General features: G+C 63.0%; 53 protein-coding genes (2 of these 53 cut by a window edge). 23 read left to right on the top strand and 30 right to left on the bottom strand.

The genetic code is table 11. The features are described 5' to 3' along the window. The 4 genes from typA to VGE08_RS13825 all read right to left on the bottom strand — a co-directional run. Positions 1-232, bottom strand: the start of a protein-coding gene (gene typA, locus VGE08_RS13840; RefSeq protein WP_331068483.1) for a translational GTPase TypA. Its footprint begins 1607 nt before the window's first position; only the first 232 of its 1839 coding nucleotides appear in the window; its start codon is at positions 230-232; its stop codon lies off the left edge, out of view. A 165-nt stretch (positions 233-397) separates the two neighbouring features. Next, entirely contained in the window at positions 398-964 is a 567-nt protein-coding gene (locus VGE08_RS13835) for a hypothetical protein (RefSeq protein ID WP_331068482.1), read from the bottom strand. Between the two features lie 93 nt (positions 965-1057). Then, positions 1058-2836 (bottom strand): hypothetical protein, encoded by a 1779-nt coding sequence (locus VGE08_RS13830; RefSeq protein WP_331068481.1) that lies wholly within the window; start codon positions 2834-2836, stop codon positions 1058-1060. Between the two features lie 225 nt (positions 2837-3061). Beyond that, the gene (locus VGE08_RS13825) at positions 3062-4051 is read right to left on the bottom strand and encodes a serine/threonine protein kinase (protein WP_331068480.1); all 990 of its coding nucleotides are present in this window, start codon (positions 4049-4051) and stop codon (positions 3062-3064) included. A 266-nt stretch (positions 4052-4317) separates the two neighbouring features. On the opposite strand from VGE08_RS13825, the gene galE reads away from it, so the two are divergent. From galE to VGE08_RS13805, 4 genes are all read left to right on the top strand, one after another. Beyond that, the gene (galE, locus tag VGE08_RS13820; RefSeq protein ID WP_331068479.1) at positions 4318-5313 is read left to right on the top strand and encodes a UDP-glucose 4-epimerase GalE; all 996 of its coding nucleotides are present in this window, start codon (positions 4318-4320) and stop codon (positions 5311-5313) included. Between the two features lie 199 nt (positions 5314-5512). Continuing rightward, positions 5513-6967, top strand: coding sequence for a HAMP domain-containing sensor histidine kinase (locus VGE08_RS13815; RefSeq protein ID WP_331068478.1), 1455 nt, complete (start codon positions 5513-5515; stop codon positions 6965-6967). Between the two features lie 6 nt (positions 6968-6973). After that, complete coding sequence (locus VGE08_RS13810; protein WP_331068477.1) at positions 6974-7669, top strand: hypothetical protein; 696 nt, start codon at positions 6974-6976, stop codon at positions 7667-7669. Beyond that, positions 7638-8975: a sigma 54-interacting transcriptional regulator gene (locus VGE08_RS13805; RefSeq protein ID WP_331068476.1), complete on the top strand. Its 1338-nt coding sequence runs from the start codon at positions 7638-7640 to the stop codon at positions 8973-8975. The genes VGE08_RS13810 and VGE08_RS13805 overlap by 32 nt, the downstream gene beginning before the upstream one ends. Positions 8976-9019: 44 nt before the next feature. On the opposite strand, the gene VGE08_RS13800 is transcribed toward VGE08_RS13805, so the two are convergent. The 9 genes from VGE08_RS13800 to asnB (VGE08_RS13760) form a co-directional block, all read right to left on the bottom strand. Beyond that, positions 9020-9586, bottom strand: a complete 567-nt coding sequence (locus VGE08_RS13800; RefSeq protein WP_331068475.1) for a hypothetical protein — start codon at positions 9584-9586, stop codon at positions 9020-9022. Further along, positions 9583-10206 carry a hypothetical protein gene (locus tag VGE08_RS13795; RefSeq protein ID WP_331068474.1) on the bottom strand — a complete coding sequence of 208 codons (624 nt, stop codon included), beginning with the start codon at positions 10204-10206 and terminating at the stop codon, positions 9583-9585. Before VGE08_RS13795 ends, VGE08_RS13800 begins: the two co-directional genes overlap by 4 nt. Before the next feature lie 8 nt (positions 10207-10214). Further along, a complete protein-coding gene (locus VGE08_RS13790; protein WP_331068473.1) occupies positions 10215-11057 on the bottom strand; it encodes an SGNH/GDSL hydrolase family protein in 843 nt (280 codons plus the stop codon). A gap of 154 nt (positions 11058-11211) precedes the next feature. Beyond that, positions 11212-11889: a PEP-CTERM sorting domain-containing protein gene (locus VGE08_RS13785; RefSeq protein ID WP_331068472.1), complete on the bottom strand. Its 678-nt coding sequence runs from the start codon at positions 11887-11889 to the stop codon at positions 11212-11214. 145 nt (positions 11890-12034) lie between these two features. Continuing rightward, positions 12035-13153, bottom strand: coding sequence for a GNAT family N-acetyltransferase (locus VGE08_RS13780; protein ID WP_331068563.1), 1119 nt, complete (start codon positions 13151-13153; stop codon positions 12035-12037). Between the two features lie 54 nt (positions 13154-13207). Next, complete coding sequence (nadE, locus tag VGE08_RS13775) at positions 13208-14209, bottom strand: NAD(+) synthase (protein WP_331068471.1); 1002 nt, start codon at positions 14207-14209, stop codon at positions 13208-13210. Continuing rightward, entirely contained in the window at positions 14206-15702 is a 1497-nt protein-coding gene (locus tag VGE08_RS13770) for a class I adenylate-forming enzyme family protein (RefSeq protein ID WP_331068470.1), read from the bottom strand. Before VGE08_RS13770 ends, nadE begins: the two co-directional genes overlap by 4 nt. Positions 15703-15708: 6 nt before the next feature. Continuing rightward, a complete protein-coding gene (locus VGE08_RS13765) occupies positions 15709-15960 on the bottom strand; it encodes an acyl carrier protein (protein WP_331068469.1) in 252 nt (83 codons plus the stop codon). Positions 15961-16054: 94 nt separating this feature from the next. Continuing rightward, positions 16055-17992, bottom strand: a complete 1938-nt coding sequence (asnB, locus tag VGE08_RS13760) for an asparagine synthase (glutamine-hydrolyzing) (protein ID WP_331068468.1) — start codon at positions 17990-17992, stop codon at positions 16055-16057. A gap of 388 nt (positions 17993-18380) precedes the next feature. Between asnB (VGE08_RS13760) and VGE08_RS13755 the strand changes: the two genes are divergently transcribed. From VGE08_RS13755 to VGE08_RS13740, 4 genes are all read left to right on the top strand, one after another. Then, entirely contained in the window at positions 18381-19433 is a 1053-nt protein-coding gene (locus tag VGE08_RS13755; RefSeq protein ID WP_331068467.1) for a DegT/DnrJ/EryC1/StrS family aminotransferase, read from the top strand. Between the two features lie 189 nt (positions 19434-19622). Continuing rightward, complete coding sequence (locus VGE08_RS13750) at positions 19623-20111, top strand: hypothetical protein (protein WP_331068466.1); 489 nt, start codon at positions 19623-19625, stop codon at positions 20109-20111. Continuing rightward, positions 20108-22117 carry a hypothetical protein gene (locus VGE08_RS13745; RefSeq protein ID WP_331068465.1) on the top strand — a complete coding sequence of 670 codons (2010 nt, stop codon included), beginning with the start codon at positions 20108-20110 and terminating at the stop codon, positions 22115-22117. Before VGE08_RS13750 ends, VGE08_RS13745 begins: the two co-directional genes overlap by 4 nt. A gap of 78 nt (positions 22118-22195) precedes the next feature. Continuing rightward, positions 22196-23056: a formylglycine-generating enzyme family protein gene (locus tag VGE08_RS13740; RefSeq protein ID WP_331068464.1), complete on the top strand. Its 861-nt coding sequence runs from the start codon at positions 22196-22198 to the stop codon at positions 23054-23056. Between the two features lie 22 nt (positions 23057-23078). Here the strand turns inward: VGE08_RS13740 and VGE08_RS13735 are convergent, their stop codons facing one another. The 6 genes from VGE08_RS13735 to VGE08_RS13710 are packed head-to-tail and all read right to left on the bottom strand — an operon-like array spanning position 23079 to position 27914. Beyond that, positions 23079-23816 (bottom strand): glycosyltransferase family 2 protein, encoded by a 738-nt coding sequence (locus VGE08_RS13735; RefSeq protein ID WP_331068463.1) that lies wholly within the window; start codon positions 23814-23816, stop codon positions 23079-23081. Continuing rightward, on the bottom strand, positions 23813-24205 hold the full coding sequence (locus VGE08_RS13730; protein WP_331068462.1) for a capsular biosynthesis protein: 393 nt from the start codon (positions 24203-24205) through the stop codon (positions 23813-23815). The genes VGE08_RS13735 and VGE08_RS13730 overlap by 4 nt, the downstream gene beginning before the upstream one ends. Continuing rightward, positions 24202-25674 carry a hypothetical protein gene (locus VGE08_RS13725; RefSeq protein ID WP_331068461.1) on the bottom strand — a complete coding sequence of 491 codons (1473 nt, stop codon included), beginning with the start codon at positions 25672-25674 and terminating at the stop codon, positions 24202-24204. The genes VGE08_RS13730 and VGE08_RS13725 overlap by 4 nt, the downstream gene beginning before the upstream one ends. Further along, entirely contained in the window at positions 25671-26648 is a 978-nt protein-coding gene (locus VGE08_RS13720; RefSeq protein ID WP_331068460.1) for a lysylphosphatidylglycerol synthase domain-containing protein, read from the bottom strand. The genes VGE08_RS13725 and VGE08_RS13720 overlap by 4 nt, the downstream gene beginning before the upstream one ends. Further along, on the bottom strand, positions 26645-27490 hold the full coding sequence (locus VGE08_RS13715; RefSeq protein WP_331068459.1) for a glycosyltransferase family 2 protein: 846 nt from the start codon (positions 27488-27490) through the stop codon (positions 26645-26647). Before VGE08_RS13715 ends, VGE08_RS13720 begins: the two co-directional genes overlap by 4 nt. A 13-nt stretch (positions 27491-27503) precedes the next feature. Then, positions 27504-27914, bottom strand: coding sequence for a GtrA family protein (locus VGE08_RS13710; RefSeq protein WP_331068458.1), 411 nt, complete (start codon positions 27912-27914; stop codon positions 27504-27506). A gap of 579 nt (positions 27915-28493) precedes the next feature. On the opposite strand from VGE08_RS13710, the gene VGE08_RS13705 reads away from it, so the two are divergent. The 12 genes from VGE08_RS13705 (at position 28494) to VGE08_RS13650 (ending at position 41484) form a co-directional block, all read left to right on the top strand. Further along, positions 28494-29957: an MBOAT family O-acyltransferase gene (locus VGE08_RS13705; RefSeq protein ID WP_331068457.1), complete on the top strand. Its 1464-nt coding sequence runs from the start codon at positions 28494-28496 to the stop codon at positions 29955-29957. Further along, the gene (locus VGE08_RS13700; RefSeq protein ID WP_331068456.1) at positions 29958-31049 is read left to right on the top strand and encodes a hypothetical protein; all 1092 of its coding nucleotides are present in this window, start codon (positions 29958-29960) and stop codon (positions 31047-31049) included. Then, entirely contained in the window at positions 31046-31291 is a 246-nt protein-coding gene (locus VGE08_RS13695) for an acyl carrier protein (RefSeq protein WP_331068455.1), read from the top strand. The genes VGE08_RS13700 and VGE08_RS13695 overlap by 4 nt, the downstream gene beginning before the upstream one ends. Next, entirely contained in the window at positions 31288-32607 is a 1320-nt protein-coding gene (locus tag VGE08_RS13690) for a class I adenylate-forming enzyme family protein (protein ID WP_331068454.1), read from the top strand. Before VGE08_RS13695 ends, VGE08_RS13690 begins: the two co-directional genes overlap by 4 nt. A 2-nt stretch (positions 32608-32609) precedes the next feature. Then, positions 32610-33353 carry an SDR family NAD(P)-dependent oxidoreductase gene (locus tag VGE08_RS13685; RefSeq protein WP_331068453.1) on the top strand — a complete coding sequence of 248 codons (744 nt, stop codon included), beginning with the start codon at positions 32610-32612 and terminating at the stop codon, positions 33351-33353. A 25-nt stretch (positions 33354-33378) separates the two neighbouring features. Then, positions 33379-34854: a UbiA family prenyltransferase gene (locus VGE08_RS13680; protein ID WP_331068452.1), complete on the top strand. Its 1476-nt coding sequence runs from the start codon at positions 33379-33381 to the stop codon at positions 34852-34854. A gap of 16 nt (positions 34855-34870) precedes the next feature. Next, positions 34871-35242, top strand: a complete 372-nt coding sequence (locus tag VGE08_RS13675) for an SMR family transporter (protein ID WP_331068451.1) — start codon at positions 34871-34873, stop codon at positions 35240-35242. Between the two features lie 160 nt (positions 35243-35402). Then, complete coding sequence (locus VGE08_RS13670) at positions 35403-36620, top strand: glycosyltransferase 87 family protein (RefSeq protein ID WP_331068450.1); 1218 nt, start codon at positions 35403-35405, stop codon at positions 36618-36620. Beyond that, positions 36604-37929: a glycosyltransferase family 87 protein gene (locus tag VGE08_RS13665; protein ID WP_331068449.1), complete on the top strand. Its 1326-nt coding sequence runs from the start codon at positions 36604-36606 to the stop codon at positions 37927-37929. The genes VGE08_RS13670 and VGE08_RS13665 overlap by 17 nt, the downstream gene beginning before the upstream one ends. A 32-nt stretch (positions 37930-37961) precedes the next feature. Continuing rightward, positions 37962-39338: a glycosyltransferase gene (locus VGE08_RS13660; protein ID WP_331068448.1), complete on the top strand. Its 1377-nt coding sequence runs from the start codon at positions 37962-37964 to the stop codon at positions 39336-39338. Beyond that, positions 39335-40327, top strand: a complete 993-nt coding sequence (locus VGE08_RS13655) for a glycosyltransferase (protein ID WP_331068447.1) — start codon at positions 39335-39337, stop codon at positions 40325-40327. The genes VGE08_RS13660 and VGE08_RS13655 overlap by 4 nt, the downstream gene beginning before the upstream one ends. 11 nt (positions 40328-40338) lie before the next feature. Further along, positions 40339-41484 carry a glycosyltransferase family 4 protein gene (locus VGE08_RS13650; RefSeq protein WP_331068446.1) on the top strand — a complete coding sequence of 382 codons (1146 nt, stop codon included), beginning with the start codon at positions 40339-40341 and terminating at the stop codon, positions 41482-41484. On the opposite strand, the gene VGE08_RS13645 is transcribed toward VGE08_RS13650, so the two are convergent. The 3 genes from VGE08_RS13645 to VGE08_RS13635 all read right to left on the bottom strand — a co-directional run bounded on the left by VGE08_RS13645 (position 41441) and on the right by VGE08_RS13635 (position 45401). Further along, positions 41441-42913 carry a lipopolysaccharide biosynthesis protein gene (locus VGE08_RS13645; protein ID WP_331068445.1) on the bottom strand — a complete coding sequence of 491 codons (1473 nt, stop codon included), beginning with the start codon at positions 42911-42913 and terminating at the stop codon, positions 41441-41443. The two genes, VGE08_RS13650 and VGE08_RS13645, sit on opposite strands and share 44 nt — an antisense overlap. Positions 42914-42953: 40 nt before the next feature. Continuing rightward, positions 42954-43958 carry a glycosyltransferase family 32 protein gene (locus VGE08_RS13640; RefSeq protein ID WP_331068444.1) on the bottom strand — a complete coding sequence of 335 codons (1005 nt, stop codon included), beginning with the start codon at positions 43956-43958 and terminating at the stop codon, positions 42954-42956. 156 nt (positions 43959-44114) lie between these two features. Further along, positions 44115-45401, bottom strand: coding sequence for a right-handed parallel beta-helix repeat-containing protein (locus tag VGE08_RS13635; protein WP_331068443.1), 1287 nt, complete (start codon positions 45399-45401; stop codon positions 44115-44117). A gap of 287 nt (positions 45402-45688) precedes the next feature. Here VGE08_RS13635 and VGE08_RS13630 point away from each other — a divergent pair, with 287 nt between their 5' ends. After that, entirely contained in the window at positions 45689-46822 is a 1134-nt protein-coding gene (locus VGE08_RS13630) for a glycosyltransferase family 4 protein (RefSeq protein WP_331068442.1), read from the top strand. Here VGE08_RS13630 and VGE08_RS13625 read toward each other — a convergent pair. The 5 genes from VGE08_RS13625 to VGE08_RS13605 are packed head-to-tail and all read right to left on the bottom strand — an operon-like array spanning position 46736 to position 52718. Then, a complete protein-coding gene (locus VGE08_RS13625; protein ID WP_331068441.1) occupies positions 46736-48082 on the bottom strand; it encodes an O-antigen ligase family protein in 1347 nt (448 codons plus the stop codon). The two genes, VGE08_RS13630 and VGE08_RS13625, sit on opposite strands and share 87 nt — an antisense overlap. Beyond that, a complete protein-coding gene (locus VGE08_RS13620) occupies positions 48079-49284 on the bottom strand; it encodes a glycosyltransferase (RefSeq protein WP_331068440.1) in 1206 nt (401 codons plus the stop codon). Before VGE08_RS13620 ends, VGE08_RS13625 begins: the two co-directional genes overlap by 4 nt. Then, a complete protein-coding gene (gene asnB / locus VGE08_RS13615; RefSeq protein ID WP_331068439.1) occupies positions 49277-51277 on the bottom strand; it encodes an asparagine synthase (glutamine-hydrolyzing) in 2001 nt (666 codons plus the stop codon). Before asnB (VGE08_RS13615) ends, VGE08_RS13620 begins: the two co-directional genes overlap by 8 nt. Positions 51278-51327: 50 nt before the next feature. After that, positions 51328-52176 (bottom strand): polysaccharide deacetylase family protein, encoded by an 849-nt coding sequence (locus tag VGE08_RS13610; protein WP_331068438.1) that lies wholly within the window; start codon positions 52174-52176, stop codon positions 51328-51330. A gap of 20 nt (positions 52177-52196) precedes the next feature. Next, complete coding sequence (locus tag VGE08_RS13605; protein WP_331068437.1) at positions 52197-52718, bottom strand: hypothetical protein; 522 nt, start codon at positions 52716-52718, stop codon at positions 52197-52199. Between the two features lie 138 nt (positions 52719-52856). Here VGE08_RS13605 and VGE08_RS13600 point away from each other — a divergent pair, with 138 nt between their 5' ends. Together VGE08_RS13600 and VGE08_RS13595 are read left to right on the top strand one after the other, a co-directional pair. Further along, a complete protein-coding gene (locus VGE08_RS13600; RefSeq protein ID WP_331068436.1) occupies positions 52857-54044 on the top strand; it encodes an ATP-grasp domain-containing protein in 1188 nt (395 codons plus the stop codon). 156 nt (positions 54045-54200) lie between these two features. After that, the gene (locus tag VGE08_RS13595) at positions 54201-55334 is read left to right on the top strand and encodes a glycosyltransferase (RefSeq protein ID WP_331068435.1); all 1134 of its coding nucleotides are present in this window, start codon (positions 54201-54203) and stop codon (positions 55332-55334) included. Between the two features lie 13 nt (positions 55335-55347). Here VGE08_RS13595 and VGE08_RS13590 read toward each other — a convergent pair whose 3' ends face one another. The 3 genes in view from VGE08_RS13590 to VGE08_RS13580 are tightly spaced (at most 4 nt apart) and all read right to left on the bottom strand, a layout consistent with a single transcriptional unit that may run on beyond the window. After that, positions 55348-56352: a polysaccharide deacetylase family protein gene (locus tag VGE08_RS13590; protein ID WP_331068434.1), complete on the bottom strand. Its 1005-nt coding sequence runs from the start codon at positions 56350-56352 to the stop codon at positions 55348-55350. A gap of 4 nt (positions 56353-56356) precedes the next feature. Next, a complete protein-coding gene (locus VGE08_RS13585; RefSeq protein ID WP_331068433.1) occupies positions 56357-57448 on the bottom strand; it encodes a FemAB family XrtA/PEP-CTERM system-associated protein in 1092 nt (363 codons plus the stop codon). Further along, on the bottom strand, positions 57445-57450 hold the end of the coding sequence (locus VGE08_RS13580) for an XrtA system polysaccharide deacetylase (RefSeq protein WP_331068432.1). Its footprint extends 909 nt past the window's final position; only the last 6 of its 915 coding nucleotides appear in the window; its start codon lies off the right edge, out of view; it ends in the stop codon at positions 57445-57447. Before VGE08_RS13580 ends, VGE08_RS13585 begins: the two co-directional genes overlap by 4 nt.

Below are 57450 nucleotides of genomic sequence, written 5' to 3'. Positions count from 1 at the left end.
CGGGGGTGTCGACGATGTTGATGCGATAGTCGCGCCAGCGAATGGCGGTGTTCTTCGCCAGGATGGTGATGCCCCGCTCCTTTTCGAGCGCATTGGAGTCCATGACGCGTTCCGGCATGGCCTTGCGCATGTCGAGGGTACCCGACTGCGTGAGGAGCTTATCGACCAGGGTGGTCTTGCCATGATCGACGTGGGCGATGATGGCGATGTTACGGAGCTGGGAGGTTGACACGCAGGGATTGTGACAGGGCAAAAAAGGCGCGCATTGTAGAGGGCCGGCGGGGGTCCCGACCACCTCCGGCTCAATATATTTATTTCGGTCCCGCCCCCGGTGAGCCCTACGTCTTTGCCCGACGGGGCCCGCCTACCCAAAGTGTGCCATTTCGGGGCATTGCCGTTACTCCTGTTTCGGCCCGGTCGTCTCCTCCGCCTGCATCGGATGGATGGCCTCGCCCTCGGCATCCCGGGCGGGCTCGGGCTTCTGCTGCACTCGGGCAGTCTGCTGACCGACCACGAACGGAATCGAGAACGTGCGGTTCAGGCTGGAGCCGGCGATCTTGGTGTTCACCGAGGCGGTGATATAGAACACGCCGGTGCGGTCCGGCAGCACCGAGATTCTGTGCCGGTAGGGCTTGCCCGACTCCACCGAGTTGAAACTGACGGTCAGCGGGCCGGCCAGGGTGATGCCGTCCATGCCGGTGAGCGTGGCTTCGAGCGAGTCCACCCCGGCACTCGGAATGAAAGCCACGTCCAGCTCGGTGGGCGTGCCCAGCGTCGGCTTACCGCTGAATTCATAGCGAATGGTCACGGCCGCCCCGGGCTTGCCGTCGCTGACGGCCTTGGCGAAGGCCGCCGTTTCATCCGCCGGCGCCTTCACCGCGGGCTTCGGCCGCACCGGCGCAGGTGCCGCGGCCGCGGTATCGGGCTCTGAACTGCAGGCACCCAGCAGAGCCAGGGTGGCCATCGGAACACAAAGCAGCAACCGCCGGGGTGAAAGGTTCATCCTGATCATGCCTCTATTATGACGCGCTTCGAGTCTACTCACTGGGCAATGCGCTCAAGTAGTACCGGTAATGCTCAAGGACATGCAACGCGGCGTGGATGGCCTGTTTGCCGGGTCGACATCGGGATCGATCACTTGGTAGTCGTAGACTTCCAGGACGTAGGTGCCGGCATCGAGGGTCACGTTCATCGTCTCCTGCCTGACCGCAGCGCTCTGGCCGATCGGCAGCCCATCCGAGCCGAGTCCAAAGGATTGCGACACGCCGCGGCGGTAAACCACGATGTCCGGATCTTCCGCCAGATCTAACCCCACCGATGACGCAGTACCCGTAGCTTGGATGGTCACGGGACCGGAATTGTTTTTCACGAAGCGCACGAATCGGACGTTGCCGAGTTTGTTGCCGTCCACGTTGCCGCTAGCGTTCGACGTGCTGCATATATCGGTGACCGTGCCTGTTCCGATGATTTCCCGATACACCCCCATGAAGCCGGGGTCACCGCCAGGGTTGGTTTCGCCCATGCCGAATTCACCGGTGCCGTTGATGTTCTCTTTGCTGAGCAGATTGCGGATGTCGCTTGCAAAGCTGCCATTCGCTTCGATCAATGCGTCTGCAAATGTGAAGATGCTGGTGAACGCGTCGGTGTCCACCTGCGGACCCCGCATGACGTTATAGATCGGGGTAAAGCCCAATGGGACATTGTCCCCAGACTCGGACGTGGTATCGAAGATGTCCCACAGGATCTTTCCCACGGAAGCTTCCGAGAACCAACCTTGGGCCTCCCCATCCTCCCCCGTCTCCAGATTGAATCCGCCATCTCGACTGATGCCTGACGCGGAATCGCGGTAAACAGGCTCATTCAACGCCATCGCGCCGAACGCGTTACCCCAACCTTCTCCGAACGCGACGCGCATATCGAGACGCTCGCCAAAGAAATGCGAGCCTCCGATCGAATCGGAACGGCTGAAACGATCCTCGAAGTAGTGACCGAACTCGTGCGCGATCACGTGTGCGTCGAACTCGTCAGTGTCGCCGTTGCCATTGGCGTAGTCGCCGAGAATATAGATGCCTTCAGGCAGTGGGCGCCGTTGGGTGCAATTATCGTTGGCCACGCCGCTGAAGTAGAAAGACGTGCCGATATCGCCCTTATCGGGACAGAACGGATCGCTAGCGGTGCGATTGTCTTCACTCCAATACAAATCCAGCGGATCGAAGGTTGCCGTCGGCGCGGCGTCGAGAATGAGTTGTTTAGTGAGATATACGGTATCTAGAATCGCAAACGGAGCCGCGCGGCGCTTACTGGTATAGCCATTGCCGCCCCATCCCGAAGGAGCGTGCAGATCACGAGTCTGGTTCGCCGTGCCGCTGTTGAAGCTTGCGCCATCGAGCGTGTAAATCGCATCCGACTGCGTGTTGTCACGCACCGTGAAAGTCCAACTGGGCGTACCGCTCTTTTGCATCTGCGAGCGCACGCGAATGAACATGCTCCTGTTAGCGGGCACGCTCAAGGAATAATTGCCATCGGCGTCCGTGGTCGTGGTTGCCAACGTACTGTTGTTGGAAACGGCTTGAACCACCACCTCGCGCGCCGGCGAAACGACCGGGTTCGCTCCATTCAGACCACTACCCAGCGTTGCATTGAATTGCAGTCGATCGAACGTGACTCGGCCGCTCACCGTGATCTGCTCGCCACCGCCGCTGGGCGGCGGAGTGCCTGGACTCCCTGGATCGGTGCCGGTATCGATCGATCCGCCACCGCCGCCGCAGGCGGCCAGCACCGTGAAGCCGCCGAGGGTGATGATCAAGCGAGCCAGACGAGACAGTTCCTGCGCCATGTGTTCAGTACCCGAGCGCCCACGACGGGCGATGTTAGCAATGCTTCTTCCGTGTCCGTGACGGCGGTCGTCTTGTGCTCGAAAGCACACGCGCTGTCGAATCGCGCGGCACGCTATCACAGTGACAAAACTACAAAAAGTCGATGCGGTCTCATTCTCCCGATGGAACGGCGGCGCCGCCGCTCGACGCGAAGCGCCTCGTTCAGCACGCATTCAGCGTAATTCTCAGCGCAAGTCCAGCGGCCCTTCGGCGATGGCGCTGAGCTGCTCCCGCAACGACAACACCTGATTCTCCCAATAGCGCGGCTCCACGAACCACGGAAAAGCCGCGGGAAACGCAGGATCGGACCAGCGCCGTGCAAGCCACGCGGAGTAGTGAATCATGCGCAACGTGCGCAGGCTCTCCACCAGCACCAATTCGCGATAATCGAAGTCCGAGAACTGCGAATAACCCTCCAGCAATTGTGACAACTGCTCGGCCATTTCGGCCCGGTCGCCCGACAGCAGCATCCATAGATCCTGGATGGCCGGCCCCATGACGCAGTCGTCCAGATCGACGAAGTGCGGTCCTTCATCGGTCCATAGCACGTTGCCGCGGTGACAATCGCCATGCAGCCGCAGCTCTTTCACACCTTGCGCCGCTTCGAACGTTTCGCGGACCGCATCGAGCAGATCGCGCGTCAACGAGTCGTAGGCATGCTCCAGATGCTGCGGAATCCAGCCGTTCAGCAACAGAAAGTCACGTGACTGTTCGCCCATGCGCTCGATGTCGATGCGCTCGCGATGACGAAAACGCTGCCTGCGTCCCACCATGTGTATGCGCCCCAGGAACCGGCCCATCCATTCGCGCTCGGTGGCCGAGCCCAGCTCGGGCCAGCGGCCGCCGCGGCGCTCGAACAGCGCGAAGCGGAAGCCTTCGTACTCGAACAGGGTGCGGCCATCGCGCACCAGCGGCGGCACCACCGGCACTTCGGCCGCGGCCAGCTCGAGCGCAAAACCGTGCTCCTCCTGGATGGCGGCATCGGTCCAGCGGCCCGGCCGGTAGAACTTCGCGATCAGCGGCGGCCCCTGCTCCATGCCCACTTGATAGACGCGGTTTTCGTAGCTGTTGAGCGCAAGGATGCGGCGGTCGGAATCGCGGCCGAGCGACTCCACTGCGGCAATGATCACGTCGGGAGTCAATCGGTCGTATGGATGCGGATCGGGTCTGGGCATGGAACGTGAAGACTGGAACACTTGAGCTCTGGCACGAGCGCCAGCCTGCCAATGGTGACTGGCCGGCACGATCCGCGTCCATTGCAGATTGTTCCGGGTGCCGTCTCGGTCCTGCGACGCATGCCACAATAGGGCAGGCGATAGGACCGGACATCCCGCCGTGCCGTGCCCCTGGCCGCGCCGTGCCATGTATGAACTACCGGACAGCGAGCCGGCGGACTACTGCTAGAATCGGCGCACGTTTTTTCGGACAGCGATCACACACTATGACCATCCTCGTCACCGGCGGCGCCGGCTACATCGGCAGTCACGTGGTTCGGCAGCTCGGCGAGCGCCAGGAAAAGGTCGTGGTGCTGGACAATCTGTCCACCGGCTTCCGTTCGGCGGTGTTGCACGGTGAGCTGGTGGTGGGCGACACGGGCGACCGCGAGCTGGTCACTCGCGTGCTGCGCGAGCATCGCATCGAGACGGTGATGCATTTCGCCGCGAATACCGTCGTGCCGGAGTCGGTATCGAACCCGCTCAAGTTTTACGGCAACAACACCTGCTGCACACGCAACCTGCTGCAGAGCTGCCAGGACACCGGCGTAAAACATTTCGTGTTCTCCTCGACCGCCGCGGTCTACGGCATTCCCGAAGGTGGCGTCGCCGCCGAGGACAGCCCGACCGTGCCGATCAACCCCTATGGCACCTCCAAGTTGATGAGCGAGTGGATGCTGCGAGATCTCGCCGCCGCCACCGCCCTGCGCTACGTCGTGCTGCGGTACTTCAACGTCGCCGGCTGCGATCCCGGCGGGCGCATCGGTCAATCCACGCTCAAGGCGACGCTGCTCACCAAGGTGGCCGCCGAAACGGCGGTGGGCAAACGGCCGCACATTTCGATTTTCGGCACCGACTATCCGACGCCGGATGGCACCGGCGTGCGCGACTACATCCACGTCGAAGATCTGGCCAGCGCGCACCTGAAAGCTCTCGACTACCTGCGCGGCAATGGCGCATCCGTCACACTCAATTGCGGTTACGGTCACGGCTACAGCGTGCGCGAAGTGATCGCAGCCGTGAATCGCGTGAATGGCCAGCCATTGAAGACTGTCGAAGAGCCCCGCCGAGCCGGCGATCCGCCCTCGCTCGTGGCCAGGGCGCAGCGGGTCCGCGAATTGCTGGGCTGGGTTCCCCAACATGACGACCTCGACACCATCGTTCGGTCGCAGCTGGCCTGGGAACGCCGCCTGCAGCAAGAACCAGGCCTGCAGAAGAACTGAAGGCCGAAGTCACTGCAGCGGAGGTCGCCTTAAGGATGAGCACCGATCACGCCTGCGGGTCGCGGTGGACGGCTACCGAATCGAGCATCAGACCGGCTCGCAAGCAGCCCCTGAGCCGTCCCCCGCAGTTCGGGCAAGCCACGGCTGATCACTGCACAATCGCGCATTGCGGCCGCTTCGAGCGCTAGAATCCGCCCCCATGCGTCTGCCCCGCCCGAGCTCACTCAACAGCCTGATGCTGACCGGTTTCGCGCTGGTTTCCATCCCGCTGCTGCTGGGCGTGGTGATTGCCGCGACCAAGGTCCGCAATCTCTCGGAAGAAAGCGCGACCCTGGTCCGCAGCGGCGTGCAGACCACGCACTATACGCAGCAGCTGTTCCAGCAGATCGCACCGATCGAGCGCAGCGCCAAGCTGTATCAGGTGCTGAACGATCCAGGTCTGCTCGATGTATACAGCGACAGCCGCGAGCGCTTGCTGGCAACGCTGGAAAGTATCGAGACGGTGGCCGACGACCCGGACCACAGCGCCCAGTTGCGAGCGCTGCGGACCTCGTTACGGCGCGTCGATGCCGCCCTGCTCTCGCCCGTGCCGGCGTCGCCGGAAGTGGTGAAAGACGCGGTGGAGGCGATCCAGCCCATGTGGCAGGCGGCATTCGCGTTGTCCGCGGTGACCGGCCAACAGGTCGAGACCGGACTGTCACGCTTGCAGCAGTCGACCGCGGACACGCAGAAATATCTGTTCTGGCAGTCGGCGGTCCTGATCCTGCTGACGGCCATGCTGGTGGGCATGTTCACGTTCCTGCTGATGCGCCCGATCCGCCAGATCGACGCGGCGATCAGCCAGCTCGGCAAGGGCACATTCTCGCGCGCCATCGCGGTGCGCGGGCCCACCGACCTGGTCAACCTGGGACGTCAGCTGGAATGGCTGCGCGTGCGGCTGCTGGATCTGGCGCAGGAGCGCAATCGATTCCTGCGGCACATGTCGCATGAGTTGAAAACGCCGCTTGCCAGTATTCGCGAGGGCACGGAACTGCTGATGGACGGCGCGGTCGGTGAACTGGACAGCGCGCAGCGCGAAGTCACGACGATTCTTCGCGACAACGGCATCAAGCTACAGCAGCTGATCGAGAATCTGCTGGAGTTCAGCGCCTGGCAGGCGCGGCATTCGGGGCTGGAGATCAGCGAGTTCCGGCTGCGGCCGCTGGTCAAGTCGGCACTGGAGACGCACCAGCTGACATTGCTGGCGCAGCGAGTGCACCTGGACCTGAAAGTACAAGACATCGAGCTGCACGCCGATCGCGCCAAGTTGAAATTGATCCTGGATAACTTGCTGTCGAACGCGCTCAAATACAGCCCTCGGGGTGGGACCATATTCATTCATGCCAAAGCGGACAAGGAACAACTGGTGCTGGATGTGGCCGATACCGGCCCCGGCATCTCCAAGGACGAACGCGCCGCGATCTTCGACGCCTTCTATTCGGGCCGCGCACCCGTCGCCGGCCATCTCAAGGGCACCGGCATCGGCCTGTCGGTGGTCTCCGAATTCGTGCAGGCCCATGGTGGCTCCATCGAGATTCTCGATGGCATGTTCCCGGGCGCCCATTTCCGTATCCGCCTGCCGCTGGCGCCGGTGCTCGAAGGCGAGCCGGCATAACGGGTCATGATGCAACTCAATCGCACCATCGGCTCCTTGCTCGTCTGCCTCGCGGCGCTGCTGCTGCAAGGCTGCCAGGTCGTCGAGCACCTGCGCGCGGAGGCGAAAGCCAATGCCGCCGCGGCCAACGATCCGGCCAGCACCGTCCCGGCCGGCGGCAACGCGCCCGCCTATCTCGACATCATGAGGGACCTGAGCATGCCCGATCCGGCACGCCAGGCGGATTTGTTTTATGAAGTGGAGCGCGAATACACGCGCGCTCCGACCACGGCGAGCACCCTGCGATACGCGGTCGCACTGGTGACACCCGGCCATCCCGCGAGTAGTCCCTCCGAGGGCAAACGTTTGCTGGAAACACTGCTGGCCACCCCAGAGCGGCTCACTCAGGATGAGCGAACGCTTGCCGCCGTGTTGCTGCACGAAACCGATGTTAGATTGAAACTGGAGGCCGAAAATCGTCGGTTGCTTGCGACACTCGACGACCGTAGTCGTACACAGGCAAACTCGGACAAGCGCATTCAGGCGCAGATCGAAGAGAACGCACGTTTGCGCCGTGCCCTCGCCGAAGCCCAGCAGAAGCTGGACGCGATCAAAGAAATCGAGAGGTCTATCATTGAACGCAGTCCCACGCCCCCTGGCAATCGCGATGTCGCCCCCGGGTCACCAAACAGTGAAACGCAAAGCCCGTCTGCTAGTCGTTGACGACGATCCGGGGCTGCTCCGGCTGCTCACCATTCGTCTGCGCGCCGAGAACTACGAAGTCGACGCGGTCGAAAGCGCCGCCGCCGCCCTCGCCGCTTTGGCCCGCGTCCGCCCGGATCTGGTCATTACCGATCTGCGCATGGACCAGATGGACGGCATCGGCCTGCTCAAGGAGATCCAGAGCCGCGCGCCGGGTCTGAGGGTCATCATCCTCACCGCCCATGGCACCATCCCGGACGCCGTCCAGGCGACCCAGAGCGGCGCGTTCGCGTTCCTCACCAAGCCGGTCGACAAGCAAGAGCTGCTCGATCAGGTGCAGAAGGCGCTGAAGGTTTCCGGCTTCGCCGACACCACCGAAGACTGGCGCAGCGAAATCATCACGCGCAGCGCCGTGATGGAAGAGCGCCTGGCCCAGGCGCACATGGTCGCCGGCACCGATGCGCGCGTCATGATCACGGGTGAAAGCGGTACGGGCAAAGAGCTGCTGGCTCGCGCGATCCACAAAGCCAGCAACCGTCGCAATCGTCCGTTCGTCGCCATCAACTGCAGCGCCATGGCGGAGAACCTGCTGGAAAGCGAGTTGTTCGGTCACGTGAAAGGCGCCTTCACCGGCGCGATCCGCGAACACGGCGGACTGTTCCAGGCGGCCGATGGCGGCACCTTGCTGCTCGACGAAATTGGCGACATGCCGATGCGTCTACAGGTCAAGCTGCTGCGCGTGCTGCAGGAGAATCAGGTGCGCCCGGTGGGCAGCACCGAAGCCAAGACCGTCAACGTGCGCATCATCTCGGCGACCCATCGCGATCTGAAGCAGCTCATCATGGGCGGCCACTTCCGCGAGGATCTCTACTATCGCTTGAACGTCGTGCACATCGAGATGCCGTCGCTCGCCAAGCGTCGCGAAGATGTGCCCCTGCTGGTATCGCACTTCCTCGAAAAGGTCTCGCAGGAGACTGGCGAGCAGCGTCACATCTATGCACCGGAAGCGGTCGAGCTGTTGGTCAGCGCCGAATGGCCCGGCAACGTGCGGCAGTTGGAAAACGTCGTGCGTCAGAACGTGGCGCTCGCCACCAGCCCCATCATCAGCGCGGAGCTGGTGCAAGCGGCGCTGGGCGGTGGCCCCACTCGCCTGCCGTCATTCGACGAAGCGCGCGACGAGTTCACACGCAACTATCTGTCGCAGATTCTGCAGATCACCGGTGGAAACGTGAGTCAGGCGGCGCGTCTGGCGAAGCGCAATCGCACGGACTTTTACAAGCTGCTGGCTCGGCATCAGTTGACGCCGGAAGATTTCAAGCAGCGGTGAGATGAGTTTTGCGGGCCTCGGCCGAGGCCCGCAGCGGAGCTCGATCAGAGCAGCCTGCTGTTGTCGTAGTCGCGCAGCGTGATTCGCCCTGGGTTGCCAGCGACGAGGACGCGAGCCGGCAGATCGCGCGCAATGTGGCAACCGGCAGAAATGGTCACGCCATCGGCGATATTGATCGCGCCGAGAATGCGAGCATGGGCCCCGACCCAAACGCGGTCGCCGATCAGCGGTCCAGGACCATCCGGTGCCCCGATCTGACAGCGTTGTGCAATCGAGCAGCCCGATCCGATGCGGCAGTTGGCGACGCGAATCCCGCCCAAATGGCCGATGTACAAACCCGCGCCGATCTGCGCCGAGGGGCGCAAGTCGATGCCGTAGCCGAAACGCATCCACGCGGCAAGCAACACGTAGGGGACACTGCCTATGGCGACCAGCGGCCACCAAAGGACCTTGTCCTTCTTGCTGAGCAATGCCTGCCCCAGGCGATAGACGAGCACCGCTTGCAACCCGTAGTGCTCCTTCACCAGGAGCAGCGTGGCCACATCGAAGCGCACCGGTCGCTCCCTCGCGTAGCGCGCGATATCGGCTTTGATCGTCTGCACGAAGCTCATGAGGACGCGGGCTGAGTCACCAGCTCTTCTTGTACCACGGGTAACACCGAGCTGCGCAGCTGCCGATTGTCGTAGTCCAGACGCAGCACTCGTGCCGGATTGCCGGATATCACAGCGCGCGGCGGCACATTCCTGGTGACTACGGTACCAGGCAGGATGGTCGCGCCGTCGCCCACCTGGATAGCGCCATAGATCACGCAGTCCGGACCGATCCATACATCGTTGCCGATCGAAGGCCGACCCGCTTTCGTCAGGTCCATACCGATGGTCACGCAATGATGAAGCACGCTGCCGCTGCCGATACGGGTCGCACCGATGACCAGATTGCCGCGATCGGAGAGGTAGACGCCGGGCTCGATCAAAGTCGAAGCCTGTAGATCGGCTTTGGCGAGCACTACCGCCAATTCGTGGCCGATGCCCACCAGCACGCGTATCAAGATGATCTGCAGCGACCAGCGCCGGTGCTCGCGCAGCTGCATCAGATGCCGCGACAACCGATGGACGGCGAGCATCAGCAACCCACGCGAAGTGAGCAGACGCATGAATGCGAGCGGCGCAGACAGCCGCTGGCGCTGCAACTCCCAATACAACCGGATGTCAGCCCGCAGGGCGGACCACATAGGTGACTCTACGTTCCTGATTGCGATGCGAGGAATTTTACGAACTCGGCCGCGATCACAGCCTTGCCCTGCTCGTTGAGATGGCCGCCATCATAAGTATAGGACGGATTCAATGCTTCGACTTGCCGCGACTGATACTCGAAGGTCTGCGTGCCAGCGGAGGCTTCCAGCCGGGCGACATCGAACAAGCTGTCGCCGCTGAACCGAGCGCGGAGACGCTCGTTGAATTGTTGACGGCGCAGGTTGTCCTCGTAGCCGGCCGGTGCCCTGCCCAGAAGCTTCTTCACCCAGGCTTTCGGGCCCGTCTGAATGGTCGTGAGCGGCACGGTCATCGCCACGAAGCGGGTCTGGGGATACCGCGATTGCAGCTGCGCGAGCGTGTCGCCATAGCTCGCGGCTAGTTTCTCCGGATCGGTGGCGCCGCCATCGAAGTCGATATAGCACAGCTTGAGCATGGCCACGTCGGCTTGCGCGAACCCGTCGGCGTTCATGATCTGCGCGAACTGCTCGATCTTTCCCAGGGGTTTGCCATTCTCCCCCACTTTGAAATGCGCGATGCCTTGCCATTCTTCCGGGGCCTGGCGGCTTTCGACCACCGTTAACGGCTTGCCGTGCTGCCCGGTGAGGCTTTGCACCCCCTCGAGGATGTTGTTACCCACGGACTGATGGGCGAAGACGATCCGTTGGCTCGCCACTGCGGCGATCTCGGCATCGGTCAACGGAACGGACATGTCACTCTCCTGCTCGCCGCCCTGCTTGCCGCAGGAGGCGACCGTCATCAATAGAGGCAGCAAGACGACTGCTACGAACGCGCGTCGCGCGGCGAAGCATTGCTGAATGAGCCTGGACACCTGCCAGCCTCCTGTGGATCTGCTCGTGATTGAGAAACGATCTTCGGTTTGGGGGCGGACGCTCAATAGCACTTATGACCTGTCGGGTCTAGCGCGGCGTTCAAGATACCGAAGAGAGGGCGGCCGCCAGAACGGCAGCCGCCGGTGAAGTGCTTCAGATCTGGCTGGCCTTGCGCTGCCGGCGCCGGGCGCCGAAGCCGAGGCCGAGAACGCCGAGGCCGAACAGAGCCAGTGTGCCGGGCTCCGGCACCACGTTGCTGGGCGTGAAGACCGCCTTGATCAGCATGTCGTCATGGTTGTCGTCCGGGCCGGCACCGGAATCATCCCAGAACAACCAGGCGGTATCGCCGAGGATGCTCATGGCGATGGACTGGAAGGAGAGCATGCCGAGGCCGTCGTTCTGGGCATTGGTCACGCAGCCCTGCAGCACCGGACCGGAGCTGTAGGCGCAGAACTGGAAGTCGAGCAAACCGGGGCCGACCGACACCGTGCCGATCTGGATCGGGTTGCCGAAGTAGTTCTGAGCCTCCGGCGTGAAACCCGAGCTGTACGTCAGGTTGCCGGCACTGAATTCGTTGCTGTAGCCAGCTTCTTTGCCGTAGTAGTAATAGGTCACGGTTCCGGCCAGATCGACCCCGAGCGAGGTCCCCAGCTCATACGTGTCCACGCCGAGGCTGGCCAGCGTCGTACGAAAATCGTTGCTCGGCACGATGCTCGTAACCGAACCGGTGGGGTTCTGGTTATCGATGGCAATGAAGCCCGCCTGGGCGCCGCCAGCGGTTCCCAACAGGGCCGCAGCGACCATTACCTTCCGGAGCTTGCTGATGTTCATTTACATTCCGTAGTTGATGGACTGACGGTGTAGGTGAATGCACCGCCCGTGCCACCTCGATTTTTCTCATAATATTCAATCAGTTAAAAATCCCAACCCGGAGTCGGACGGGACGAGTGTCAAGCAGAGCGACAGGGGGCTGCCTTCATGAATGTTCCCGATCGTGCCTGGAGCGGCGCTCCTGTACGGCGTCGTACAGACGGAAAATGGTGGCCAGGATCGGATTGCGGAGATATTGGATCGTGATGACGTTGGCGGTACGGGTCGCGATACGTTTTTTGTAATCCGTGCTGCGGCCGGTGCCCGCCATGAAGTCGTACGTTTGCACGCCATCGCGAGCCGCTTGTTCCATGGCGTAGCCAAGATGGATCAAGCCGAGCGAAATGGAGCTGTCGAAACCGGGATCGAAGCCCATCTGGACGTTGAACTGGGCTTGACCGACCCGCAGGTCATACAGGACCGAGATCGGCTTGCCGTCGATGCGAATGATGGACATCCGCACGCTGCCGCTGTCCGCCCAACGCCGGATCAGGTCCTCATGGACACGCAGATTCACACCGGACAGGGCCGGGGCATTCCAGCGCAAGGCATGCAGCCGGTTCATTTCCTGCAACGCCGCGTCAAGCTCCGCGGGCGGCACCTCGGTGACGGTCAGCTCGCCCTTCTCCGCCAGCTTGCGCCTTTGATTGAACAGACTGCGGCGCGCATTGCCGCTCAGGGTGGCGAGATAGCGCTCGAAGCCGGTCGACAGATCGGCCTGGTAGCTGATCAGGGGATCGATCCGCCGCACGTAGCTCCATGGAGGCCGCGGCAGGTTTTCGATGGCGCTCACCCATGCCTCCCCCGCCCCGGTCCAACCGACCACGAACTCACTGCAGCGCTCGTGCTGCAGAATCGATCTGAGGCATGCCGCGCGCACCTCCGCCTCGCGTCCTGCGACCGCGACTATATCGAGATACTCGGTCAATGCGCCGCGCGCTTCCGTGAGCCGCGAACCGGCGACTTGCACTGAACGGAACCTCAAACGCCGACGGCGCACCTTGCCCGACACGACAATGAGCACACCGACCAGCTCCGAGCCGTCGTACGCCGCATGCACGTGCAGCTTCTCATGCGGCTGGCGTTGAATCAGATGTTGCCACCACAAGCTCTGCCAGTCGTAGGAGAGAAACAAAGCATTTGCATTCGAGCGCCGTAACAAGCCGTCGTACAGCTCGCGCGAAGCATTCCACTCTTGTTCGTCCCAGACCCGAACCTGCAACATCGCCTTCACCGTCTCCCCGACGCGACTATCTTATGTTTGTTCGACTGCTGAAGGCTAACCGGCCGCGTGGATCTCGCCCACTTCCTCCATGAGCACTGGGGCGCGGTGCAGATACTGCGTCGTGCGGCGCTTCGCCTCGATGTCGTTATAGATGAACTGTGCCTTGTCGGCTGCGATGCCCAGGACCTCACCGAGCTCGCTGGCCGGCACGCCGTGATTGTGAGCCCACAGCGCCAGATCCATCTCGCGATATGGCAGCGCGAAGTAGAACTCGTCCTGCCCTTGCGGCAGGCTGTAGGTGTCGGTGGTCGGCACCGCTTTGCAAATGCGCTCGGGCAGCCCGAGGTGCGCGGCGAGCGCATAGACCTGACTCTTGTACAGGTGCGCGATCGGCTTGACGTCGGCCGAGCCGTCGCCGTTCTTTACGAAAAAGCCCTGGTCGTATTCGAGCCGGTTCGGCGTACCCACCACGGCGTAGTTGAGCCGGTCGGCATGGAAGTATTCGAGCGTCTTGCGCAGGCGCTGCTTGAAATTGGTGGCGGCCACGATCTGCAGGTAGTCCTGCAGGTTGAGGCGCTCGTCGTACTGCTTGCCGTCGGGCGCGATGGCGATCAGCCGGAAGTGATTGAAGCGCCCTTCCGTGCCGCCGGAGATGACGATCTTCATGCGCCAGCCTTCGCCGTACTGCGGAATGGCGCGGCGGATGGCCTCGTCGCGCCACTTGTAGCAGCCGATGCCGGCGAGCGCCGGGGCGATGTCCTGCTTCTCGTAGGCAACGCCGAGATGATTGGCGAGCTCGATGGCGCGCGAGGCACTGTCGTCCGAGGAGTCACGCTCGGGAAGGATCAACGCGAAGACCCGCTGCGGCCCCACTGCACGCGCGGCGAGCCCGATGCATGCAGAGCTGTCGATACCGCCGGAAATTGCTACAACCAGGCCACGCTTGTGCAGTACGCGCGATGTCACGTCGCGCAACCGCTCTGCAATGCGATTGGCCTCGGCCTCCAGATCGATGTTCAAAACATCCCAGGACAGCTTCGGCGATGATCGCGTCATTGTTTGATCCTCTCTAGCAACTCGGCGCGACGTACCTTGCCGCTGGCAGTGCGCGGCAAGCTGGTCACGATCTCCACACTTTTGGGTACTTTGTAATTTGCCAGGCGCGCCCGGCAATGAGCCTGCACCTGCATGGGCGTCAATGGCTCATTGCCTGCCGGAACCACGAAGGCGCGGATCGCCTGGCCCAGCACTTCGTCGTCGACGCCGACCACAGCCGCCTCCTGCACCTGCGGCAACTCTGCGATCGCCTCTTCGATGTCCTGCGGATAGATCCGGTGTGCGCCCGACTTGATCATGTCGCTGCGGCGGCCCACCAGATAGAGAAACCCCTCATCGTCCAGGCGTCCCATGTCGCCGGTCTTGAGCCAGCCATCGCGCTTGATCTCGGCGGTGGCCGCTTCGTTGCGCCAGTACCCCAACATCACATTGGGGCCGTTGACCCAGACCTCGCCGACCGCGCCGGCTGGCAGCGCAGCACCATCTTCCGCACGAATCTCGATCCGCACACCGGGTACTGGGATTCCGACCGAGCCGAGCTTCTGTTCGAGACGCTCCGGCGGCAGGTAGGTCAGGCGCGCGGTTGCCTCCGTTTGCCCGTACATCACGAACAACGACGCCTTTGGCATCGTTTCGCGCAACTTTTGGGTCAGCGCTGGTGACATCGCGCCGCCCGCCTGAGTCAGGTAGCGAATGCCGGACAGATCGTATGTACTCAAATTCACACGCGACAACAGCAAAGCATAGGTCGACGGCACGCCGGCAAATCCGGTCGCGCGCTCTCGCGCGAGACTCTCGATAACGGCGTGGGGATAGAGAAAGTTCTTCTCGAGAATCAAACAACCGCCGACCCACAGATGGGTATGCAGTACCGAACTGCCATACGAGTAGTAGAACGGCAACACGGTAACGATGCTGTCCTCGCTCGTTAACCGCAGGTACTCGACGATGGCAGTCGTGTTCGCCGCCAGGTTGCGATGGCTGAGCACCACGCCCTTCGGTCGACCAGTGGTGCCGGAGGTGTACATGATGACGGCCGGATCGTCGGCAACAATCGCGTGCGCGTGCTGCACCCCCCCGGCTGCCAATCCTGCCATCCCGATCTGCAGAGACAGAGGTGCACGCGTCAGCGCACTCAGCGCGGTTGTCAGTTCGGCGTTGCTTGGCTCGGCCACGATGAACGCCGCATCACAGTTGCCCAGCCAGGCGGCGAAGTCACGTGCCTTGGCGGTCGCGTTCAGCCATACCGACACGCCGCCTGCCATCCATGTGCCATAACAGGCGGCAATGAAATCGGCGCCATTGGGCAGAACCAGGGCAACGCGATCGCCAGCCTGCAGCCCGCTCGCGCGCAATTGCCTGCAGAACGCCGTGGCGCGCTCCAGTAGCTGCTCGTAAGTGATGCTCTGTGCGCCGTCCTTGAGAGCGCAACGGCCCGGATACCGCTCGGCCGAGCGCACCAGGCCATCGACAAGGCTGTAGAACCCTGTCACCGCCGATCACCGCGCGGCTTGCTTGCGCTCGACAAAGCCTACGACGTTCGATACCGAGTCGAGGTTGGCCGGGACCATCTCGTCGTCGGCGACCTTGATGTTGAAGGTCTCTTCCAGAAACATGATGAGCTCCAGGATGCCCGTGGAATCCATGGTGCCGTTCTGCATCAGCGACTCGGCATCGGCCAGCCGCTGCTCGTCGTCGGTGAACAAATAGTTGGTCAGGATGAAGTGCCTGACCTGCTGTCGTATCGACATGAATCAACCCGCTTGTTTTGGAAGGCCGCGCGCCGCAACTCGTCAAGGCCGGGGAAGTCGCTCGGCGCACTTTCCCAACCGCATTTCTAACATTCTAAGCCGAGGCCAGCACCGCCCGCCTGACGAATACGTCATGAACCAGCATGCTGGACAATATTCCCACGAAGGCCATGTTGTCCGCGAACCCGATCGCCCGGCCCGCGCGACACTTGTCGACCAGCCTTCCGACCATCGCGCTGTCAAAATAGCCGGCATCCCGCAGGCGCTCGGCACTCAGCAGGTCCTCGACCAGCGCCTCGCCTTCACCTCCGGCGAAGAACGAGCGGCTGTCGGGCGCCCGATAGGGCTGCTTGACGCGATTCACAATGGTCGGAGGCAGCAGGTCCCGCACGGCTTTGCGCAGCACCGCCTTCTCCGTCAAGCCGCGCAGCTTGTAACTCGGCGGCAACTTGTTCGCGAACTCGATCAGCCGATGATCCAGAAACGGAACACGCCCTTCCACGGAGTTGGCCATTGCCACGCGGTCGCCCTGGGAAGACAACAGGTAGCCGAACAGCAGAGTCTGCGCCTCGACGTACTGATCCCGACTGAGTCCGCTCCAGGAGCCGATGTCCGCCGGCAGCATCGCGGCCAGTTCCTCCTCGGGCTTCACACCGGCGAGCTGTGCTTTGGCTTCGCCGGACAGAAACGCTTGCAGTCGGCTGGTCGTGAGCCAGCGCTGAACATGCGCATAGAAGGGAGAGCCGACGTCCGCGAGCCCCTGGCCGAAGAACGATTGCGCATAGACGCCGGTGCCCACCGGAGAATGCCGCAGATACGGGTACAGCCTGTCGAGCAGCCGCGAGCGCCACTGCGAACCCGGCTGGCGCGCCCAGAACCGGCGGATCTGGGCTTCCTTGAAGAGATCGTAGCCGGCGAACACTTCATCGGCGCCCTCCCCGGTCAACACCACCTTGAAACCGGAGTTGCGCACATGCCCGGACAACAGCATCAGCGGCACCGGCCCGGTGCGCACGATGGGGGTCTCGGTGTGCTCGATCAGGCGTGCGAAGGCCGCGCCGATGTCCCGATGCGAGCACCGGACGGCCGTATGATCCGTGCCGAGATGCCGGACCATGGTCTGCTGATACTCGCTTTCGTCGAACTCGCCATCATCGAAGCAGACCGAGAACGTCCGCAACGACACATTGGAAAGCTGGCGGATCAGGCTGACGATGATCGAAGAGTCGAGTCCGCCGCTCAGGTACGCCCCCACCGGCACATCGGCCCGCAACTGCAGACGCACAGCATCCGCGAGCAAAGCCCGCAGCTCTTCGGCCGCCTCTGCGAACGACGCGCGCGAATATTCGCCCGCCGGCGGATAACTCCAGCTCCAATAGCGGGACAGGGTTTCCCGGCCATTCTCCACGCTCAGCATGCAGCCGGGCGGCACACTGCGAACCCCTTCGAACGCCGTACGCTCGCCGACCGTCGCCCAGAACGTGAACACTTGCGCCAGCCCGTGCAGATCCAGGCGACGCGCGCGCGGACTCAGCTCGAGAATCGCCTTGATCTCCGAACCGAACAACAGCCGCTGGCCGTCATGATGCACGAACAATGGGCGGATGCCGGCGCGGTCGCGCACCAGCAGAAGGCGACGCCGATTGCGATCCCACAGCGCGATCGCGAACTGTCCGTTGAGGTGTCGGACGAAGTCGTCGCCATACTCCTCGTAGGCGTGGACGATGGTTTCGGTATCGGAGCTGGTGCGAAACACATGGCCGGCCTTCTCCAGCGTGGCGCGCAGTTCCACGTAGTTGAAGATCTCGCCGTTGAACACGGTCCAGATCGAGCCGTCTTCGTTGGCGATCGGCTGGTCGCCCGTGGCCAGGTCGATGATGCTCAGGCGCGCATGCGCCAGGCCCACGGAGCCGTCCTGGTAGTAGCCGAAGCCGTCCGGTCCCCGGTGCCTGAGCGTTCCGATCATGCGCTCCAGCTCCGAGCGCGTTACCTCATGAGCGGCGGGGGCGAGAATTCCGGCGATTCCGCACAAGAGGTGTAACCTGGGTTGGCCTGAAAAACGGTGTTTGCAGCGATTCAACGGGACCGACGCTGGGGCCGGCGGGTGAGCGGCGCGATTTTACTCCGTACCGGCCTGTTTTCTCGTGAATACGTTCACACCGTAGCAGGCCAATGCGAAGCCGGTCGCACCCTAACGCAGGCCGTGGATGAGAACATAGTGCCCTGAAGTCGCAGGCGAACGTACCGTCGCATCGGATTGACACGTGCCGGCTGCGAACAATGAAATAGCCTCGTCCGCCCGCGGACCGCCGGAACTCTCCATCGTGCCCATCCGACTGCCGCCAGTCAGACAACCCGCCCCCCTCTCCCGCCCCAGCGAGCAACGCGCCCGTAGGGCCTTCGAAGAGCTTTTCCCGGGCATGTCGCTGCATCTTCTCGAATCCGGCACCCAGGCGCTCGCCCTGGCGATCCTCGCCTGCCGCAGCGGGCGCGATACACAGGCCAGTGAGGTGATCGTGCCGGCCTACGGCTGTCCGGACCTGGTCAGCGCATGTCTCTTCGCCGGCGTGACGCCGCGGCTCGTCGATGTCGCCGCGGACCACTGGGCTTACGACCGGATTCAGCTCGAGCGCAGCGTTTCCGAGCGCACTCTGGCAGTGCTCGCCGTGAACCTCCTCGGCATCGGCGATGATCACGCCCAGTTGCAACGCTTCGCAGCCTCGCGCGGCGTAGCCCTGATCGCCGACAGCGCGCAGCACATACCCAGGTGGTCACCGGGCGAACAGCCGCAATACACCGTCCTGAGTTTCGGACGCGGCAAGCCGGCCAACGCGCTCCGCGGCGGCATGCTCGTTGCCAGGGACGCACAAGAAATCACCGCCCTCTCGTCGATGGGCGAGCAGTTGAAAGAATTCGCGATGAGCTCGCGGCTGGCGGCGATCGCCTTCAACGCCGCCACGCATCCACGCCTTTACGGCTATACCTCACGATTGCCCGGACTCGGCGTGGGCGCGACGACGTTCAAGCCCCTGACGAGGATCAAAGCGCTGCCTGCTTCGGCATGGCGACAGGTCGGTGCTGCGTTGATCCAATACAACGCCGAACCTGCGGACAACCTGCGGGTCTGGCGTGCTGCTTTCGACGAATGGTCAGTTCATGGCCTGACCGTACTTCGCTCGACTGAGCCAACGATAGCGGGGCGCCATCTGCGCCTGCCACTGCTCGCGCAGGACCGTGACCACCGCGATCGACTCATCGAAACGTTACAAGAGCAAGGTCACGGTGCAACGCACCTGTACGGCGCGCCTCTGCCGCAGATCGCAGGTGTCCCGGAGATCGTCGCGAGGCAGGGACCCTTCCCGAACGCAAGCCGGCTCGCCGACCGATTGTTGACCCTGCCGACACATGCGCACGTCACCGAGGCCACCGTACAGCGCGTGAGCGCGGCGATCCGAGGCTCGGAACATGCGTGAAGCTGCAAAGCGGATTGCTCAAGGCAAGTCACAAAGCGCCACGTGCGTTCTGCACAATTGCCTGCACTGGTCTACACTGGTTTACACTGGGTCGATTCGATGGCTTTGTCTGCCGACGCACGCGCTGAAACATTTCGCTGCGCGGTCAACTCGAACGGGGGTGGCCAGTTGACTCTGGCTTAGCGATGCATGGCTCAACTTCTCGAAAAAGACCAAGAGGCCGATCTGATCCAAGGGGAATTCTTCACCGACGGCAAGACCTTTGTCTTCCGCCTCAAGGACACGCCACTGTCCGGCACGGGCAACTCGCCAGCAGAAGCTTTCCAGGATCTGGTGCGAGTGGACGCCGCCGCCGGGGCGCTGAAGCACAAGCTGCAGACTCTGCAGCGCGAGCAGCGCGGTGAGCTGGTACGCGCCACGATCATTCGCATGACGATGATCGGTCTGATCACCTTCGGTGTGCTCGGTGGCGCACTCGTGGGAGCAGCCGCTCTCGCTCCGCGAGTCATCGCAGACATGGTTCAGATCACGACCGAGAAGCTCGGCAATCGGCTCGCCGCGATGTCTCCGGAGCAGGAACGCAGCATCGGCCACCTGGTTCAAAAGCTGAGTGCCTTGTGCAACGCCCCGACGGCCACACCCGAGATGCCTGCGTCAGCGCCGGACCTGCCGGAATGAAACTTATCGGCCTCGACTGGAACCGCGCACTGGCATATGCCGCCTTCGCCGCAGTCGCCGTCTGGCTCGTTCTCGCGTTGTCTACCTGGGGCGATCTGGTCAACGGCCCACGGTTCGGTTCCCCCTGGACCACCTACGGCTACGGCCAGGATTTGTTGTCCTTCACGGGCGTGCAGCTCGCCGCGATCGTTGCAACGCTGGCCTTGCAAGTGGCCGCCGGGCTCATCGGATACGCCTGGATAGTCCGCCCTCTATGGGGCGAGCGTCACGTCGCCTCGAACGCATGCCTGTTCTTCGCCGGCATCGTTCCCGGCTCCTTCCTGCTGATCGCGTTGACGCGCATCGTTACCGTACTCCTGCCGAATTCACTGGCGCCGGCTTTCATCACCGCTGCCGCCGGGTGCGCCTGCGGATACATCCTGTTCGACGGCTGGAAGCGCAAGGGACCCGGCGCCCTGCGCATCGATTGGCGCCTGACGGGCTGGCTCGCGCTCGTGCTCGGAGCCGCGCTCATCTATTCCGTGCACGTCGATCGGGCGCACGTGGTCGGCGAAGGCAGCGTCTGGTTCATCAACCACATCTTCCTGACCCAGGTCCATGGCATCGGCGCACCGGGACACTGGCCATTGATATCGCAACACTACGACGAGGCTGCGCTGCTGTACCCGATCGTTTACGGCTGGATGGATCCCGGCGCGGATGCAAGTCGCACCTTGACCTTCGTCTACTGGATCAAGCTCGCGTTCGGGCGCGTCGGCGTGGTCGCTTTGACTTACGTCGCCGTCCGTAGCCTTGCGGTGGATCGACTGAGCGCTGCGCTGCTGGTGGCGTTCGTGTGCTGCGCCTCGCTGTCGCTGAACCCGTTTTCCTCGCGGTTGTTGTTCGATTCCCTGAGCCCGCTCGGCTACACCCTGCACATATCACGCTTCCTGGTTGCGGTTCTGCCGCTGGTACTGGTTGCCGCGATGGCTGCCATCGATCGCAAGCCGTCGCCCATGGCATGGGTGCTCGCCTTGCTGATGGGCCTGGGTCTTTCAAGCATGCCGTTTCATGTCGTGCTCGTCCTGCTCTGGGGAGTAATGGTCGGAGCGCTGACGGCGCTCGCCCCCGGCGCGGCTCGCGCCTCGGAAATGTGGCGAGCAGCCTGCCTGGCAGCGCTGTTGATGCTGGCCGCGTTCACAGTGACATACGGGGTTGCGGACATTCCCGATCAGGTCCAGTTCGGCACACTGCTGGGTACTGCGTTGCTGGCTGCCGTCATCATGATCTGGGGGCTGCTACGCGCAAGGGCTCATCAACCGGAGTCTCCGGCTGGCGGAACTTTCGCGCTCACGGCTGCTGCGGCGCTCTGCATCGGGTGCGTACTCGGCCTGCTGCTGTTCGGCAACGTTTTTTTGAACAGCGTATGGCCGACCCTCGGCAGTATCTGGCCATGGTCCGGCGTCGAGATTGCAGACCGCTTCTCCGAAGCGATGTACAAGCCGGTACTGCAGCTGAGCCAGTCGCCTTATTGTTACGGCGGCTATGAATGGGGCTTTCGGAACCTCACCGGACATTGCGCCTCGCTCGGCATGTTCGTGCGCACCTACGGGCTCCCTCTCGTGGCAACGACCGCCGTCCTGGGCTGGACGCTCTGGAGGCAGCCGAGCGCCGAAGGTTACTCCGAACGCACACTCACGCTCGTGCTGTGGGCGCTCGCCCTATGCTTGATCGCTCAGCCCATCGGCTTCGCACTCTACGATTTCGTCTCCGCACCCGGTGAGTCGTACACCGCGAACCATCAGCTGGCCATCTGGCTGCGTTCGCGATTGCTGGAACCGTGGTTCTACGGCGGGGCGCTGCTGGCACTGAGCCTGCTGCTGCGGAACGCATCGGCACGCACGGTCGTATGGATACAGTCGGGCATGCTGGCGGCGATCGCACTGTTCGCGCTCATTCCCTTGGTCGCCCCGGCGCAGATCGTGGCGAACTTCGCCTACCTTTTTGGATCGCTGCTGGGACTCTAGTGTTGCCGACCGTTCGGACGGCAGCACCTTGCTTCGCGTTATATAGACAATATGCGATTTCTCATTCAGGGCTTTAGCATGCGTCGGATCCTGATCGTCCTTGCGCTCGTGAGCATCGCCGCGGCCGGCATCAGTTATCTATGGCCTGCTGCCTCATCCATGCCGACGCCGCCGGCCTCGACGCAGTCGTTCCGCGATTGCGACGCCTGTCCCGAGATGATCGTCATACCCGCAGGGTCCTTCGTGATGGGCGCGGAACCTACGTGGTGGGAGCGTGATTTGACGCTGGACGCACAACCGCGGCGAACCGTGACGATCACGCGGCCGTTCGCTGCCGGCAAATTCGAGGTCACGCACGACCAATGGAACGAATGTGTTCGCAACGGCGGCTGCAACGGCTATCAGCCTGATGACGCCGGCTTCGGACGCGGCGAGCGTCCGGTTCTGAACGTATCCTGGCAAGACGTACAAGCCTACGTGCAGTGGCTATCCGCTCGCACCGGCGCCAGCTATCGCCTGCTGACCGAAGCTGAGTGGGAGTATGCTGCGCGCGCAGGGACAGACACGCGGTATCCCTGGGGCAAGCGTGCGAGCCATGACTATGCCAACTACGGACGCCGCAAATGCTGCACTGGGGCTACAGCGAAGCGCGATCAATGGGAGAACACTGCGCCAGGCGGGCAGTTCCCCCCGAACAGCTTCGGCCTGCATGACATGCACGGCAACGTCTACGAATGGGTCGAAGATTGTTATGAGCCGAGTTATGCGAATGCGCCCGTCGACGGCAGCGCCGTGCGGAAGGCAGACTGCAAACGGCATGGCATACGCGGCGGCGCCTGGTACAGCAATCCTGGCCGCGTCACTTCGGCTTATCGCGCCTACCAGACCCCGGACAAGCGCGATCGCGTCATCGGCTTTCGTGTCGCGAAGACGCTCTGAGCTCAGGAAACGAGAACCGACCTCAGAGCTGCGGCGCTTCTCCGGCACGGAAGCGCTCGACCTCCTCCGGCACGCCCAGCGGGATGACCGCCTGCACGGGCACGTCGTGGATGAAAACCTCGTCGCCTTGCGCGATCAGCGTGTTATACATCGGCGCGACATAGGCTTCGCCTTTTTCCATGCGTGTCCGATCGGCGTAGTGACAGGCGTAGATCTCCGCGTAACGCTCGAACGAAGAGAAATAATAAAGACCGATAGTCGCATGCCTGGAGATGCGCTGCTTCTCACGCACTTCAGTAACGCGTCCCTGCTGATCGGCTGCGGCGAAACTCCAGGCATCGCCCTTTGCCTCGAAGCAAGGAATCCACCCCGCGCCGCGCACGGCATGCGCCGGCAAAGCATCGGGATGGACAAAAGTGTCGATGTTGTAGATCAACATCGGCGCGCGCGGTTCCTCGATCGCAGGGCGCGCCAGCATCGCACTGGTCGCCTGCCCGTCAGTTGGCGTATCCAACTGCACCAGCCCCAGGCTGACGATCCCGAGGGCGCGAGCCTCGCTGCGTATGAAGTCTTCGGCCTGATCGGCACCACGAACCACGAAAGTGAACGGCGCACCCTGCTCGATGAAACTGCGCAAACTCAGCATCGACCAGGCGAACAGCGAGCGTCCGTGCACCACGATTCGATATTTCGGCACGGTGTAGCCTGCATCGAGAAAGCGCCGTCCGAAGCCCGCCATCGTGATGACGACGCTGGTCAAGACTGATCCTCCCCGACGAGCTGGCAGATCTGCTGGTACGACAGACGCGTGAACTCGTCCGGCCGGATGGCCTTGTCGTCCACGTAGAAACCGCCCTTGCCTGCCCACGGCTTGCCGACGTGGACCTCGTCATAAGGAATTTCGTGGCGATCGAGCCAGGCGAACAGCAGCTTCAGGGTATTGGCATTGATCAGGCCAATGTTGCCGCTGTACGTATTCATGTTGCGCGAGGTGGCGAGGATCACGTAGAAGCCGCGAGCTCGATACTCCCGCAATGTCGCCACGACGTCCGGTGCCGGCGCAACCTCGTCGTAGGCTTGGTCGGGCCGCTTCTTGTGACACAGCGTGCCGTCCACATCGATCACGATACAGCGCTCTCGCCGGATCATGTGTTCTTCCTCCCCTCGCCTGTCAATTCGTCGAGCAGGTTCGCAGCGTTGATCGCGAACCCCAGTACCTTGCGCGGCCGGTCGATGTGCAATGGCATCATGGAAATGAACAGGCTCGCTTCGCACAGCCGCGTCAGCTCGAAGTCGTAGCCGGCCCGGGTCAGGTGACGGCGAAACAGCTCGGCGGCCCAGGGCGCCGGCGGATTCTCGATCTGCAGGCGCAGGTGCAAACGTTCGTCCACGTGGATGTCGAACTTGCCGAGGTTGATGAAATCGTAGTTGCCCACCACCGAGTGCGACAGCTTGGCGATATCGTAGTAGGGATCGGTGTAGAGATCCGCTTCGCTCTCCGCCCCGCGCGGATCGATCAGCTTCAGATACTGGCTCGATTTGGAATACAGCACATTGGAGAAGCACGGATCGCCGTGCCCGGCAACCAGCCGGTCGCACGGCAGGCGTCGGCGCATCCTGTCCCAAAGCGCCAGATATCGGTCCACGAGTGCGGCGATTCCTCCGCAAGCCCGCTCCAGCAGCGGGCGCAGTGCTGCATATTCGGGTGCACGCTCGAGCATTTCGATACGCGAGCGCACCTTGTCCACGTAAAGCGCCTGCTGCACCGCGTGCGCCTCCGCCTTGGCAGCGCGACGCTCCGAGCGAATCGAGAAGAAGTGAAAAATATGCGCCAGGAAGCGCTCGAACTCTGCAGGACTGAAGGCAGCGTGCATCCACTGCAGCGCCATGTCAGGCACACACAGTCGCTCCATGCGATAGCTGGCCGTCGTGCCGTCGTCCTGGAAGTCGAACGGCTGCACCAGGAACATCTGCATCTGCGGCGGCACCAGCCGATAGAAGTCGAACTCGCGCTTCATCTTGGCGCGGTCCCGGGAGCGCTTGGTGACCGTGTACTCGTCGTGCGCGATGGCGTTGAAATGCCGGGCATCGAACTGTCCGGACAGAAAATCCAGCAGCGTACGTTCCTCGCTCACGTCGATGAGACGCACGCGATCCCGCACCTCGACGAAAGCCTCCGCGTACTGATCGAAGAAGCCGGCAACATCGCGCTGCTCCTGCTTGAGCAGGAACTGCGACAGCAGTCCGGTCCGCATCAGCAGCCAGCCGCTACGGTCCCGTGTTCCTTCCACTGGCACATACATCGCGGTCGGCACGTACTGCAGCTGCTTGAGAAATACACTCAGGGCATCCTCGGAGCTGACGGGCACGATGTGCGACGCGCAGAGCAGGAAAGTCTCCTCGAGGTCCGCCTCGCGCAGGCGCTCGAGCAAAGCGGCGCGTTCGGCAACCTCATGCAGATGGACGAATTGCGCGCCCGCCGCCGCAGCAAGCGAGCGCATTGCTTCCAACCGCGAACGTCGTTGGAAGACCAGGCTGCCATATCGGTCCACACCGACCAGGGCACGCAGCCCGGCCGGAACGACCGCGGTATCGTCGTAGATCAGATGCAGGCTCATGTGCGTAACCGCAGCCGTACATAGTGAGCCGCTGCGATCAGTCCGCAGACCAATAGCGGCACTTGGGTGGCGGCCATATAGCTCAGCAGCTGCGCCCCACCTGCCCCGCGCTGCCCGGCATCCAGATCGAGCAGATGCAACAGCGTCTCGCCACGAGTAATTGCCGAAAGGAATGCCAGCAAGCCATCCAGCGCCATGTTGAGACTCCCGCCCACCGCCGGAAGCGCGAGCGCGAAGCTGATCAGCTCGCAGCCCCAGATCAGCACGGTCAGCGTGGCCAGTGAAGCTACTTTTTCCTGCAACAGTCGCGGCGCCTCGAGAATCGCGCGGCGTACCGTATCGATCCCATGCAGCACCGGCACGGTCGCTTTCGAGTCGTGACGGCGCACGATGAAAACCGCCAGCCTGCGCAGGTTGTCCGGAGCGAGGAAGATGATGATCGCCGTGACGGCGATGAACGCGGCCGCCAGTGCCACCACCGCGCCAAACTGTGGGAGCGCACCGGACACGTTGCTCAGCGCCAGGACCAGCATCGCCAGAATCACGATCGTGTCGAACGCCCGCTCACACCAGACGATGACGATCGCCCGCACCAGGCCACCGGCGATGTTGGACAGCTCCAGCACCCGGTAGACCTCGCCGAGCTTCATGGGGATCGCAAGGCTCACGGCCGATGTCGTCAGATGAAAGCTCGCGAGGTCGCGAAAGCCGATGCGCCAACCGCCGATCAGTAGTGCCAGACGCAGGATTCGCAGGCCATGCCCGGTCAGATAGGTGCCGGTAGCAAGCAGCAGGAGCGAGACCGTGGGTTGCCACTTCAATGTGCCCAATGCGCTCGCAAGCTCGCTGCCTGCCAGCGCCACTCGCACCGCCAGGTAAACCAGCGCCAGGAGAGCCAGCAGCAGCAGCGTGCGGCCGAGCACGACCGACAGGTCGGCACCGAACACCCGCAACTGCGTGACGCGCACACTCACGATACACGCTCCAGCGCGTCGTGACTGAACACGACGCGGTAACCATATCGCCCCTCGGGTCGGCCCGAGTGGTCCGTTTCCAGAAAACGCCGGCGATCGAAAGCATAGGCGGCAGCGATGCCGAGCACACGCAGGGACTGCCGCACCAGCTTGACGTTCGAGATCTGATCGTCCTCGCGCCACTCGAGCGGAAAGAAACGAATGCGCTGCCGGCCGGCGATCGAGCCGAGAATCATGTGGTAGTTGAAGGTCAGGTCGTTGGCGTGCCGCAGCCAGGCCCGATCGCTCAGCGAACTGACCGCGTAGACATTGAGCCCCGAGCCGAGGTCGTAGATACGCTTGCCGGCCGCCAGCGAGTAGATCGCATTGAACACCCGGTTGCCGAAAGTACGCAGCGGCGAGTATCCGCTCAGCCGCGAGCCCTTCATGAAGCGCGCCCCGAGCAGGCAGTCGACCTCGCGATGGGCGCCGGCTCGCAGCAACGGCGCCAGATCGGCAATGGAGCCCTGATCGTCCCCGTGCAGCACGATCACGTAGTCGAAGCGATTCGTCAGCGCATAGTCGAACGCAACCTTGTGCGAGCCGCCCAAGCCGTAATTGTCATCGTTGAGCAGCACCTTGGCTGCGATGCCATCGAGCTTCGACAGCGCCGCCACGGCCGCCGCCTGCGTGCCATCGCCGCTGCGATTATCGACGACGATGACCTCGCTCAACAGCGCCCGCACGTCCGGCGTCAGCTGCGCGAGCACGCGCGGGATCTGCGGGGCGCAGTTGTAAGCTGGAATGAATAGAAGGACGCGGCCCTCGCGCCGTTCGCGCGCCCCAGCAACCTCCCGCCCCATTGCAACTGCCATCTCAAGCCTTTTTCGCAGTAATGAAAGCCATGCACAGGTAGTTGGCCGTGAAGGTCACGGGCAACACCAACCCCTTGGCGAGGATCGGAGCCGCTCCGTGCGCAACGATCGAGTCGACGGCCCACGAGGCCAACGCGACCGCCGCCGCCTGATAGCCGAGATAGATACAGAACAAAGGCAGCAGAAAGCGACCCTCGTAGGCAAAGATACGCCTGGCCGATACAAAGTACACGAAGGTGACGGCGAGGGCGGCCGAAATGAGATTGGCGAAGCCCGCTCGCATGCTGGCCTGCACCAGGCCGAAGAACAGCACGACATCGATCGCCAGGCCGGTTCCCGAAACGACCGCGAACCGCAGCACGCTGAGCACCCGCCGACGCGGCAATAGTCGATCCAGTCGCGCTACGACCATCGACAGCCCTCATCGACGCCGATCGTCATAGTTGTCGGACCGCACCCGGGCAAAGACATCTCCCCTGCACACTTGGGCAATCGTCCCGCCGTGCACTGAAAATATATGCTACCCCTGCGCGCCGCCTCCGTGACACGGCCCACGTTTTCATGCCGACTGTAAGCACGTGTCCGGAAAGCGCGCCATCGTGGATCCAGAAGCACGTCCGGGGGGTAGCCCCGGGTGGACCTGGGTAGATTGCGCAACAGAACAACCGACAACGGTTCGAGCGTGCCGACTGTCAAGTTCACCGACACCAGAACCGCTTTATTTCCAGCCTCGCAACACATTTGAAACCCTTGAACGTAACTTTCGAGCTGAAGCGCAGAGACGCAAGTCACGGATGGCCACTTTGGATTTGTCTATACTACGCATGCGATGCCGAACTCGGGATACAGCCGGCAATGAGATCGTCGAGCGAGCTCGGCACGTCAAACACACACGGCATTGCAGTCAGGCATCTCGGCATGCCCGTGACTGACACCCGGCCGGGCCGTCACAGCCCGAACGACGGTCGCTGGTTCGCGTGACGAGGTTGCGGTGGTATTCCACTCCTTACAGTTTCTCACCTTTTTCGCGGTCGTCGTGGCCGTCTACTTCGCGGCCCCGCTACGCTCGCGCTGGATCGTGCTGCTCGGCGCCAGCCTGTACTTCTACGGCGTCAGCGAACCGTTCTATCTGGTGCAGATCCTGGCGGCCACCGCGCTGAGTTTCTGGCTGGGCCTGAAGATCGAAGCGGCGCCAGACAAGCCGGCCAAAAAGCGGCTGGTGACATTCGGCATCGTGGCACTCGCCGCCAATCTGATCGTCTTCAAGTACACCTCGTTCTTCAACGAGACCCTGCGCTCGCTGTTCGGCATGGCCGGGTGGTCGTACTCCATACCGGTGCTGCAGATCCTGCTGCCCATCGGCATTTCGTTCTATACCTTTCAGCTCATCGGCTACCTGGTCGATGTGTTTCGAGGCTCCAAAGCGGAGCATCACGCGGGACGCTTCGCGCTTTTCGTGACCTTCTTCCCCAAGCTGGTCGCCGGCCCGATCGAGCGCGGCAAGAACCTGCTGCCGCAATTGCATCTGGAGCACCGCTTCGACTACCAGCGCACGGTGGCCGGCCTGCAGCTGATCCTGTGGGGCGCGTTCAAGAAGGTGGTGGTAGCCGACCGCATCGCGCCCTTCGTGCAGCAGGTCTACGACCAGCCCCACGCGCATGACGGTGTCGCCATGACCCTGGCGACCTGGCTGTACGCGTTCCAGATCTACTGCGACTTCAGCGGCTACACCGACATCGCGCTGGGCGTGGCGGCCATCTTCGGCTACCAGCTGATGCAGAACTTCAACCGCCCCTACTTCGCCACCTCCATCCAGGATTTCTGGAAGCGCTGGCACATTTCGCTCACTTCCTGGCTCACCGACTACATCTACACGCCGCTGACGCGTCAGCGCGTGTTCAAGATGAAGTTCTACAACCTCATGCTGCTGGGACTGTTCGTCACGTTCCTGGTGAGCGGTTTCTGGCATGGTGCGCAATGGACGTTCGTCGCCTGGGGCGCGCTGCATGGCCTGTACATCGTGATCTCGCTGCAGACGCAGAAGCAGCGCGTCGCCTTCTGTAAAGCCATCGGCCTCGCCGCACGGCCCACACTGCATCGGCAGGTGAAGATCGCCGTCACCTTCACGCTCGTGTGCTTCGCCTACATCCTGTTCCGCGCCAACAGCATGGCCGATGCGCTCTACATCATGTCCCACCTGCATACCGGCTGGACCGAAGGGGTTTGGGCAGTCAAGGATTTCGTCGGCGACAACCATTCGGAGTTTGGCCTCGCGTTGCTGGGTATCGCCTTCGTAATGGCGGTGGAGACGGTGCAGGGCAAAGTTGACGTGGGCGCGACGCTCGCGAAGCGCCCCTGGCTGCGCTGGAGCACCTACTACGCCGGTGCTGTAAGCATCGCGTTGCTCGGGGCCTACTACGGCATCGGGCAGCAATTCATCTACTTCAGGTTCTAGATGTCCGCCACCGCTCCCATCGATCGCAACACCGTGCAAGACACATCGTCCGCCGATGTGGCACGGCCTCGTGGCAGCGCGCTCGCGCTCATCGGCAAATGCCTGCTGCTGGGCCTCGCGACCGTTGCCACGGTGCTGGCCCTGTTCCTGTTCGTGCCCGAAGGCAACGACTACGCGGAGGCGACGCTGCTCAAGCACGGGCGCCTGGCGGCCCTGCCCGGCCCGCGGATCATCCTGGTTGGCGGATCGAACCTCGCCTTCGGCATCGACAGCACGATCATCGAACGCAACACCGGCTGCCGGGTCGTGAACATGGGCATGAACGGTTATCTCGGCGTGCAATACATGCTGTCCGAGGTTCGGCCGTTCCTGCACCGTAACGACATCGTGGTCGTCGCGCTCGAGTACGACAACTACCACAAGGCCATCGGTGGCACGCCGTCCGATCAGCTCATGATCGTAAAAGCCAATCCGGCTGCCTTCACCTATCTCGACGCCGACCAGCGCAAGGCGGTATTGAGCACGATTCCATACGTCGCCCAGCAGAAGATGCTACGACTGATGCGGGATGGTCTCGGTAACGCGTGGCTGCGCCTGTTCAATCCGGAGGGCGGCAAGGGCCCGAACATCAGTGAGATCGAATCGCTCGCCGGATTCACCGAGCACGGCGACCTGATCAGCCATCTGAACGTCGATTGGCCCGGACACCGCGAAGACGGCATCGACATGACGGGCACGCCGCGCGATCCGCAGGTCATCCCGCTGCTACAGCAATTCACCAGCGACGTCCGCGCCGAAGGCGTCAACGTACTGATCTCCTATACCCCGGTGATCGACTCTTTCTATCGTCGCCACCAGCGCAGCATCGACGGACTGTACGAGGAGCTCAAGCATGCTCCGCAGCTCACGGTGCCGAGCCCGCCGACGGCCTTCGTCTATGGGGAGGATCTGTTTTTCGACACGGTCTATCACCTGAACGCGGCCGGCCGGGTTCTGCGCTCCGAGCGGCTGGCGCGGGACATCGTCGGGCAGTTCGACACACGCACCATCTGTGCTGGCCAGCACATGACAACCACTGAGGCATCCGAATGAGCGAACAGCAGGTTTTCGAACACATCAGCACCATCGTCACGCGCATCCTGAGCGATAAGGGTCAGTCGCCCGCGACGCTCACCCCCAGCACGGAGTTGCTGGGAGGTGGTGTCGGCATCGATTCGCTCGATCTGGCCATGCTGGTTCGCGAGCTCGAAGAGGTCATGGGCTTCGATCCTTTCGAGAACGGCTTCATCGAGTTCCGCACTGCCGGCGAGCTCGCCAAGCTCTACGTCAGATGAGCTCGCGGATCGGACAGGCGAACGTCGGACTGGACCTGCGCGAGGGCGACGCAGCCCCGCTCGCGTTCGTCGGCACGCAGTGTGTAACGCGCGGTGAGCTCAAACACCGTGCGGACGCACTCATGTCCATGCTCGCGCAGCATGCAGTTCAACGCGCCATGGTCCTTAGCGATGATCCGGTGGACATTCTGCGATCGATCGATGCGTGCAACCGCGCAGGTGCGGACCTATACATCGCACATACGAACCTGGCGCGCGAGCACATCGACGAGATCGTAAAATCCCACGCCATCCAGGCGATCATCGGTGCCACGGACACGTTCCAGGCAGCGGAATCTACAGGCGCAACACCCGCCGGGCGCATCTACATGATGACGTCGGGCACCACCGGTCGCCCGAAAATCGCCACGCACACGCTGCAATCCCTGCTTGGCAGGGTACTCGCGAGCGCACAGTATCCGGGAAACCGCGAGGCCCGCTGGCTGCTGACTTATCAGCCCACCGGTTTCGCCGGTGTGCAGGTCATCCTGACGGCGGCCCTTGCACGGGGAGCGATCGTGACCGCCCCCCAGCGCACTCCTGCCGCCTTTTACGAAGCAGCCAGGCAGGCACAGGTCACGCAGATCAGCGGCACGCCCACCTTCTGGCGCTCGTTCCTGATGCTCGCCTCCCAGAACGAGATTCCATTGCGTCAGATCACGCTCGGCGGCGAGGCCGCCGACCAGGCCACACTCGACCGGCTCAAGCGGAAATTTCCGCAGGCGCGAATAACGCACACCTATGCCTCGACGGAAGCCGGTGTGGTTTACGCCGTGCACGACGGGCGGGAAGGATTTCCGAGCGCCTGGCTGGAACAGCCCAATCAAGGCACGCAGCTGCGGATCCGCGACGGCTTCCTGCACATCAAGACAGCCAATTCGATGCGCGGTTATGTGACCGAAACGCGCCAGCCGCTGCTCGAGGATGGCTGGCTCGTCACCACCGATCGAGCCGAGATCCGCGGCGATCGCGTGTACGTGCTGGGCCGCGATGACTCGACCATCAATGTCGGCGGCTCGAAAGTCTATCCCCTGGCCGTCGAGACGTTCCTGCTCGGCCTGCCGGAAGTGGTCGAGGCCCGCGTATACGGCGTCCCCAATCCGATCAGCGGATTCCTGGTCGCTGCGGATGTCGTGCCGGCTCCAGATCAGGAAGCGGCGGCCGCCCGCACGGCGATCCTGACGGCCTGCCGCGAGCGGCTGCCCGGTTATCAGGTTCCCCGCATATTGAAGCTCGTCGACTCCATCCAGGTCGGGGCTTCCGGCAAGAAAGGTTGAATGTGAACACCACCAGACACGTGATCGTTACCGGCGGCAGCCGCGGGCTCGGCGCAGCGATGATCGAAGGCCTGCTGGCCGATGGTTATCGAGTCTCCACCTGCAGCCGCTCGAAATCGGAGAACATCGAGCGATTGCTGGCGCATCCGGAGTACGGCCGCAGATTTTTCTGGGGCCCGTGCCAGGTCGGCGAGGCCGAGCAGGTCGATGCGTTCGTCCGCTCCGCCGTCGCCTGGGCCGGCGAGGATGGACTGTACGGCCTGGTGAACAACGCGGGTATCGCCCAGGCCGGCATCCTGGCTTCGTTTCCAAATGTCGAGAGCGAGAAGATCCTCAAGATCAATCTACTCGGCGCCATCCAAATGGCGCGCGCGGCGGCCGATCATCTGTTGAAGCAGCGCGGCGGGCGCATCATCAACATCAGCTCGATCATCGGCAGCCGCGGCTACAACGGCCTGGCCGCCTACAGTGCCTCCAAGGCCGGCATGGACGGTTTGACGCGAGCCCTGGCTCGCGAGCTGGGACGGCGCCAGATCACGGTCAACAGCGTTGCCCCCGGTTACGTGAAAACGGAAATGTCCTCGACGCTCAACACCGGGCAAATTGCACAAATCCTGCATCGAACACCGTTGGGCAGGCTGGCGTCCGAGCAGGACGTGCTGGCAGTGGTGCGCTTCCTGCTGAGTGACGGCGCCGCCATGGTGACGGGCCAGACCATTCTGGTGGATGGCGGCGTGAGCTGCTGAGCATATGACTGGGGGTGCAGCGTACATGGCATCTGAAACCATGGCATCGGGAACCGCGACCTTCGAGAGAACAGTTTCGCAAGGCGAGTGCTCGCAGGTCTATGTCGATCTCGACGGAACGTTGATCCGCAGCGATCTGCTGCTGGAGAGCGCACTGGCATTCCTGCGCCATGCGCCATTGCGCATTTTCTCGCTCGTCGTATGGGCGCTGCGCGGCCGGTCGTACCTCAAAGCGCGGCTCGCCGAGCATTTCGATCTCGATCCGGCCATCCTGCCGTATCGAACCGAGCTGATCAGCTATCTGCGGGAGCTGAAGCAGAGCGGCCGGAACCTGGTGCTCGCAACCGCGTCCGATGAGCGACTGGCACAGCGCGTGGCTTCACACCTGGGACTTTTCAACGGGGTGCTGGCGAGCTCCGAGGCAAACAACCTGAAGGGCAAGAACAAGCATCAGGCCATCGAGGCGCACTGCGGCAATTCACCGTACGTCTACATTGGCAACGACTCGTCCGATCTGCACATCTGGAAACATGCGCAGGCCGGTGTGCTCGTCAACGCCACGCGCCGCACGGCCGACCGCGCGCGCCACCTCACTAACATCACCGCCGAGTTTCCACGCGAGCCGGTCCGCTTGTCCGCCTACATCAAGGCGATTCGGGTCTATCAATGGTCGAAGAATCTCTTGCTGTTCGTCCCCCTGATCACCGCCCACCTGTGGTCGAACCTCGAAGCGATCGTCCACGTGCTGTTCGCCGCCTTCGCCTTTTCACTGTGCGCATCGAGCATCTATCTCATCAACGACTTGTTCGATCTCAGTTCCGACCGGGCACACCCGCGCAAGCGTTTCCGGCCGATTGCAGCCGGCCTCGTGCCGATCGGCAATGCCGTCGCACTGTCGGTAGCACTGCTGTTGCTGGGGCTGATCGTAGCGGCGCAGCTGAGCCCGCTGTTCCTGGGCGTGACCGTGGCATATGTGGTGACAACCCTGGCATACAGCCTGAGCCTGAAGACTTACGTACTCATCGATGTCATCACGCTGGCCGGCCTGTACACCTTCAGAATCATCGGTGGCGCGGTCGCGCTCGCCGTCGTACCGTCGTTCTGGCTGCTCGCTTTTTCGATGTTCATCTTTCTCAGCCTCGCATTGGTCAAGCGCTGCTCGGAGCTGCAACTGCTGTCGAAGAGCCAAGGCACTGCGACGCGCGGCCGCGACTACATGACCAGCGATCTGGGCGTGGTGCAGACGATGGGTGTGGCCTCGGGCTTCGCGGCCGTACAAGTGTTCGCTCTGTACATAGACAGCGACGAAGTGGCGCGCCAGTACTCTCACCCGGAGATGTTGTGGCTGCTGTGCGGGACCATTCTCTACTGGCTCGGGCGCATGTGGATCAAAACGGCGCGCGACGAAATGCACGACGATCCGCTGCTGTTCGCAGCACGCGACCGCGGCAGCCTGATCATGGCGCTGCTGTCGATGGCAATCGTGTTCGCGGCGGTCTGAAGCCATGAACCTCAGAATGCTGGCCCTGGCGATCGTCAGCGTTGCATTGTCAGCGCTGGCGCAGATGGCGTTCAAATGGGGCATGTCCCAGGCCGCGGTTCAACACGCGGTGGCCGCTTCCAGCTCCGCACGCTGGATGCAGACCCTGCTGCCCATTGTCACGAGCCCGGCGATCATCGCCGGTTTCGCCCTCTATGCGGGCAGTGCGCTGCTCTGGTTGTTCGTGCTGGCGCGCCTCGACCTTTCGGTCGCCTATCCATTCGTCGGCCTCGGCTTCATCCTCACGATGCTCGCCGGAGCACTGCTGTTTCACGAGCCGGTCACCACCACCCGTATCGCGGGCACCCTGCTGGTGTGCGTGGGCGTCTGGCTAGTGGCTCGCTCGTGACAGATCAACGACTGTTGAGAACTGGTTCGTTATAACGATTGAACGATTACCGTACTCTTGAATGGGTAGGCGCTGAATGTTGTCAAGACTTTCGACACGCTTTGCTTCGGTCTGGCGTTGATTCGGTCTGGCTGCAGCAGCACACCAAACAACACGCTGTATGACACAGTATCCCGTCCCCTACATCTCGCCCTCGACGCGGCCGGGTCGGATCGCAGTCGCGGTCCTGTGGCTGGTCGTGGCGCTGTGCCTGGGCCGGATCGCCACCGCGAGCGGCGATTACCAATGGGATTTTCGGGTATTTCACGCCGCCCCGGCGGCGCTGGACAGTGGCAGCAATCCGTACGACAAGATGGCGCAGCTGGCCATCCCGGAGCACCTCTCGTACCTGTATCCACCAATCGCGCTGCATGCGTTCCGCCCCTTCAGCGCGCTGCCGTTCGAGATTGCCTATCTTTGCTGGTTCTCGTTCAAGCTGCTGGCACTCGCCCTGTTGCTCCGCTTGTGGCATCGGCACTTCGAGCCGCTGGATTCCTCGGTACTGGTACTCGCGTTTCTCACGTTCGGTTTTAACGCGGCGATCCTGCGCGACATGACCGCGGGCAACATCGCCATCCTCGAGCAGCTTGGGTTGTGGACCGCGTTCTACCTCATCGTGAAGGGCCGCTCGTACAGTGCCGCGGCCATCATCGCGCTCGTCGCGCAGTTCAAGCTCATGCCGGTGGTATTTCTGGGCCTCTTGCCATTCGTAGGGCCGGCACGCGGCTGGAAACCTCTGCTGGCTGGTGGCGGAATCTTCGCAGGTGTGTTCTCGCTCAACTTTCTGTTGATGCCGCAAATGATGAGCCACTACCTGGAGTCGTTCGGCGCCGTGAACCCGAACCTGGACGAACGCGGCGAGATCAACCCGTCCACTCTCGCCTTGCTGCGAGACATCGTCGACGTCGTCAGCAAGTCCGGCGTCGCCACACCTCCATGGCTCGCCGATGCTGCGTTTCTGATCTTCGTCACAGGGCTCGCCATCGTGCTGCTGTGGGCGTTGCGCAAATATGCGACCAGAATCGCCAGCATGGATCCGCGCTGGCTCATCTACATCGGCTGTCTGCTTTACGTACTGACGATGCCACGCGTCAAGGACTACACATACATGATCCTGCTGATACCGGCGCTGTTCGCACTGCGCCGGGTTGCATGCGGGCCGGTCGTGCCAGCTCTCATTCTGCTGCTGTTCCTGCCGCCTGCCGACTCCTATGTGCCGGGCTTCGGCAGCTTCCTCCCGTGGCTGCAGTCGTATGTGCCATGGATCGCCGCTTGCTGCCTGCTCTATTTCACCATTGATTGGCTCGCGAAGTCCGTGCCGCATGACAAGCGTATCTAGCCCCGTTCGATTGCCGGGCGTGGTCGCGCGCCTGCTGGATTCCCGCGTACTGCGCTGGTTATTGCTGGCACTGTTCGTAGCCGTGCTTGCAAAGAGGCTCGCGGCACTTCATGGGTTGGGCACGGATTCCTGGGGAGCGATGCGCGCGGCGCTGGACTTCCTGGACAGCCACGATGCCGGCAATCTGTTCCAAGTGGTGTTCTTCGAAAACGGCATCAAGTTCCAGTATCCGCCTAGCAGCCTGCTGTTCATCGAGCCGCTGCATGCGGCCGGCCTCGACAGCAACCTCGTTCTAAATTCGATCAACTTCATCGCCTACGGCCTGAACGCCGTGGTGATCGCATTGCTGGCGGGTCGCCTGGCGACGGGCTGGTTGTCCTCCGCGCAGGTGCAGACGGTGCGCAGCGCTGCGCTGCTGCTGGCGGTGATGTACGAACCGATCGTGCTCGGTTATGCGATCGGCCAGATCCAAGTGTTCCTGAATCTGCTCTTCAGCGCCTCCTGCCTGCTGCTGGTTTCCGGCCGCGAACGCTCATCCGGCGTCCTGCTGGGCCTGGCGACGACCATCAAGCCGCAGTTCGGCCCGCTGCTGCTGACGCAGGCTGCTTTGAAGCGAGGCAATTTCGTGCTCGGCTTTCTGGCATGCGCGGCTGCCGTCGGGCTGCTGTCCCTGTGGCGCTACGGCTGGGACAGCCATGTGTCCTACCTGAAGGTGCTGCAGTTTCTCTCCGAACGCGGCGAGGCCTATCATCTCAATGCCTCGGTCAACGGCATCGCGCATCGCGTGCTGGGCAATGGCTCGAGCTTCGAAGATGTCGCCACCATGGGCATCCTGCAATCCGCACTGCCGCCTTTTCACCCGGTCGTGGCGATTCTCACCAGGATCGCCATGATCGGCTTTCTCGCCATCCCGTTCCTGGTCCTGTGGCGGGTGCATCGCGCGGCGAACGAGCTGCTGGTGTTTTGCCTGGCGGCGACCTGCTTCGTGGTCGCCTCGCCGATCGCCTGGATCCATCATTACGGCATTCTGCTGCCGGTTTACCTGATCGTGCTGAGAGACGTCTGTCACGATCGACGGCGGACGGCTCCGTCTGTCGTCCTGCTCGCGATATCCTTCCTCCTGACGGGTGGGCGCTTCCCGGCCCTGCGTGAGGCGGAAGGCTGGCAGGTGCTGTTGCAGCCGGCCAGTCTGGTGTTCGCCGGCGCCTGCCTGCTGGTCGGCATCCTGGTTCGCCGGACGTTGGTCACGAGCCGTTCGTACGAACCCGGAGCGGCGGCCAGCGTGGACGTTCTGCCCGCGAAGACCTGAAGCTTTCGACGATCCAGCATGGAGCCTGTGTATTGACCTCCCCCTCTGAACTCCTGCCCGCGCAACGGAAGGCCGCGTTACTGATTGGAGTGCACGCATATCCGGACCCGGCGATCGGCTCGCGACGCATGTCGGAGCTCGCTCGTCATCTTTGCGAGCGGGGATGGCAGGTGGACCTGATCGCCCAGGCCGGCCCATTTCCCCGCTCCGGCGGTGAACTCGCCCCGGGCGTCCAGCGGCATGATATCGAGCTCCCCGACCCTCTCAGTCGCTCCGTGCTGCGGCTCCTGCGACGACGCAAACCCGCGGAGCAGGCTCCTGAGCCGGCACAGGCCGCCAGCCAGAGCACCGAGGGCGCCGCTCCAGCGCCGCCATCGACGGTCGCCAGACTGATTGAATGGGCGCGATTCCATTACTTCCGCGTCACCGTTTGCGTGGACAGATACAAGCGCTGGAGCCTGCACGCTGCGCGGCGGCTGTCGGCTCTCAGCAAGACACATCGCCCTGCGGTGATTTTTGCCTCCGGCCCTCCGTTCTCGCCGCTTGCCGGCGCAGCATTGGTGGCGCGTCTGCGCCGGATACCGCTCATCATCGACTTGCGCGATCCGTGGCTGAACTGGAGTGCCGTACTTCCGCGCGACTACAAAGGATTCCGCCGCAACGTGGACGCCGTGCTCGAGCGCTTGTGCATCAGGCTAGCCGCGCACGTAGTCACGACCTCGCAGCGTCTGACCCAGCAACTGCAACAGCGCTATCCGAAGCATGCGACCAAGATCGTCACGATTCGCAACGGCTACGAGGACAACATGCTGATGGAGCCGCCGCAGTACTCGGGCCGGCTCACCATGCTCTACGCCGGAACGATCTACCTCAATCGCAACCCGCTGCCGTTCTTCGAGGCGCTGTTGAATCTGCGCAAAAGCGGTCGCATCGACCCGCAACGCATTCGCGTTCAGTTCGTCGGCGACTGCAACTATTGGGAGAACCTCGACCTGCGGCAGTGGCTGCGCGAGCGGCAGCTGGATGAGATCGTCTCGCTGCGCGATCCCGTCCCCTCGTCACAAGTCGCCGAGCTGATCCGCGAAGCCAACGTGCTGATCAACTTCGCACAGAAGCAGCACGACTCGGTCCCGGCAAAGCTCTTCGAACAGATTGCCTCACGCCGCCACGTGCTGCTGTTCACCGAGGCCGACAGCGAATCGGCCATTGTCGCGGGCAATTCTGCGCAGGTGCTGCGCGTGGATTCCGATATCGCCGAGATCGAGACAGCCATTTGCCGTCTGTACGCGCAATGGGTCGATGGCGATACGACGCCAACCATAGACGACTCGTATCTGGCGAATCTCGGGCGGCGCCGCGCCAACGAGCATCTCGAAAGGCTGCTCGCGTTTGAGCATACAGCCGCATGACATTCTCGAGAGCGACCGACGCCAATTCGCAGCGCGTACCGTTCATCACCTGGGAGCACCACCGTCGCTCCGAGGGCCTCGCGCGTGAGATGAATCTGGAGCTCATCGTACTCACGAGCGAGCGCCGCGGCCTGTTGCGCTACCTGGCACTGCTGCCCAGAACGGCACTCACGATCGCCAGGCTGCGGGCCAGCTGGATCGTGGTTCAATGCCCTTCCATCGTGCTCGCCGTGCTGGCCGTGTTGCTGTCCAGAGTGCTGCGCTTCAAGCTGGCCATCGATGCGCATAACGAGGCAGTCGAGCCGTTCATTCACGACAATGCCCGTATGCGACGACTGACTCGCTGGTTGCACCGGCGCGCCGATCTCATCATCGTAACGAACGAAGCGCTGGCAGATATCATCCGCGCCAACGGCGGAACACCCTTCGTGCTGCCCGATCCGCTGCCAGTGCCGGCGAAGATCGATGGCACGCATGAAACAGACAGGGCTTTGCCGCTGCTCACCGTGATCTGCACCTATGCGCCTGACGAGCCGCTCGAAGCAGTGGTGGCAGCCTCCAAACTGATGCAGACCAAGGCGCAATTTGCTTTGACGGGCAACGAGCGTCGCGGCCGCAGCCGTCTCGGAGAGCTGCCGACGAACCTGCGCTTCACAGGCTTTCTGCCAGAACCCGAGTACTGGCAGTTGCTGGCCCGGTCGACAGTCGTAGTCGACCTGTCGATGATGCCGCACTGTCTGGTCTGCGGCGCTTACGAAGCGCTGTCTCTCGGCGTTCCATTGCTGCTGACAGACGATCCGGCAGGACGCGAGGTGTTCGGGCCGGCCGCACTGTTCACACGGAACGATGCTGCAGCCATCGCTGGATGCATGGACCAGGCGATCGCACAAGCCGCGGAGCTGCGCAGTGCAGCTGCCGACTACCGCCTCACCTACCAGGCACGCTGGCAAGCGACCGCAAGCCAGCTCATCGAACGCCTCCACTCGTAGAGGTCCATCCAGTGAGCACTGATACAAACGGCGGAATCAAGATCGCGGTCGTACTGTCCGCCGTGCTGGGCAACCGCACCATCAGCACCCGACTGCTCGAATCGCTGCAACGACTCGGCCGCACGCTCGAGAATGAGATATGGCTGATGAACGAGGACTATCGGACCTATCGCGCCCCCGGCTTGATCCGACGCTTCTCGACACTGGAAACCGCGCATGTGACGAGCCGGAAGCTGGCTGACATTGCCGGCCCATCCCCCGACGTCGTGATCGTCAATGGCTATGAGCTTGCGCTCGCCGCACAGCGACGCTTTCGCGACTCGCGGCTGGTCGTGGCGCTCGATGCAACGCCCGGACTGGTATGGCGGCTGCACGGGCAAACCGGCGAGCCGCTCCTGCGCCGAACGCTCAAGTATCCGCTGGCGCAGTTACAGCACGCACAATTCGCGCGCTTTGCGGCCAAGGTCTGGCACTGGCTGCCGATCTCGAATTTCTGTCGCGACTCGCTGACCGACACCTATCGCGTGCAACCGAAAGCCTGCCATGTGATGCGCGCACCGCAAGTTGCTATTGCCGATATGAGCGCTACCGTCGTGCCGGCCCGCCAACGACGGCGCCTGCTGTTCGTTGGAAACGATTTTCTTCGTAAGGGTGGTGATCGACTGTTGCAGGCGATGGGCAATCAGCTCGCTGCCACGTGCGAGCTGACGATCGTCTCCAACGACGCCACCATCGGATCCCTCGCCCTGCCCTCGAACGCACGTTGGCTGCGCGGCATCCAGGGGCCGGAACAGATGGGTTCGGTGTATCGCGAGCACGACCTGCTGGTGCTGCCAACGTCTTACGACATCTATCCGAACGTGCTGTGCGAAGCGCTGGCGCAGGCGACCCCATTCCTGGCCACCGGCCTGCCCGGAATCCAGGAGCTGATCGGCGAAAGCAACGCCGGCTGGACATTGCCGCTGCACGCGAGCCCGGAACAGATCGCCGCGGCCGTGATGGGAATTGACGATCTTGCGGCAGCCCGGCCTCGCGCGCTCGCGTATGCGCGCGAGAACCTCACGACCGCTGCGCTGGACAGAAGCTTGAGCGAAATCCTCGCCGCGGCTTCCGTCAGCTCGCCGCAGCCGGATCACCCCGGCCAAGCACTCGCTTGACCATGCCCAAGGTTTCATCGCGGCCGTCGCGATCCAGTATCGACAAGGCAACCCAGTAAGCAGCCACGCCGGCGGCGACCTGTGCAGCAACGCGCACGACTGTCGGCGCCGAAGCAAGCAACGGCTCGATGCCGAACTCGATCAGCAGCATCATGGCTGCCGCCGCAATCGCCGCGCCGCGCACGTGCTTCAGATACTCCCGCAGCGGCATGTTCATGATGCGCAGTGCGATCAGGGTCGCCCAGATGGACGCCACCGGTATCGCGACCGCCCAACCGATGCTGACACCGAGCAGGCCCCAGCGGCTGCCGATGAGCAATCCCGCACCGACGATGATGAAGGTCTGCACCAGCAAGCGCATCGAGACATCGCTGCGACCGAGCGCGAGCAGCACCGGCGAGCCGATGGAAGTCAGCATGCGCGCCGGCATCGCGAGCGACAGAATCGCCGCCGGCAACCCAGCCGACAGCCATTTCTCGCCGAGCAGCAGATACATCACATCCGGGGCGACCGCGGCCAGGCCCCAGAAAATCGGGAACGCATAGATCGCGGTGATCCTGAGCGCCTTGCCATAGCTGGCACGCACCCGCTCGATGTCATCGTTGATGGCCGAGAAGGCCGGGAACGACACCTGGTTGATGACTTCCATGGCCTTGTCGAGCGGCAGGCTGGCCAGCAGCTTCGCCGTGGAGAACGCACCCAGATCGTGCGCGCCGAGGCGCTTGCCGATGATGAAGCTGTCGAACTGGCCGTACCAGTACCACAGGCTGCGCTCGCCGAAGATGAACACGGCGACGCGCATGATCGGGCGCAGCGGCTCGAACTTGAAGCTGGGCGGGAACGTGATCGGACTGTACACGTTCAAAACGGCGATACGAACGATGGTGGCGACGAGCGTGCCGATCAGCAGCGCCCAAGGTCCTGGATAGAGCCAGGCGAGGAGCAGCGTCACGCCGGACTGCGCCATCGCGGAGATCAGCCCCGCCAGCGAAATCTCGCGGAACTGCAGCCGTTGTGAAAGCAACGCATGAGGAATCGTGCCGAGAATGGAGATGGGGAACTGCAGTGCCGTGAACTGCACCATCGGTCGCAGCGTCGGCTCGCCGAAGAATTCGGCGATCCATCCCGCCGAAGCGATCAGCGCCGCACAGCACGCCAGGCTCAGCAGCAGCACGGCGCCGAAGGCGCTGCGTAGCACGGTCTCTGAGTTCAACCGCGACTGCACCAGGGCCGCGCCGAGACCGAGCTCGGAAATCACGCCGGCATACATGACGAAGATGCCGGTGAGCGAGACCAGGCCGTAGTCTTCCGGGGTCAGCAAGCGCATCACGACGATGGTGACCGACCACGCCATGATCTGCGTGACCAGACGCACGAAGGTTGCCCAGCGCAGACCGTGCATCACACGGTCCGCCAGATTCGTCACCATCGCGGCACGCGCCCTGTGTCGGCTAGCGAAGTAATGGCACTCACCACGAATGCGTCCAGTACGTCACCAGGAAGGATTTCGGGAACAGCCGTCGGGCGAGCTCGGGGCTGGGGATGAATCGCTTGGAGAGCATCTCGCGCCGGAACAGGTCGTGAACGGCGTTGTTCCAATCCAGCGGATACCAAGCCGAGGGCTCCAGCAGAGTGATACTATCCGCCACCACGCTCGCCGGGTCCTGCACCTGCTCCAATACCCAAGCAGCCCGGGCGCGTACGGCCGCCTCACCCGCGGCAGTGTAGTAGTCGTAGGCATCCTTGACCAGAATCGGCCCGGTCAGGTCCTCCGGCCCGCGGCCGCGCATGGCATTGGTATCGCCGCACTCCCGGATTCGCTCGATCGCCATGGCGATCGCCAGCAGCCAGAACAGTTGCCGGGGAGCCGAAGCCATCATCGCGTTCGGCACCGAATGCGCGAACTGCGGATCGTCGCCCATGCGCCCCAGGACCACCTGCTTGCCGGTCAGCACCGGATCGAGCGGCTGCAGACATTCGGTGTCCAGGTCGGAATACAGTCCGCCGAAACGGAACAGAAAGAACAATCTCACGATGTCGGCGCGGAAGATCTCGCGGGGATAGCTGTCGTAGTAGGACAGGAACCACGGAAACTCCTCCGAGATGAATTCCCGGTTGTCACCATCGTCCCAGAGGATGTGTTCGTAATGCGGGTTGTGCTTGCGGAACGTCGCGCTCCAGTAGCGATAGTTCGTCGGCAGTTGGTTGCGCGTCTTCCAGGTCTGGAAAATGACGGGCGGAATGACACCGGCCGAAGCCACGCAGCTCGGCACGGCTCGTGGCGCCCTGGCTGAGCCGGTTTCGGCCTCGGGGGATGCGGCAGCAGCCGGGTCGCGCACGGCGTGCGGCAGGTGGCCCAGCAGCTTGCTGAGGGCAACCTGGTAGAGCATCGAATAGGACGATCCCGCCTTGAGCCCACGCCGGATGCGCGAGATCCGGCGCGCATAGGTTTCATGCAGCGAATTGCTTGTCATGGGGGGCGGCTGTTGTTCTTGGAATCGACGGCCAGGGTTGCAGTAGACGGCAGAGGCTCCCGCCCGACAGGCTGGCCTTGCCTGTCCGACGGGAGCCCATTTAGAGGCCCACTTTTGGTCGAGCCCGACTTTTGGTCGAGCGCTGCTCGGTTGCCGCTATTGTACGCTAATGACCGGAGGCATGGGGCGGACGACCGAAGTGCCACCGCCCGGGTACGCTCCGATGTCGCGTCCGTCGCTGCCGGCATTCTTGGCCGGCGAGCTGGACTTCAACGTGAAGTCGAAGCTGCTCGGCGCCACGAACTGCGGATCGCCGGTCAGGTCGCTCTGGCCGAAGCCGGTATAGGACTTCCAGCTGGACAGGCTCGACAGGCGCTGCTCCGAGGCATACTGCTGCAGACGGAACGAGACTTCCGGATAGAACAGGTTGTGGTCTTCCTTGACGAGCTCCGAACGCCATTCGCCGTACTGCGTGACGATGGCATCATCCACGTTGTAGAAGATGTTGTTCTGGACGACGATGTTTTCGAACCCCGAGGTGATCACGCCAGCCCAGCAGTTGGTGAGCACGTTGTTGCGCACGGTCAGGCCGCGGCTCGGGCTCGACGTTTCATTGCTGCTGCCGCGAATGCAGTTATCGCTCGCCGAGATCACGTTCTCGTAGACTTCCTGGTCGATGTGCGGAGGATTGCCGGCCGCGGAGATCGAATACCAGATACCCTGGGTCACGTCGCGGATCACGTTGCGGCGGATGATGAGACCTTTCTCGCCGCTGGACTTCTTGTGATAGATGCCGTTCGAGGCTTTGGAGATCGTGTTGCCCTCGATGATGCTGCGCTCCTGGTCGTAGCCATGGATGCCGGCGCCGTTCTGGTATTGGCGGCCGCCCACCTTGATGTCGGAAATGGTGTTGTTCGAGATGGTGCAGCCGGTGCAGGAGGACATGTAGACGCCGCCGACGTTCGAGCCTTCGTCGCCGTCACAGTTGGTGATGGTGTTGTTGTCGACCACGATGCGCTGCTTGGTCTGGTGATGGGTCATGTACACCCCACCCCATTTGCAGTCACGGATGGTGAAGCCGGTGATCTTCACGTCCGAGACCGTCCACAGCACGAAGCCGGCCGCCTGCAGATCCTGGTCGATGATGGCGGCACCCTTGGTCTCCGACATGATCGTGATCGGCGCCGACTGCGTGCCGGAGCGCTCGATGTGGATGCCATAATAACTTTCGCTGCCGGTGCGGTTCGGCTCCTTGTACGTGCCGGCACGCACGATGACCCGGTCTCCGGGCTTGGCGAGGTTGACGCCCGCCTGGATCGTTTTCTTGGGTGCCGAGCTGGAGCCGGCGTTGGAGTCCGAGCCGCTCGGAGAGACGTAGATGTCCGCCGCGTGAGCTGCGCCGACGAAGAGCAAGAAGAAAAGAAGTATTCTAGGAATTCGCATATTTGGGTATCCAGCGGCTATGTCTGATCCGGAAAAACATGCACCGAGCCCGTGGCAGCGCGGCTCGTTGATGGTGCAAGTCCAGCACACACGCGCAGCCTTTGCCAATCGTGCGTAATCTGCGACACAGTCGCGCAGCAACGACGCGTTTTACTGCCACGGGCGCGGCGAAGCTGTGAAATCCATCAAGCCGACCCATCGCAAAACTGTGACACAGTCGCTGAAATCCCAGAAAACAAACACCCCTGGGCGCCGGCCGCGGCGCCTGCCCAGTAAGCAGATCAGTCATGCCTAATCCTTCGCCTTATCTCTTCATCCTCAAAAATGGCCCGGTTTACGGGCTGGACGATTACGTCGCATATCAGATTCAGACCTTGTCTGAGGGCTTCGCGGGGGAGTTGTGGGTCGATGGCTCATTCAATGCCTCAAAAACCATCGGCCGCTTTCAGGCCAACGTGGTCCTCGAGGAGGACGGCGGCAGCCGTCTTGCGTTCAAATATCACTATTTCCGCAAGCTCCTCGCTCGTGCCCGAATCGTGGACCGCGAGGTGAGCGGCCCGAAGGTCGTGATCACCTACGACCCGTTCTTGAACGGCCTGATGGGCCACCTCATCAGCCGCGCCCTCGGCTGGCCGCTGATCGTCGAGGTCAACGGCGCCTTCGCCAATCCGGACAACTATGCCGATTCGTTCGGCTTCTTTGCTCGTACCTTCAAGCCCGCCCTGTCGCGACTCATCGGCCGCTTCGTCATCGGGCGCGCGCACGGCGTGCGCCTGCTGTTCAAGGAGCAACTGCAGGGGTTCGCCAGCACGAACCCGTCCTGTGTCGTCCGTCAATATTTCGACGCGGTGCCGCTCGATCGCTTCGCGCCCGGCCCGGAGGAACGTTTTCTATTGCACGTGGGCTTTCCATACCGGCGCAAAGGGGTGGATCTGCTGCTCGAGGCATTCGCCCGAGTCGGCGGCGAATTCCCCGACTGGAAACTGGTGCTGATCGGGCACGAGCTGCAGGACCACATCCCGGTCAACCCGCCGAACGTCGTGGTAATGAAGCCGATGCCGAATGCGGAGCTGGCAACCTGGATCTCGCGCTGTGCCGCGCTGGTGCTCGCCTCACGTTCGGAAGCGATGGGCCGGGTATTGATCGAGGCGGCGGCGGCGGCCAAACCGCGCATCGTCTCGAAGGTCGATGGCACTTATACGGTCGTGAATCACGACAGCGATGGGCTCTTGTTCGAGGCTGGAAACGTCGAGGCACTCGCGACGGCACTGCGCTCGATCATGCGGGACGAATCCCTGCGCCGCCGTCTCGGCGACACCGCGCGAACACGCGCCCTAACGGAGTTTGGTGCGGCCAGCTACCTTGGGCATGTCTCCTCCCTCGTCGGCGCCGTGCTCGCTGCGCACGGACCGCGCAGCTGAGGGCCTGGCCCCTTTGCGCGTAGGCTTGGAAGGAGCCACGTAACCCAAACTGATGGCAAGGCCGGCCATCATGAAAATCGGCGGTGCGTAGGTCTGCGAGATGAAAATTGCCGATGTGCCGTAGGCAAGCCAGCCCGAGCCCGCCGCAAAGGCCGCGAAGCGCTGCCAATCCGTAATGTTCTTGTCGTGGTAAATCGCACGCCGGCAGCGTGCGAGCATGATCACGATTATCAGCGCGTAGGGAATGGTGCCTGTTAAGCCGGTCTCCGCCAACACCGTGACGTAGGACGAGTGCGCCACACGGCCGGCGAGCGGCCGCCAGTAGTCGGGCTGGCCGAACTCCGGATTGAGGTTCTGCATCTCGCCGATACGCCACGGATAATTGTTCGGCCCCACTCCCAGCAGTGGGCTGCGCAGGAACATCTCCCAGCCCTTCTGCCAGCTGTAGATGCGCTCCTGGCGCGTCGTGTCGTCCTTGTTGTTGATCGACATGAAATCGGACTTGGTTTCCTCCGGCAGGAATGGAATGGCAACGACCGCCAGCACCGTGGCGATGAGCAGGCTGCGGAACAGCTTGCCGGAGAAGTAGGCGATTCCCAGCCCGCCAGCGATGAATCCCAGCATGCCGCCGCGCGAACCGGCCACCACGATGCCGAGCGCGCACACGCCGGCAACCGCCCAGGCCAGCCATTTGAACGGCCGGCGGCCCGGCGCCAGCCAATACGATAGTGCGATGCAGAAACCCAGGCCCAACGCACCGGCCATGTCGTTCTCGTCGCCCTGCCAGTCGCCCGGTCCCCTGCCGCCATGCGTCAGGCTGAAAATGGCACCCACTCCGAAGCTCAACAGGAAGATCGCGAAAATTCGGTTGCGGTACTTGTCCGATGTCAGCAGGATCGGCAACGCGATGACGTAGGCACAGATGTAGCTCACGACCGCGAACACGGTCCAGAACCATGAGTTGTGATTGACCACAACGATCAGACCGAAGACCAGCGAGCCGAGGAACCAGAGAAAACACCGCACCAGCGGATCGTTCTTGTGCGGGATGTTGTCATAACCGTAACGCAGCACGGCGTAGAACAGGAACCCGGTCGTCAGCACCCCCGGGCGGATGAGGCCGAGCACCGGAACGATGTCCTGAGGCCGCATCATCACCACGATCATGAACGCAGCGGTCGCAAAGAACAGCGTGTTCAGCTTGCTTTCCGCAAGCCGATCACGAGCCTTCACTGCTGCAGGAGCCGTCGTCGCTGTCATCGGGATGTCATCGCCCCATGCCCGACACCGGCTCCCAGCGCCTCCTCATACAGGGCCTGATAGCGCCGGCGGCAGGCATCGATCGAGAAGTACCATTCCTGCTCGCCCCTTTCCTGCTCGTCACGGGGCAGCCCCCGCGCCTCGTTGCCGGTTTGCGCACGACGTAACAAATGCCCGGCGATGCCGCGGCCAAGTGCCTCACAGTCGCCCGCGGGCGCCAGAAAGCCCTCGGCGCCGTTCTCGATCACTTCCGGAAGCCCGCCAACCGCGAAGGCAAAAATGGGAACACCCAGCGCGGCCGCCTCCAGCGCGGCAACCGGCAAGCCCTCATGATCGGAGGGCATCAACAAACCATCGCTTTCGGCGACCAGAGTAGGAACATTCTGGACAAAGCCGCGCATCTCGATACTCACGCCTGCAGGCAGCATTGCAAACTGGCTCCGCAGTGTATCGGCCAGCGGGCCGTCGCCGAGCAGCAGAATCCGCACGGAATGTCCGCTCACCCGGTGCAACTCCGTAGCAATGTCCGCAAGCCGATCGAAGCGCTTGACCGGCACCAGGCGACCCGCGGCCACCAGCCGAATCTCGTTCGCCGGACGCTGCAGCCGCATTGAATCCCGATCGCGTGAGGCTTCCCTCTTCACACGATCGGCATCGAGGCCATTGTGAACCACAGTGCAACGGGCCGGCCACAGATCTCGAGCCGCAGAGCTCTGCAGATCGCGAGATACGAGCGCCACGCGTCGCAGGAGCAGCGCAAGCGCGAATCGTTCGGCGCCACGTACCAGCGCATCACGGAGCTTACGCCCGCTGCGCAAGATCTCGGGCCGACCATGTACCGTGCCTACAGCCGTGCAGGAGATTCCTTTGCAGGCGAGCGCCACCCGAGTCAGTCCGCCCAGCATGTGTTCTTTGACGCGATGTGAATGAATCACCATCGGACGCGTCACCCGACAATAAGCTACGAGTTGCCGCAGCAAATCGCCAAAACCGCTGCGCGCTTCATCGAGCTGTAACACGGGAATTCCAGCGTCGCGCAACGCTTGCGCCAGGTGGCCATCATTGAGGACCGCGCAATGCGGCGCGAAAGAACCTTCTCTCGCCTGTGCGACGATCAAATCTCGCACCATCGCCTCTGCCCCGCCCCACAGATCTCCGGAGCAGACATGCACGACGACGCGGCTGCGCGGAGAGTCATGCATTCTCGAGTTGTCTGGTTGCCATGACTGCTGGCCCGGATCGAACTCCGCGCTGCCAGGCAAGCAGCATCGCAACACCCCAGATCCGACGCGCGTTCACGGCAGGACTTGCATCGAACCGACTCAGCATTGCAGCCACGCCTTGCGGCTCGAGCCCGGCATCGAGACAGGCATCGCGATCGAGCAGCAAGCTTCTCGACCAATCGCGCAACGGGCCGCGCAACCAAGCCTCTACGGGCACGGTAAAACCCATCTTCGGCCGTTCGAACAATTCGCGCGGGATGTGCCGCGCCAGCACTTCACGCAGCAGGAATTTCGACTGGCCGCCGCGGATCAAATGATCGTCCGGCTGCGTGCAAGCGAACTCGATCAGCTCACGGTCGAGCAGCGGCAGGCGTGCTTCGAGACTTGCTCGCATCGATGCACGATCGACTTTGGCCAGATTGTCACCGGGCAGGTAGTTGAAAAAATCCTCGGCCAGCATTGCACGCAACGGCCCCGCAGCGGCGCGCCACGGCTCGCCCTCTATCCTGCGGGCTTTCAATCCCAATGCAGCAAGCTCGCCATCGTCGAGCAACTGCATGGTGGCTCGATACGCATCGCCGGCCTGCGCCGGGCCGAAGAATCTTGCTGCACGCGACAGCACGGTAGCCAGCTGCGCCTGAGGCATGTCGGAGAGCAGCGCCCGCTCGAAACGACCGAACATCCCGGCGAGAACCGTACTTGCCTGCAGCACGCCCGCCGCAATGTTTCTTGAAAGCCCCGAGCGCCGGTACTTGAACAAGGTCAGCAGCTGGCGGTAGCGGTTGTAGCCGGCGAAGACTTCATCGCCACCGTCGCCCGACAGCACTACCGTGACGTGCTGCCGCGCCAGACGTGACATCGCCAGCACCGGAAAATACGACGCATTGGCCGTGGGCTCATCGGTCAGCGCAGCTTCCGTGGCAATGCTGTTCATGAGCTCCTGCGGCGGAATCTCGAGCACGTGATGAGCAAGCCCGAGATGCTGCGCGATCTGGCGCGCGTGATCGGACTCGTCAAACCCTTCTTCGCCGAACTTGACGGTGAATGCATCGACGCGCCGCGAGGCGACATCACGTACTTTGGAAGCAACCAGTGCCGAGTCGATGCCGCCGGACAAGAACACGCCCACCGGGACATCGCAGTCGAGCTGCTCGCGCACGGCGGTGGCGAGAATGTCATCGGTGCGTTGCACGGCATCCTCGATGCTCGTGGCGGGACCTGCGCTCGCGGCGACAGATTCGGGCAGGCGCCAGTAACGGCGCGCTCGCTCGATCATGAGTGTGCGTGCGCTCGCCGCGGTCGAGTCCGCCTCGCTCGTCCGGATCGTGGTGTAACAGCCCGCCGGCAGCTTGAATACACCTTGAACGAGCGAGAGCGGCTCGGGCACGTAGCCGAACTCGAGATAGCCGCGCACCGCTTCGGCATCGAGCGAGGAAGATACGAGACCCGTTCCGAGCAACGCTCGCAGCTCGGACGCAAACAGGAAGTGACCACGCGCCACTGCCCCCAATAACGGCTTCTCTCCTGCGCGATCCCGAGCCAGGTGCAACACGCGCTCGCGCTCATCCCACAAGGCGAACACGAAGGCACCGTCCATGCGTTGCAGGGCAGCTTCGATGCCCCACGCCTGCGTGGCTGCAAGGATGACCTCGGTATCCGAGCCGGACTGGAATTCGATACCCGCCGCTTCCAGCTCGGCGCGGATCGAACGAAAGTTGTAAATCTCGCCGTTGAAGCAGATGACCTGATGACCGCCGGCGCGTCGCATCGGCTGCTCTCCGCGCGGCGACAGATCGACGATGGCGAGGCGTCGGTGCGCGAATGCGACCCAGCCCTGTGGGTCGCTCCACAGTCCGCTTGCATCCGGCCCTCGATGCAACAGCGCGCCACTGATCGTCGCCGCAGTCTGCGCCAGCGCGAGCCGGCCGCGCGCCGCAGCTGTCAGGGCGACAATTCCACTAATCCCGCACATGATGTCCTTGCAGGCTCGCGACGACCGGGCCGCAGGCGGCCATTAGATCACTAATCATAATGGCTAGGGCGGTTGGGTCGGGCGGCACCCGACGCACGCGTTTCACGGACGACATCAAACAGCCAGCCATACGGCGAGAAGTACTGAGTCGGATCGATCGGCCAGCGCTCCACATACATCGCCCGCGCCGAGCTGTCCACGATCCCGCCGCGGCACAACGACATGCTGAGAAAACCGAGGCGCTGCGCAATTCCAGCGACCTCGTCCATCGAGTCGAAAGCGCGGCCGAAAGGAATGGCGAAGTGGCGCGGCACAGCGCCGAGCCGCGCATCCAGCTCATCACGGCAGCGGCGCAGCTCGCTCTCCGCCTCGTCGTGAGAGATCTGACCAAGATCGGCATGGGTCACTGTATGCACGCCGATGTCGTGGCCCGCCGCGGAAAGCTGCTCGACCTGCTGCCAGGTCATCCAGCGACTGCGCACGTTGGCGCGGACATCCCACGGCGTCTGTGTCTGCGAGTCGATGAATCCCGTGGTCACGAAAAACGTCGCCGGCAGCCGCCAGTGGCTCAACACCGGCAGCGCGAGCTCGGCGTTGTCGGCATAGCCATCGTCGAACGTGATACTGCATTCCCCACGCAAGGTGCGGCGCTCGGTCAAGCTGCCGATCACGTCGGTCAACGTCGCCGTCCGCAGGTGGCGTGCGAAGAATCCGCAATAGCGATCGAAATCCCGCACACTGCAACGCAGGGCGCTCTGCGAGCGCTCCGCAGTGATCGAGTGGAAAGCGACCACCACCGCCCTGCCCTGCAGCGCGCGCCGATGCGAGCCGGTCACCACCAGCAGGCGGCCAAGAATATCCTTGATGAGTTTGACGAGCGTCGTGCGCAGATTCTTCATGGCTGGCAGTTCGCCACGTGTCAGGTGACGAGCTGGGCGATCTTTCCGACCGCCCGATCGATGAGCTCGAACGCATGCACATAAGCCTGCGGCTCGCGCCCGTAAGGATCCCAGACCACGTTGAACTGGGGCAGCAGCAACGAGCTCATCAGGGCCACACGGCAGTTGGCCTCACGCGCCCGCGGTAACACGGAAAAAAAATGACGCAGCTGGGTCGCAATCACGATGTCGTTGTTATTGAGTTGCACGTCCTGCCAGCGGCTGGTCCGGTGCGGTTGCAGGTCCACACCCCGGCGCGCAGCCTCGGCAATGGCTACCGCGTCCGCAGGCAGGTCGGCCGTCGTATGCGTACCGCAGGAGATCGCATTCAGACCACGCGCGCGCGCCACGAACTCGGCGTACGGGCTGCGGCAGATATTACCAGTGCAGACGAATACCAGCCTTCCGGGTGCGCCCCAGGGGCGTGTAATATCCGCGCACAAGGAACTCGTAGCAAAGGCGCGTTCGACCAGTGGATACACTCTCTTGCGAACGCTCAGCATGATCTCTGATTACGACTGCGGAATGGCTTGCGATTATAGATTGGGGCGCCGGCCAGCACTATTTTTTTGGCTCCGCCGCGGGTGGCGGTGTGACCCGGATCTCAATTGACCAACACAGCGGCAGCCGTCGATAGCCCCATGCGTCCTGCTGCGATCGTGCTCGACGGCAACCAGCGTTCGGCACTGGCCACTGTCAGGTCGCTGGGACGACTCGGTATCCCGGTCATCGTGGCTGAGGCCCGGCCCCGCTCGCTCGCAGCCTCCTCCAGGTTCTGTGGTGCCTCCCTGGTCTGTCCCGACCCATCGGACCAGCCAGATGCATTCGCGCAGTGGCTCGCCGGGCTGGATCGACGATTTCCAGGTGCCGTCGTGATGCCCATGACGGATATCACCGTGCCGCTCGTGCTGCGAGCCGCGCCAGCCATGGGTTCCCTACGCACGGCGCTGCCGAGCCTGTCTGCCTATGAAACGGCCAGCGACAAATTCGCGTTATATAACTTGGCGCGCAACGCCGGCGTCCGGGCGCCGCAGACCTCGATTGTCTCTCGCGCCAACGTAGCGCAGCTCGATGTGCAGAGCCTGCGGTTTCCCGTGGTGGTCAAACCCCGCCTGTCGGCGCTGCGCCTCGCTGCGGGCGTCATCAAGCGTCCCGTGAGCTATGCGCACGACGCCCGGGCGCTGGAACATATGATCCGCACGCAACTGCTCGACGACTCGGACGAGCTGCTGCTGCAGGAACACGTTAGCGGCTTTGGCGCCGGCATCTTCGCGATCTACGACCACGGCAAACCGCTGTTCTTCTTCGCCCACCGGCGCATCCGCGAGAAGCCGCCCAGCGGCGGGGTCAGCGTCGTTTGCGAAAGCGCGCCCGTGACCGCCGACAGCATCTCGATTGCCCGCAGTCTGCTGGAACCATTGCAGTGGCACGGCGTGGCCATGGTCGAGCTGAAGGTCGACGCTGCCGGGCAGCCCTGGCTCATCGAGGTGAACGCACGCTTCTGGGGCTCGTTGCAACTCGCGGTCGATTGCGGAGCCCGGTTTCCCGACTATGTCTATCAGCTCGCGGCGGGCTTGCCGCTCGCGGTACCGAAGGAATACGCCGTCGGCCGGCGCTTGCGCTGGTGGTTGGGCGACCTCGACAACCTGTACCTCAGCCTGAAGAGTCGTGAACACACACCGACGCTCGGCGACAAGCTGAAGGCCATCGGCCGCTTTGCGTTGCCGTGGCAACCGGGCCTGCGCTATGAATTCGCCCGCCCGAGCGACCCGGCGCCCGCCGCCTTTGCGTTACGGCAGTATGTGGGCCAGATTCTGGGCCGTCATTGACGCCCACCCTGCACTGATAGCGATGGGCTGATTGCGATGGCCCTCGCAGACGGACCGACCTCAGGATACTCACAATGCGGACCTCACCAATCGAGCCGGAACGCAAGCCAGATGACCATGCCGGAGCCGCGCCATGAAGGCATGCGGAGCTTGTCGATGACGACCGCCGCGGGCGCCCCGGCAGCCGTCATGCACCTCATCGACACGGGCGGGCCCGGCGGAGCCGAAACCGTCTTTGCCGAGCTCTTGAGCCGCATCGGCCAGGGCACGCTGAATGCCTTCCCGATCGTGCCCAGGGAGGGCTGGCTTTCCGGTCAATTGCGCTCTCGCGGTTTCGAGCCTGTGATCCTCGAATCGCGTGGCTCGCTCAATGCAGGCTACTTCTCGGCACTGCTGAAGCTGGCGCGGCAGCGAAGGGTACGTCTCATCCACACGCACCTGCTGGGCTCGGGGGTGTACGGCGCCATGGTCGGACTGGCTGCGCGCGTGCCGGTCATCGCCGTCATGCATGGCCCCACCGATCTGCGCGCGCCCGGGCGTTTCGCCTCGATCAAGCGATGGCTGCTACGTCACGGCTGCTCGGCAATCGTGGCGGTTTCCACCAGCACTCGCGACGCGCTGGTGAGCTTCGGGATCGATTCAGGCGCGATCACGCTGATTCGCAATGGCGTGGATACCGCGCTGTTCTCGCCCGGCCGCGCCGAGGACCTGCGGCAGGAACTCGGCATCTCACCGGATGAGCTCGTCATAGGCGCGATCGGCAATATCCGCACACCAAAAGCGTATGACGTACTGCTCAAGGCCGCAAAGCTCGTGCTCGACCGTGTGCCGCGAGCCCGCTTTCTGGTCGTCGGTGAAGGCGACGAACAGGTACTGCAACCGTTGCTACAACTGCGTGCGCAGCTCGGCATCGAGGCACGATTTCAGTTTCTCGGCTTCCGCAAGAGCACCTCGACGCTGTATCACAACTTCGACGTGTTCGTCTCCAGCTCGCGAACTGAAGGCCTGTCGCTCTCCTTTCTTGAAGCCATGGCCACGGGGCGAGCGATCGTCGCGACACGCAGCGGCGGTGCCGAGGAAGGTATCGAGCCTGACGTGTCCGGTGTGCTCACGCCCATCGAGGACCCGCCTGCGCTTGCAGCCGCGCTCGAGCGCGTGCTGAATGATGCGGACCTTCGTCAACGCCTGGGCGAGGCCGCGCGTGCACGCGTCGTGCAATCATTCAGCCTGGAAGCGACTATCGGCGAATACGAAGCGCTCTATCGCAAGGTGCTGGCGCGAGGTCGTTGATCCGGCATGATGTTCACAACACACCGCTAAGACGCGCGAGAAAGCTCTCTGGACGATTGCTAACGTCCTCGTGCACACCGATGCGTCGGATACTCGCCGCATCCTGTGCCGGTGAATGCCAACCACTTTGGGTCGTGACGGCAGCAAGGTAATGCTTGCGCACCACTCGCAACGCCGCTGGCGTGAAATCGCCGTTGGGAAAACAGAACAGATCGATGGGCTGCGCGACGCGCGCTGCGATTTCGGCCCGCGATGTACCGATCTCCTGTTCGAGCACCGCATCCGATGCTCCTTCGCGGCAACGGAAATGTGTACGCGTGTGCGATCCGTAGCGGATCAGTCCGGAAGCCGACATCGCATGCAGCTCCTGTTCGTCCAGAATCGCGCGGCCCAACGCAGCGTAGGAACCCTGCCCCTGCGCCTCGGATAGCAACGCCTGAATCTCATCCTCCGGCAGTCCCTTGGCGAGTTCGATGGCGCGGTCCACGTGCTCCGCAATCCATTCGCCTCGCTCCGCTGCAGCTTCAAGCACGGGTGCGAGCAACTCGGCAAGTTTGCGGGGTAACTGCTTGCCCGATGAATCGATCGCCAGCAGCCGCGCAAGGCGATTCGGCCAGAACTCATCGCGCGTGCCGATCAAGCTCGACACCAGAAAAATAGTCGCGGGCACCTGCTGACGCTGCAGGACCGGAAAGCCGTGCACGTAGTTGTCACGCCACCCATCATCGAACGTGATGGCGCAAGCCAAGCGCGGCAGTGTCTGACCTGCGGCGGCCCGGCGCACCCAGTCATCCAGATGCACGGGCTCGAAGTGCGCCTTGAGCAGCGTCAAATGCATCTCGAGCGTCTGCGGCGATACATACATTCCCGGCTGCTCGAGCCTGCGTTCCGGATCATCCGGCGGCAGCACCCGGTGGTACATGAGCACGACCAAGCGGGGCCCGGGCACAGTCCGCCACAACAGCGCCGCCGATCGGGACACCACGTTCTCGGCCAGGCGTTTCAGTTGCTGCTTCAACTCGTCACCACGGCAGGCTGGGACTCACGAGCGGCCCCAATGCATTGGCGACAGGTAATGGCAGCCGCTGCCACACAGCCGTGGCGTACTGCATGATCCTTCCTTCGGCAGCCGGGCGCGCTGCCTGCTGGCCTTGCGGCTCCCGCTCCCAGCGATGCCAATACAGCTGCAATGGACGCGCGCCCCACTGCTTTTTGAACCGGTACGTCCCGCTGTCCATCGTCGAGCGGCCGAAATCGAATTGCGTGCAGCCTCGCGCTATAGCCGCGGTCAGCACCTCCCAATAGAGCTTCATGTTGAAGCCGGCGGGCTTGTCGTCCTGACGACAGCCCGCCCAGGGAATTTCGGCGCGACCATTGGAGAACACCAGGAAGCCGGCCGCCGCGGGCCGGTTGCCGCGATCCACGATCACCAGCTGGCACAGGTCAGGAAAGCGCTCCAAGATCGCCGCGAAGAATTTGCGGGGATAGACCGGCGTGCCGAGATCGCGCATGTTTCGACAGAACACGTCGTAGAAGTCATCGAGCAGTTCCACGCCGCCACAGCGCACCGCCGGACTCTCGCGATCGACGCGCTTGATCTGCGATCTGAGCTTCGCGCCAAGTTGTTTCGCCAGCAGCGCAGCATCGCCGGGCAGATCCAGAATCATGCTCACCTTGTCCGTGCGCACGAGCCATTGCCCTGCGCGTGGCTCAACGTCACGAAACTCGAGGTACTTGCAGCTCAGCTCGATCGCCAGTGCACGCGCTGCTTCCATGAGCTGCGCGCTCACTTGAGACGAAGCGCTCACCGCGCCGCCATAGTTGAAGAACGGCACGGAGGTGAGAAAGCCACCGAAGATCAGGCTTTTCTGGTGCACCAGCGGCAATACGCCGCGTAGTGTGCCGGCTGCATCTCGCGCTTCGATGAAATATGCCCGATGCCCGAACACATCCTGCGCGAGCCGCGACCAGCCGCTGAGCGCATACACGCTCGCTGCTGGATGCGAACGAACGAAGCCATCCCAATCCTCACCTGGCCGCGGCAGCACGGCGATGGCGCAAGGCACTGCAGTGCCGGCGTCATGCGCAGGCGCTGGCGGACTTGCGGCATTCATTG

It is taken from the genome of Steroidobacter sp., from assembly GCF_036406195.1.
Lineage (GTDB): Bacteria > Pseudomonadota > Gammaproteobacteria > Steroidobacterales > Steroidobacteraceae > Steroidobacter.
This window is presented reverse-complemented; position numbering and strand designations above follow the sequence as displayed.

Coding starts and splice junctions, on each gene's coding strand:
- VGE08_RS13835 (WP_331068482.1), bottom strand. CDS start 964: ATGGCCACCCTGGCTCTGCTGGGTGCCTGCAGTTCAGAGCCCGATACC.
- VGE08_RS13830 (WP_331068481.1), bottom strand. CDS start 2,836: ATGGCGCAGGAACTGTCTCGTCTGGCTCGCTTGATCATCACCCTCGGC.
- VGE08_RS13825 (WP_331068480.1), bottom strand. CDS start 4,051: ATGCCCAGACCCGATCCGCATCCATACGACCGATTGACTCCCGACGTG.
- galE (WP_331068479.1), top strand. CDS start 4,318: ATGACCATCCTCGTCACCGGCGGCGCCGGCTACATCGGCAGTCACGTG.
- VGE08_RS13815 (WP_331068478.1), top strand. CDS start 5,513: ATGCGTCTGCCCCGCCCGAGCTCACTCAACAGCCTGATGCTGACCGGT.
- VGE08_RS13810 (WP_331068477.1), top strand. CDS start 6,974: ATGATGCAACTCAATCGCACCATCGGCTCCTTGCTCGTCTGCCTCGCG.
- VGE08_RS13800 (WP_331068475.1), bottom strand. CDS start 9,586: ATGAGCTTCGTGCAGACGATCAAAGCCGATATCGCGCGCTACGCGAGG.
- VGE08_RS13795 (WP_331068474.1), bottom strand. CDS start 10,206: ATGTGGTCCGCCCTGCGGGCTGACATCCGGTTGTATTGGGAGTTGCAG.
- VGE08_RS13785 (WP_331068472.1), bottom strand. CDS start 11,889: ATGAACATCAGCAAGCTCCGGAAGGTAATGGTCGCTGCGGCCCTGTTG.
- VGE08_RS13780 (WP_331068563.1), bottom strand. CDS start 13,153: ATGTTGCAGGTTCGGGTCTGGGACGAACAAGAGTGGAATGCTTCGCGC.
- nadE (WP_331068471.1), bottom strand. CDS start 14,209: ATGACGCGATCATCGCCGAAGCTGTCCTGGGATGTTTTGAACATCGAT.
- VGE08_RS13765 (WP_331068469.1), bottom strand. CDS start 15,960: ATGTCGATACGACAGCAGGTCAGGCACTTCATCCTGACCAACTATTTG.
- VGE08_RS13755 (WP_331068467.1), top strand. CDS start 18,381: ATGTCGCTGCATCTTCTCGAATCCGGCACCCAGGCGCTCGCCCTGGCG.
- VGE08_RS13750 (WP_331068466.1), top strand. CDS start 19,623: ATGGCTCAACTTCTCGAAAAAGACCAAGAGGCCGATCTGATCCAAGGG.
- VGE08_RS13745 (WP_331068465.1), top strand. CDS start 20,108: ATGAAACTTATCGGCCTCGACTGGAACCGCGCACTGGCATATGCCGCC.
- VGE08_RS13740 (WP_331068464.1), top strand. CDS start 22,196: ATGCGTCGGATCCTGATCGTCCTTGCGCTCGTGAGCATCGCCGCGGCC.
- VGE08_RS13730 (WP_331068462.1), bottom strand. CDS start 24,205: ATGATCCGGCGAGAGCGCTGTATCGTGATCGATGTGGACGGCACGCTG.
- VGE08_RS13725 (WP_331068461.1), bottom strand. CDS start 25,674: ATGAGCCTGCATCTGATCTACGACGATACCGCGGTCGTTCCGGCCGGG.
- VGE08_RS13715 (WP_331068459.1), bottom strand. CDS start 27,490: ATGGGGCGGGAGGTTGCTGGGGCGCGCGAACGGCGCGAGGGCCGCGTC.
- VGE08_RS13710 (WP_331068458.1), bottom strand. CDS start 27,914: ATGGTCGTAGCGCGACTGGATCGACTATTGCCGCGTCGGCGGGTGCTC.
- VGE08_RS13700 (WP_331068456.1), top strand. CDS start 29,958: ATGTCCGCCACCGCTCCCATCGATCGCAACACCGTGCAAGACACATCG.
- VGE08_RS13695 (WP_331068455.1), top strand. CDS start 31,046: ATGAGCGAACAGCAGGTTTTCGAACACATCAGCACCATCGTCACGCGC.
- VGE08_RS13690 (WP_331068454.1), top strand. CDS start 31,288: ATGAGCTCGCGGATCGGACAGGCGAACGTCGGACTGGACCTGCGCGAG.
- VGE08_RS13680 (WP_331068452.1), top strand. CDS start 33,379: ATGGCATCTGAAACCATGGCATCGGGAACCGCGACCTTCGAGAGAACA.
- VGE08_RS13675 (WP_331068451.1), top strand. CDS start 34,871: ATGCTGGCCCTGGCGATCGTCAGCGTTGCATTGTCAGCGCTGGCGCAG.
- VGE08_RS13670 (WP_331068450.1), top strand. CDS start 35,403: ATGACACAGTATCCCGTCCCCTACATCTCGCCCTCGACGCGGCCGGGT.
- VGE08_RS13665 (WP_331068449.1), top strand. CDS start 36,604: ATGACAAGCGTATCTAGCCCCGTTCGATTGCCGGGCGTGGTCGCGCGC.
- VGE08_RS13655 (WP_331068447.1), top strand. CDS start 39,335: ATGACATTCTCGAGAGCGACCGACGCCAATTCGCAGCGCGTACCGTTC.
- VGE08_RS13645 (WP_331068445.1), bottom strand. CDS start 42,913: ATGGTGACGAATCTGGCGGACCGTGTGATGCACGGTCTGCGCTGGGCA.
- VGE08_RS13640 (WP_331068444.1), bottom strand. CDS start 43,958: ATGACAAGCAATTCGCTGCATGAAACCTATGCGCGCCGGATCTCGCGC.
- VGE08_RS13635 (WP_331068443.1), bottom strand. CDS start 45,401: ATGCGAATTCCTAGAATACTTCTTTTCTTCTTGCTCTTCGTCGGCGCA.
- VGE08_RS13630 (WP_331068442.1), top strand. CDS start 45,689: ATGCCTAATCCTTCGCCTTATCTCTTCATCCTCAAAAATGGCCCGGTT.
- VGE08_RS13625 (WP_331068441.1), bottom strand. CDS start 48,082: ATGACAGCGACGACGGCTCCTGCAGCAGTGAAGGCTCGTGATCGGCTT.
- VGE08_RS13620 (WP_331068440.1), bottom strand. CDS start 49,284: ATGCATGACTCTCCGCGCAGCCGCGTCGTCGTGCATGTCTGCTCCGGA.
- asnB (WP_331068439.1), bottom strand. CDS start 51,277: ATGTGCGGGATTAGTGGAATTGTCGCCCTGACAGCTGCGGCGCGCGGC.
- VGE08_RS13610 (WP_331068438.1), bottom strand. CDS start 52,176: ATGAAGAATCTGCGCACGACGCTCGTCAAACTCATCAAGGATATTCTT.
- VGE08_RS13605 (WP_331068437.1), bottom strand. CDS start 52,718: ATGCTGAGCGTTCGCAAGAGAGTGTATCCACTGGTCGAACGCGCCTTT.
- VGE08_RS13600 (WP_331068436.1), top strand. CDS start 52,857: ATGCGTCCTGCTGCGATCGTGCTCGACGGCAACCAGCGTTCGGCACTG.
- VGE08_RS13595 (WP_331068435.1), top strand. CDS start 54,201: ATGACGACCGCCGCGGGCGCCCCGGCAGCCGTCATGCACCTCATCGAC.
- VGE08_RS13585 (WP_331068433.1), bottom strand. CDS start 57,448: ATGAATGCCGCAAGTCCGCCAGCGCCTGCGCATGACGCCGGCACTGCA.